This window comes from Streptomyces sp. ADMS (genome assembly GCF_033441795.1).
Classification (GTDB): domain Bacteria; phylum Actinomycetota; class Actinomycetes; order Streptomycetales; family Streptomycetaceae; genus Streptomyces.
The window spans coordinates 13,235-67,817 of record NZ_JAVFVX010000042.1 but is presented as its reverse complement, the minus strand read 5'-3'; the positions used below and the strand labels follow the sequence as shown (position 1 = coordinate 67,817).

Below are 54,583 nucleotides of genomic sequence, written 5' to 3'. Positions count from 1 at the left end.
CGCCCCACACCACCGTCGACACCCACCCCGGACCCCCTCACCCGCCGCGGAGCGACCACCCGCCCGGGACCGACGGACACCCCAGACGCGACACCCACCCCAAACCCCTTCACACTCCGCGCGGCAACCACCCACACCCGACCGACGGACACCCCCGACCAACCCGGCACTCCGGCCGCCCCCACCCCGGACCCCCTCACGCCCCGCGGAACAACCGCCCATCCGGGACCGACGGGTACCCCCGCCCGACCCGCATCCCGGCCGCGCGCCGTGCACGCCGGCGAGCAGGAGGCGTACGCGCGTCCGCTCATCGGTCCCTGGATCGCACCGGCGGTCCGCCCGCAGGCCCCTGCGCAGACTCCCGCGCAGCCCCCCGCCCAGTCCTCCGGCAGCAGCCCGAACCCCCTCCCCCGGCGCGTCCGGCAGGCCAGTCTCGCCGCCGAACTCCGGGAGCCTCCCCCCTCGTACACCTCCGCCGAACCGCCGCGCACCGGCCCCACCAGCGCCGCCGCGCAGCCCCCGCCCCGCCGGACGGGTGCCCGATCCGGCGCCACCGTCGGCGCCTTCCAGCGCCAGTCCCGGGCCTCCCGGCTCAGGCCCGAAGCCGACCACCAGACCGCCCAACAGCCCACCCACCCCTCACCGGGACCCGACCGGGCCCGGAAGGAAGACGGACGATGACTCTGCGAACCACTGCCACCAACTCCGACCTCGACTGGCTGCTCGACCGTCTGGTCGACCAGGTTCCGGGCACCCGGAACGCCATCGTGCTGTCCGACGACGGGCTGGTGGTGAGCCAGTCCAGCAGTGTCGCCCGGGTCGACGCGGAGCGCCTGGCAGCCATCGCCACCGGTCAGCAGAGCCTGGCCCGTGGGGTCGGCGAGGTCTTCGGCGGCGGAGCGGTCCGCCAGGTCATCATCGAGCTCGACGACATCTGGCTGTTCGTCAGCTCGGCCGGGCGGGGCACCCACCTCGCGGTCGTGGCGGACCAGGAGGTCGACGCCGAGGTGATGGCCGTGGCGATGGACACCCTCGTACAGCAGGTGGGGCAGCGGCTGGGGACCGAGGTGCGGGTCCACCTGGAGGGCGGGGGGCGTGAGTGAGTCACTGGGCGGACGCGTCGCCGGACGACGATGACGCCGAGGAGAGCCTCGTCAGGCCGTACACGATCACCCATGGGCGTACGGCATCGGTGCGTGACGACCTCACCCTCATCACGGTGATCGCCACCGTCGCGCCCGGCGAACGGCCCGGCGACCGGGGGCTGCAGCCCGAGCACCGGCTGATCCTGCGGCAGTGCCGTACTCCGGTGGCCCTCGCCGAGGTCGCCGCCGGGCTGAACCTGCCCGTGGCGGTGACGAAGATCCTCGTCGACGACCTGATCACGCTGGCCCGGCTGACAGCCCGGCCGCCGCTGGCGGTCGCGGCCGGCCAGACACCCGACATGACTCTTCTTCAGGCGGTGAAGGATGCCCTACTCAGACTCTGACGAACAGGCCGGGTCACAGGCGTCCGTGGCCGGGACGCCCCCCGCGCCCGCCGCGGTGAAGATACTGGTCGCGGGCGGCTTCGGTGTCGGCAAGACCACCATGGTCGGGTCCGTGAGCGAGATTCCGCCCCTGCACACCGAGGAGCAGCTGACCGTCGCGGGGCTCGGCGTGGACGAGCTCGACGGGGTGGAGCTGAAGACCACCACGACCGTGGCGCTGGACTTCGGCCGGATCACGGTGAGCGCCGAGCTCGTCCTCTACCTGTTCGGCACGCCCGGCCAGGAACGCTTCTGGTTCATGTGGAACGACCTGGTGCACGGGGCGCTCGGCGCGGTCGTCCTCGCGGACACCCGGCGGCTGGAGAGCAGTTTCGCGTCGATCGACTTCTTCGAGAGCCGTGGCGTCCCGTTCGTGGTCGGCGTCAACTGCTTCCACGGGCTCCGGGACCGCACGGTGGACGAGGTGCGCGACGCGCTCGACCTCGACCCGAACGTCCCGCTCCTCATGGGCGACCTCCGTCAGCGGCGGGACAGCCGGGACCTGCTGCTGGCCCTGGTCAACCGGCTGATGGCCGGCCGGCCGGCCGCCGCGATCGGCGGCTGACCTGACGAGGGAGGGGCCCGGTGACATCTGCCACCGGACCCCTCCGCGATCAACTGCCCGGTCAACCGCCCTTGCTCTCCACGGCCGTTACGGCCGCAGCGCGGGCTCCCGCTCGATGTTGCGCTTGTCGAGCCTGGCGTCGTACGTCGCCAGCGGCTTGGCCGCCGACGGGTTGGACTGGACGGCGGTCGAGGCGACGCCGGCCCACTCCAGGATGCGGGCCGTGGCGAGCGCCTTCTGCTCGGGGACCAGACCCGCGACGTTCGCGCCGTGGTTCAGGCCGGGGGCGGTGAAGACGTACGAGTCCTTCGCGCCCTTGCCCAGGCGGAACGGCTCGGCGCCCCACGGGTCGTTCTGCCCGTACACGAACAGCATCTGGTTCGCGCGGTGCTTCACCCAGTTGTCGACGTCACGCATCGCCTGCGGCTGGAACTTCATGCCGATGTCCCGGGGGACGAAGTGCCGCGGAGGCAGGTAGCCGTACCGGATGTACTGCTTCTCGATGTGCGGGAAGTGGATCGTGGGCGCGCCGAGCTGGGTGCCCGCTTGGTAGAAGTACGGCGTGTACGGCTCCAGGCCCTGGTCGGTGTAGAAGGAGAACCCGGCGATCGTGTCGATCGAGGTCCAGATGTCGTCGTCGGTCGCGTTCCTCGCGTCCGCCGGGATGGACTCGCAGTCGGCGAGCAGACTGTACTGCCAGAAGCCCCATACGTAGTCGAGGACGGTGGCCTCGTACGCCTTGTCGAGGCTGCCGATGGTGTCGAAGGTGAAGCCCTCGGCGGCGGCGTACTCCGCGTACCGCTTCTCCAGCGGTTCCCGGCGGACGAGCGCCTCGCGCTGTACGCCGTTCAGCCGGTCGCGGCACTCCTTGGTGCCGACGGTGGCGAAGAACCGGTCGTACGCCGAGTCCTCTTTGTTCACCACGTCGTTGGGGGCGACGTACGCGACGACGCCGTCCATGTCGCGGGGGTAGAAGCGCTCGTAGTACGTGGCGGTCATGCCGCCCTTCGAACCGCCTGTGGACAGCCACTTCTTGGCGTAGATCGGCTTGAGCGCTTGGAACACGCGGTGCTGGTCGCTGGCCGCCTGCCAGATGTCCAGCTTGGACCAGTCGGCCGGTTCGGGACGGGACGGCGTGAAGAAGCGGTACTCCAGGGAGACCTGGTTGCCGTCGACGATCCGCGTCGGCTCACTGCGGCTGGGGTTCGTGTTGACGAAGTACCCGCTGGTGAAGAAGACCGTCGGGCGCGAGACGTCCTTGTGCAGGACGGTGATGCGCTGCTGGAACGAGCCCTTGGACGGTCGCCGGTGGTCGATCGGCTGCGTGTAGTCAAGGACGAAGTACCGGTAGCCGGTGTACGGCTTCTCCTGGATCAGGCTCATGCCCGGTATCGCGAGGAGTTGGTCCTTGATGTCCGAACTGGCAGTGCTGGTACTGCTCTTGGTGCCGGATATGGCTTCCGGCTGAGCGGCGGTCGCCGCCCCCGCCGTACTCACCGTGCCCATGAGCACGGCGAGCGCGAGCAGCCATCTGAGCGCCTTGCGCATGCACCCTCCCCTATGAAACATCTGTGCGCCGGAAGCTATCGGAGCAACTGCCGGACGCACCAGGGTCCATAGGGAAAACCCTCGGGCAAGGGGTCGGTCAATAGGGTTCGGGCAGGTCCAGAACCGGCCTCAACACCGAATCCAGCCGGAGCTGACCCCACCCCGCCCGACCGCCCCCTTGACCCACACCTGCCGTCGCCCCGCGTGCACGGTCACCGGGCCGGCCCGCTTCGAGAACAGCCCCTCGTCGACGACCGGACGCCCGCCCCGCGCCCGTACGCTCACCGACATCCACTGGCGCGCGCCCGGCCGCTTGGGCACGGTCACCGCGCAGACGTAGCCGCTGCGGCGGTAGATGCGCACCTCGCCGGTGGAGAAGGCCAGCGTCCGCGTCTTGCGGCCGGAGCACGCCGAGGCCGCGTCGGCGGTGCCCGGACTCGCGAGGGCGAGCGTCCCGGACGCGGTCAGGACGGCCAGCCCGAGCGCCGTCCGCCGCCGTACCGAACCCACAGTCACCGTCTCCCCCTCCAGCCGCCGCCGGCCACGACCGTACCGTTTTCCGTACTGATGTACGGACGCACGGCACCTGCCGAACGGTTGCGCGACGGTTCGGGTCGCTCAGCGGGACGAGGCGACCGGTTCCTCCGGCTCCGGCGCTCCTACGAACGTGCGCCACAACTCGGCGTACTGGCCGCCGAGTTGGAGCAGCTCCTCGTGGGTGCCGTCCTCCGCCACCCGCCCGTGGTCCATGAGCACGACCCGGTCGGCACGGGCCGCCGTGGTGAGGCGGTGGGCGACGATCAAGGTGGTGCGCGCGTAAGCGCTCGTCGAGGGGTGGTGGTCGGGCGACGAGAGGGCCGTACGGCGGCCTGCGAGGCGGTCCGTGGCCTGGTTGACCTGGGCCTCGGTGGCCAGGTCCAGTGCCGCCGTCGCCTCGTCGAGGAGCAGGATGTCCGGGTCGACCAGCTCGGCGCGGGCCAGCGCGATCAGCTGGCGTTGGCCCGCCGAGAGGTTGCGTCCGCGCTCGGCGACCTCGTGGAGGTAGCCGCCCTCCAGCGTGGCGATCATGTCGTGCGCCCCGACCGCCCGGGCCGCCGCCTCCACCTGGGCGTCGGTGGCGTCGGGCCGCCCGTACGCGATGGCGTCCCGTACGGTCCCCTGGAACAGGTACGCCTCCTGGGGCACGACCCCGAGGCGATGGCGGTACGAGGTGATGTCGAGGGCGCGCAGATCGGTGCCGTCGACGGTGACCCGGCCGCCGGTCGGGTCGTAGAAGCGGGCGACCAGCTTCACGAGCGTCGACTTGCCGGCGCCCGTCTCCCCGACGAAGGCGACGGTCTGCCCGGCCGGAATGGTCAACTGGACGCCGCTGAGCGCCTCTTCGTCATCCCCGTAGGCGAAGTCCACGCCCTCGAAGGCGATGTCACCGCGCAGGGACCGCACGTCCAGCGGCTCCTCGGCGGCTTCCGTCGAGGTCCGCTCCTGGAGCAGCTCCTGGATGCGCCCCAGCGACACCGTCGCCTGCTGGTACCCGTCGAAGACCTGCGAGAGCTGCTGCACGGGAGCGAAGAACAGGTCGATGTACAGCAGGTAGGCGACCAGCGCACCAGTCGTCAGCGACCCGTTCTCGATCCGCCCCGCGCCCACGACCAGCACCGCGGCGGCCACGACCGAGGCCAGCAACTGTACGAAGGGGAAGTACACGGAGATCAGCCACTGGCCCCGCACGCGCGCCTGGCGGTAGCTGTCGCTGCCCTCCGCGAAGCGCTTGCGGCCCGAGCGCTCGCCCCGGAAGGCCTGCACGATCCGCAGCCCGGCCACCGACTCCTGGAGGTCCGCGTTGACCACGGCCACGCGCTCACGGGCGAGTTCGTACGCCTTCACGCTCGCCCGGCGAAAGAAGAACGTGCCGAGGACCAGCACCGGGATGGTGACGAACACGACGAGCGCGAGCTCCGCGTCGATCACCACCAGGGCGACCATGATGCCGAAGAAGGTGACGACGGAGACGAAGGCGGTGACCAGCCCGGTCTGCAGGAACGTCGACAACGCGTCGACGTCCGTGGTCATCCTCGTCATGATCCGCCCGGTCAACTCCCGTTCGTAGTAGTCGAGTCCGAGGCGCTGCAGCTGGGCGAAGATCTTCAACCGGAGTGCGTACAGCACGCGTTCACCGGTACGGCCGGTCATCCGCATCTCGCCGATCTGCGCCGCCCACTGGAACAGGACGGACACCAGGGCGAGCCCCGCGGCCACCCACACGGCACCGAGGGCGAGTTCGGAGACGCCCGAGTCGATGCCGTGCCGGATCAGGATCGGCAGGAGCAGGCCCATCCCGGCGTCCACGGCGACGAGCCCGAGGCTCACCAGCAACGGCAGCCCGAAGCCACGCAGCAGCCGCTTCAGCCCGTACGACTCCTCGGGCGTGACCGCGCGCGCCTCGTCGATGTCCGGGATGTCGGCGGCCGGGGGCAACGCCTCGACCTGGGCCAGGAGTTCGGGCGTGGCCGGCATCCCGTCGAACGCCGTGTCCCTGCGCTCCCGGTCGCCGTTCCACAGCCTCGGCGTGACCCCGCGCTCGGCGTCGAACTCGGCGTCCAGCTCGTCCCGTACGGAGGTGTCCTCGGGCGGACCGGAGGAAGGCGTGGCGCGGCCGGGCGAGACGCCGCCCAGCTCGTCCGGGTCGGTCAGCAGCCGCCGGTACAGGGCGGAACGGGCCTGGAGTTCCTCGTGGGTGCCGAGGTCGGCGAGGCGGCCGTCGTCGAGGACGGCGATGCGGTCGGCGAGGCCGAGGGTGGAGCGGCGGTGGGCGATGAGGAGGGTGGTCCGGCCCTCCATGACGTGCTTCAGCGCCTCGTGGATCTCGTGCTCGACGCGCGCGTCCACGGCGGAGGTCGCGTCGTCGAGGACGAGGAGCCGGGGGTCGGTGAGAATCGCGCGGGCGAGTGCGACGCGCTGCCGCTGACCGCCGGAGAGGGTGAGGCCGTGCTCGCCGACCTTGGTGTCGTAGCCGTGGGGCAGCTCGGCGATGAATCGGTCCGCCTGGGCGGCGCGCGCGGCGACCAGGATCTGTTCCTCGGTCGCGTCCGGGCGGCCGTACGCGATGTTGTTGCGGACGGTGTCGGAGAAGAGGAACGAATCTTCGGGGACGAGTCCGATCGCGGCCCGCAGCGAGTCGAGGGTCAGCTCGCGGACGTCGTGCCCGCCGATGAGGACCGCGCCGCGCGTCACGTCGTAGAAGCGCGGCAGGAGGAGGGAGACGGTCGACTTGCCGGAGCCGGAGGAGCCGACGACGGCGAGGGTCTCACCGGGCCGGATCTCGAAGCTGAGCCCGTCGAGGACGGGGCGCTCGGGGTCGTACCCGAAGGAGACGTCGTCGAACTCGACGGTGGCGGGGGCGTCGCCGGGCAGGTCCTTGTGCCCGTCGGACATGGAGGGCCGGGTGTCGATGAGCTCAAGGACACGTTCGGTACCGGCCCGCGCCTGCTGCCCGACGGTCAGCACCATGGCGAGCATGCGCACGGGTCCGACGAGCTGGGCGAGATAGGTGGAGAAGGCGACGAACGTACCGAGCGTGATGCGCCCGCCCACGGCCAGCCAGCCGCCCACGGCGAGCATGGCGACCTGCCCGAGCACCGGCACGGCCTGCAGGGCCGGGGTGTAGACGGAGTTGAACCGGATGGTCCGCAGCCGCCCCGCGAAGAGCCGCCGCCCGACCTCCCTGAGCTTCCCGGTCTCCTGGTCCTCCTGCCCGAACCCCTTCACCACGCGTACGCCGGTGACGGCGCCGTCGACGACACCCGCGACGGCGGCGGCCTGGGCCTGCGCGTACCAGGTGGCCGGGTGCAGCTTCCTACGGCTGCGCTTGGCGATGATCCAGAGAGCGGGGGCGACGGCGAGGGCGACCAGGGTCAGCGGGATCGACAGCCAGGCCATGATCGCGAGGGAGATCACGAAGAGCAGCACGTTCCCGAGGGTCATCGGGAGCATGTAGAACAGGCTCTGGATCAGCTGGAGGTCGCTGGTGGCCCGCCCGACGATCTGCCCGGTCGACAGCTCGTCCTGGCGGCGCCCGTCGAGCCGGGTGATCGTCCCGTACATCTCCGTCCGCAGGTCGTACTGGACGTCGAGGGCGAGCCGGCCGCCGTAGTAGCGGCGGATGTAGGTGAGGACGTAGACGAGGACGGCGGAGACGACGAGCGCGCCCGCCCAGGGAGCCATGGAACGCGTCTTGTCCCCGATGACGTCGTCGATGATCACCTTGGTGATCAGCGGGACGATCGCCATCAGAGCCATACCGCCGAGGGACGCGCCCAGGGAGAGCACGACGTCCTTCGGATACCGCCAGGCGTATCCGATCAGCCGCCGCGCCCATCCCGGCTCCGGCTCCGCCACCTGTTCCGGTGCTGGTTCCGGTTCGTGTTCCGGCTTCCGCCCCCGTCGCTCTGCCACTCCGGTGCCTTTCGTAGATCCACACAATCCGCGCTCCGCCGGTAAGCACCAACACGGGCGAAAGCCGATTTCATCCCTCCGCAACAACTCCGGGGGGTGAGCTGTGGCTATGCCGTCCGCACGCGCAGGAAGCAGAAGCGAGTCGTCTGCGCGGCGTTCTGGTTGTCGTCGCTGACCAGAAGGACGCGCAGGCCACCGCGGACTCGGCCGGTGAAGACCATGCCCTCGATGTTGTCGAGAAGGGGGTTGGGCTGGGGCTGCTTGGCGGTCGCTCCGAGTGACGGACAGTTCACGATGTCGGCGAGGAGGGTCTTCTTGACCAGGCGTACGCCGTTGTCCTGGCCGGTGAGCTTCTCGACGCCGCTCGTGTCGGTGGCAGGGCGCGGGTCGGCCAGGTAGAGACGGACGGTGTTACCGACGCCTGCGGTGAAACCGCCGGTCAGGCAGGTGGCCGCCGCCAGGCCGGCGGTGAGGGCGGTGAGTACGGTTCACAGGGGTCGTACGGCTCGCAGGCGCATGGCCGTCACCGTAGGTCGGGTCGGTGACGGCGGGGAGGCGCTGCGGTGAAGTCGGCTCGCGGTGTGCTTGCGGTCAGCTCGCCGCGAGATCCCGGTGGACGACCTTGGCAACGCCCTCGATGGTCGCGATGCCGTAGTTCCAGGTGCTGTTGCCGTGCGTGAGCACCGTGATCATGTAATCGTGGCCGCCGCCCTTGAACGTGCCGACGCTGTGCACCCGCCAGCCGTGCGTGGCGCGTGACAGCCAGCCGTTCTTGACGTGCACGGAGACACCCGAGGGCACGCCCTTCGGCGTGCCCCAGCGCTGGGACGCGATGACCTGGCTCATCAACTGCCGTATGTACGCACGGGAGTTGTCGGTCAGGACCGAGTTGGTGATGGTGGTGAGCGCGAGAAGCTTCTGCTCGTCACGGGCGGTGATCTGGGTGAGACCCCAGTAGCCGTTCGCACCGGGCTTGGTCTGCGTCATGCCTGCCGCCGCGACGAAGGCCTTGATCTTCGTCAGGCCCAGCTGGTTCCACAGCTTCGTGGTCGAGGCGTTGTCCGACTTGGTGATCATGGCCTTCGCGAGGCTCTTCTCGGTGGCCGTCAGTGCGCGGTTGGTCTTCTGGGCGTCCCAGAGCAGGGCCCCCAGGACGGTCACCTTGACGACGCTGGCCGAGTCGAAGGCGGTCTGCGCCCGGTACACGCAGGTCGTCCTGGTGGCCCGGTCGAAGACGCCGACACCGATGGAGCCCCGGCGCCCGGAGAGGGCGGTGGTGATGTCCCGCTTGAGCTTGGTGGCGAGGGCGGGCTTGGCGGACGTACAACTGACGGCCGCCGTCGCCGCGGTGGCGGGCGTCGCAGTGGCAACGAGCGACAGCACGGTCGCGGCGCAGACGGCGGCGCCGCCGAGTACGCGGGCGCGCGCGGATCTGACGGATCCGGATATGCGGTGAGTCATGGAGGTTCCCCATCCCCGTGAAAGGCGTCAGCGCGCTCCTGGCACGCCGGCACTTATCTGACTCACATGTACGTGCGAATGGTTGTACACCTGACCGATTCTTGACCGAACCCCTTCGGGGAGTGCCTGCACCGCGCGTAACGCACTGTTGCCCTGATTCACAGGTGGCCCCCAGCCACACCACAGCGCGCACCCACCCCGCGTCCGGACGATTCGCTGGTGACATCTGCCACCGACCCACGCCCCCACGCCCCGGAGACCCTCGCAGCCGCCGATCCCGCGGCCCCCGAGACTCCACCGGCCCCCGCCGTGTCAGGCACGCCTGAGAAGGCGCCGCGATGGTCGCTGCCCGCGCTGCTCGCGATCATGGTGCTGGCCGGGGTCCTGTACTCCTGGAACCTCTCCTCCTCCAGCCTCAACAGCTTCTACAGCGCGGCCGTGCTGAGCGGCACGCAGAGCTGGAAGGCGTGGTTCTTCGGCTCGCTCGACGCGGGGAACTTCCTCACCGTCGACAAGCCACCCTTCGTCCTCATGGTCATGGGCCTGTCCTGCCGCGTGTTCGGCTACGGCACCTGGCAGATGATGGCGCCGCTGATCGCGTCCGCGCTCGGCACCATCTGGATCCTGCACTCCTCCGTGAAGCGGGTGTTCGGGCACGCGGCGGCCACCGTGGCCGCGCTGGTCCTGGCGCTCACCCCGATCACCGTGGCCATCAACCGGGACAACAACCCCGACACGCTGCTGGTCTGCCTGATGGTGGCGGGCGCGGCCCTCGCCCTGCGCGCCACGCGTGACGGCAGGCTGCTGCCGCTGCTCGGCTCGGCGGTCTGCTTCGGCCTCGCCTTCAACACGAAGATGCTCCAGGGCTACATCGCACTGCCGGCCGTCTTCGCGGTGTACCTGTACGCGGCCAACCTGGGCCTCGTGAAGAGGATCGTGAACCTGCTGCTCGCGGGCGTCGCGCTCGCGGTCGCCAGCTTCTGGTGGGCGACGGCCGTGTCCCTCGTACCGGCCGACGAACGTCCGTACATCGGCGGCTCGACGGACGGCAGCGCCTGGAACCTGATCATGGGCTACAACGGTCTCGGCCGCGTCCTCGGCGGCGAGGGCAACGGCGGGGGCGGTGGAGGCGGAGGCGGCGGTTTCTCCGGGACCGCCGGTATCGGCCGGATGTTCAACGACATCCTCGGCGGCCAGATCTCCTGGTTGCTGCCGTTCGCGGGCATCGCGCTGGTGGGCGGTCTGGTGCTGATCGGGCGCGCCCCGCGTACGGACGCGACCCGCGCCGCGCTGCTGATGTGGGGCGGCTGGACACTGCTCCACTACCTCACCTTCGCCATGGCCGAAGGCACGATGCACCCGTACTACACGACCGCCCTCGCGCCCGGCATCGCGGCGCTGTGCGGTGGCGGCGGAGTGCTCCTGCTGCGCGCGTTCCGCACGGACAAGCGGTGGGTGTGGGTACTCCCGCTGGCCTTCGGCATCACCGGCGTCTGGTCGATCGTGCTGCTGCGCCGCACGGCCGACTGGAACGCGTGGCTGTGGCCGACGATCGCCGTGGTCATGGCACTGGCGATCACGGGCCTGCTGGTCTTCCGCACCGGGCGCCGAGCGCGGCTGCTGGCCGCCTCGGTGGTGGCGGCGATCGTCGCGGCGGTGGCCGGCCCGGCCTCGTACGCCCTGGCGGAGACCTCGGCGACGGGGGGCGGCATGGGCGGTACGAATCCGACGGCCGGGCCTTCGACGGGCAGTGGCATGGGTGGGCCCGGTGGCGGGGGTGGCGGCGGCCGGACCGGCGGAGGCTTCCCCGGCGGCAGCGGCGGGCCGGGCCAGCAGAACGGCCAGCAGCAGGGCGGCCAGGCCGAGGGCGGTCAGCAACAAGGCGGCCAGCAGGGCGGTCAGACGGGTACGCCGCCCAGTGGCGGTATGCCCAGCGGGGCGCCCGGCGGCAGCGGTCAGCAGGGCGGCGGAACGGGTACGCCTCCGGGCGGCACGAGCGGCACCGGCGGCACGAACACCGGGGCCGGCGGTCAGCAGCAGGGTGCGCAGCCCGGCGGCATGGGCGGCGGCGGCATGGGCGGCGGCGGCATGGGTGGCGGCGCCGACAGCGAGCTGATCACGTACCTGAAGAAGCACCAGGACGGCGCCAAGTGGCTGCTGGCGGTGTCGAACTCGCAGGGTGCGGCGCAGCTGATCGTGAGCAGCGGCGAGCCGGTGATCTCCATGTGGGGCTGGACCGGCACCGACAGGGCGATGACGCTGGCCAAGCTCAAGGAGCTGGTGAAGAAGGGCGAGTTGCACTACATCCAGCTCGGCGGCGGCATGGGCGGCGGGGGCGGCATGGGTGGCTCCAGCCTCAGCTCGGAGGTCACGGCCTGGGTGCAGGAGCACGGTACGGCGGTCGAGGAGAGCGAGTACAGCGGCAGCGCGACGACGGAGTCCGGCAGCACGGAGTCCACGTCGTCGATCTACCGTCTGGACGCGTCGGACGTCAGCTGAGCCCGACCGGCACCGGCTGACACCGTGTGGCCCCTGACCGGAACACCGGTCGGGGGCCACTCTGCGTTTCAGACCACCTCTCGCCCTCCCCTTGGCTCTACGCGCGTCAAATCGAGCCCAAATCAACCGAGTTGCCGGTTTAAGTCACCCAACGGACACGTGCAGTTCATTGCCTGAAACGCATGTCCATGTCACGCTCCCGGATGTCTCGCTCATTCGACACGCGTAGAACGGACACCCCCGATGCCCGCGACGCAGATACGCAGCCGCCGTTGGAAGGCCGTGGCGCTCGCCACGTCGACCGTCCTGGCCGCCCTCGCCATCCCCACGATGACCGCCGCCCCGGCCGGCGCGACGACGACCGCGTACGACTCGACGTACTACAAGAACGCGATCGGCAAGACCGGCACGAGCCTCAAGTCCTCGCTGCACACGATCATCAGCAGCCAGACGAAGATCTCGTACTCCGCGGTCTGGAACGCGCTCAAGGTCACCGACCAGGACCCGAACAACAGCAGCAACGTGATCCTGCTGTACAGCGGCGTCTCGCGCAGCAAGTCCCTCAACGGCGGCGACGTCGGCGACTGGAACCGCGAGCACGTGTGGGCCAAGTCCCACGGCGACTTCGGCGAGGCGACCGGCCCCGGCACGGACCTGCACCACCTGCGCCCGGCGGACGTCCAGGTCAACAGCATCCGCGGCAACCTGGACTTCGACAACGGCGGCAGCACGGTCACCAACGGCGGCGGCAGCCTCAAGGACTCCGACTCCTTCGAGCCGCGCGACGCGGACAAGGGCGACGTGGCCCGAATGATCCTCTACATGGCCGTGCGCTACGAGGGCGACGACGGCTGGGCGGACCTGGAGCCCAACAACCTGGTCGGCAACGGCAGCAACCCGTACATGGGCCGTCTCTCGGTCCTGAAGGCGTGGAACGAAGAGGACCCGCCGAGCGCCTTCGAGGAGAAGCGCAACCAGGCGATCTACGACACGTACCAGAACAACCGCAACCCGTTCATCGACCACCCGGAGTGGGTCGAGGCGATCTGGTAGACGCTCCGCCTTACCCTGAACGCCCCGTGATCCACGCGGGGCGTTCAGTGCGTCGCCGTACGGGTCTTCCGGTCACAGCGTGCCGCCTCGTGCCACCCATCGTGTCGACTGACCGGTCACCTTGGCCACCGTCTCGAAATCCGTGTCGTAGTGCAGGACGGCCAGCCCGGACAGCTCAGCCGTGGCAGCCACCAGCAGGTCCACGGCGCCTGCGCTGCGGTGTTCGCCGGAGTCGGTCAACCTGCGCTGCACTGCCCGGGCCCGCCGGTACACGCCATCGGGCATCGGTACCCAGTTGAAGAGTTCGGCGAAGAGCGCCTCATTCTCCAGTCGATCCATCAGGGACCGGGCGGAGAAGTGCATCTCCAACTCGGTGAGCTCACACATGCCCACCACACCCTCGGCCAGGGCATCGCTCCACTGCTCCCGCAGACGCTTGTTCGTCAGAAGACGCGCGGCGGCAGAGGTGTCGATGAGGTACGTCACCAAACTCATCGACGGTAGTTCTCCTTGTTCAGCAGAATGTCGAAGTCGCCCCGCTCCCCCTTGGCCGCCAGCTCATCCAGTGCCTTCAGCCTCCGCCGACGCTTCGCGACCTCCAGCAGCGCCGCATTGACCGTGTCCTTCTTGGTCTTGGTGCCCAGTATCTCAGCGGCCTCGCTGAGGGCGTCGTCGTCGACCTCCACGTACAGATTCGACATGGCATATCCTCCCTAGGGGTCTTCCATATGCAAAATATACCCCGCTGTGACCTCGGTCAGCCAGCAAGGTGCGTCGGCGCGAACATCGGCAGCGTCGGCGGAGGCACGACCACCGAACGGCCGGGCTCCGCCAACGCCACGCAGTCCGGCCGGGTCAGCTCCTTCGCCGTCGCCTCGCCGCAGGCGTCCGTCATGTGCTCGCGCAGGATGCCGTAGCGCCGTCGTCGACGATCAGCCAGGGCGACGTTCAGGTCGTGCTGCACAGCTGTTGCCGGCCATGAGGTTGGTGGCGCTGCTCGTCGGTGTTGACCTTCGAGTTGGTTGAAGCTCAATGACGGCTAGGTGTCAAGTTCTGAACTGATGCCGATCGGGATCTTCGCCCAACGCAGTGGCTTGATGGAACTGGCGCTTCCGTGATGAGCGCCGCCCACGCGACGGTACTGTCAGAATCGCCACACATCACACCGAACGGGGCACCTGAGGAGATCCCCCGTGGCCGACGCCCCCATTCCGCCGCCGGACCATGCGGCATCGCCCGAGGACGCCGTCACTGTCACCGTCACCTACACGGGCAGCGAAGCAGAAGCACTGCGCACGCTGGCCCTCCTGGAGGGGCGCACCCCGGAGGACGTAGCGCTGGATCGCATCGCCCGCCGCGTCCCACTGTCCTTCTCCTCATCCTTTGGCGAGGACTCCGAAGCGATGGCCGCGCTGACGCGTGCAATGTTCGACGGGCCCTCCGACCTGGCCTCCAGTGCCGGACAGTGCCTGTTCGTCAGCCCAGATGCGTCGCCGCGAACATCCGCAGCACCGCCGGAAGCACCACCACCGACGGCCCCGGCGACGCCAACGCCTTCGCGAGGTCCGTCTCCAGTGTCTCCGCCGACGTCCGCACCCCCGGCACCCCGAACGACTCCGCCAGCGCCACGTAGTCCGGCCGCGCCAGCTCCGTCCCCGTCGTCTCCCCGAACGCGTCCGTCATGTACTCGCGCAGGATGCCGTAGCCCCCGTCGTCGACGATCAGCCAGGTGACGTTCAGGTCGTACTGCCGGGCCGTCGCCAGCTCCGCGATCCCGTACAACGCGCCGCCGTCCCCCGAGACCGCGAGCACCGGATACGTCGGATCCGCCACCGCCGCTCCCAGCGCCGCCGGGAACGCGTACCCGAGGCCGCCCGCTCCCTGGGCCGAGTGCATCGTGTTCGCACCGCGCGGATCGAAGGCCGACCAGGCCCAGTAGGACAGGATCGTCATGTCCCAGAAGGACGGGGAGCGGGGCGGCAGGGCTGCCCTGATCGACGCCAACAGGCCCTGTTCCAGAATGAGTTCCTGGGCGGCGATCCGCTCACCCACCCGGTCCAGCACTCTCCGTACCCGCTCCCCAGCCGTCTCGTCCTCCCGTGCCGCCGCCGGCAGCGTCTCCAGTAGCGCCTGCAGCGCCAACCGCGCATCCGCGTGGATGCCCAGCGCCGGGTGGTTGGACTCCAGCTTGCCCAGGTCCGCCTCGACCTGGACGACCCGGCCGCGCGGCCTGAACGTGTGGTAGTGCGACGACAGTTCGCCCAGTCCCGAGCCGACGACCAGCAGGACGTCCGCGTCCTCCAGGAAGTCGGTCATGTGCCGGTCCTCCAGCCAGGACTGGAGGGAGAGCGGGTGCGTCCACGGGAACGCGCCCTTACCGCCGTACGTCGTCACCACCGGCGCCTGAAGTCGCTCCGCGAGCGCCCGCAGTTTGCCCGACGCGTCCGCCCGTACGACGCCCCCGCCCGCGATGATGGCCGGGCGCTCGGCGTTCGACAGCAAGTGGGCTGCCAGCGCCGTCAGTTCGGGGCGCGGGGGCAACTCCTCGGGGAAGGCGTCGCCGCCTGTCACCACCGGGATCGTCGTCTCGGCGATCAGCACGTCCTGCGAAATCTCCACCCACACCGGGCCGTGCGGGGCCGTGAGCGCCGACTTCCAGGCGTCGGCGATCGCCGAGGGGATCTGGGACTGCGTACGCACCGTGTGGACCGACTTCACCACACCCCTGAACGACGCCTGCTGGTCCGGGAGTTCGTGCAGGTAGCCGTGCCTGCCACCGCCCAGCCCCGCCGTCGGGATCTGACTGCTGATCGCCAGGACAGGGGCCGAAGCCGCCGCGGCCTCCTGGAGCGCCGCCAGTGACGTCAGCGCACCCGGGCCCGTCGACAGCAGCAGCGGCGCCGCCTCTCCCGTGATCCTGCCGTACGCGTCCGCCGCGAACCCCGCGTTGTTCTCCACCCGCAGGCCGATGTACCGGAGGTCCGAGCGGCGCAGCGCGTCGAACATGCCCAGGGCGTGCTGGCCGGGCAGGCCGAAGACCGTCGTCGTGCCGAGGCCGGCCAGCGTCTCCACGACCAGGTCTCCGCCGTTGCGGCCGGGGGGCGGGTTGAGCGCGGCCTCCGTCTGGGCGGGGGTCGGCCTCAGTACCAGGTCGTGGTCGTGGGTCACTTCGTTTCGCCGTCCTCGTTCTCGCCCTTGGTCCTCTTGTCCCTGCGGGCCTGTGCATTCTGTTGGGCGATCTGGCGGGACATGATCGTCGTCAGTTCGTACGCCGTGTGCGACGCCGCGACCGACGTGATCTCGGCGTGATCGTACGCGGGGGCCACTTCCACGACGTCCGCCGAGACCAGGTTGCAGGACGCCAGACCCCGCAGGATCTCCAGCAGCTCCCGCGACGTCATGCCGCCGGCCTCCGGCGTGCCCGTGCCGGGTGCGAACGCCGGGTCGAGGCAGTCGATGTCGATGGAGATGTAGAGCGGGCGGTCCCCGACGCGCTGGCGGAGCTGGCCGGCGACCTCGTCGACACCGCGTCGCATCACGTCCGCCGACGTCACGATGCCGAAGCCCATCTTCGCGTCGTCGTCCAGGTCCTGCTTGCCGTAGAGCGGGCCGCGCGTGCCGACGTGCGAGAGGGCGGAGGTGTCGAGGATGCCTTCCTCCACCGCCCGCCGGAACGGCGTCCCGTGCGTGTACTCGGCACCGAAGTACGTGTCCCAGGTGTCCAGGTGCGCGTCGAAGTGGAGCAGGGCCACCGGGCCGTGCTTCTTCGCCACCGAGCGCAGGAGGGGAAGCGCGATCGTGTGGTCGCCGCCGAGGGTCATCAACCTCGCGCCCGTCCCCAGCAGCTCGTCGGCCGCCGCCTCCACCGTCTCCACCGCCTCGGCGATGTTGAACGGGTTCACGGCGATGTCCCCACCGTCCGCCACCTGCGCCAGCGCGAAGGGCGACGTGTCCTGAGCCGGGTTGTACGGGCGCAGCAGCCGGGACGCCTCGCGGATCGCGTTGCCGCCGAAGCGGGCGCCCGGCCGGTACGAGACACCGGAGTCGAACGGCACCCCGACCACCGCGACATCGGCCCGCCCGCCGACCTCGTCGAGGCGCGGCAGCCGCGCGAAGGTCGCGGGACCGGCGAACCTCGGAATGCGCGACGAGTCGACGGGGCCGCGGGGCGTCTCGTGCGCCTCGAAACTGCTGGTCATGCCGTTCTGCCTTCTTTCCTGCGCCTCGGGGCCAGTTTTGATATGGATTCGGATCCGCGGATACGGGGTCGGGTACGAGTTCGATGGTGCGCCCGGCGAGCCGCTCGCGCCAGCGTAGGTGGTGGCCGAGGGCCGACGACACGCGACCGGGTGCCGCGGGCGCCGGGCACGGCCCTGCTCGGCACGGACCTCGACGATCCGGACGTACGGATGGAGTCGTGGTTCGCGCTGCGGTAGCCGCCCCAAGTGCTCAAGTGGCGTGACCTGCGTCCCAGCGGTCGGGACGCCGGGTGCTCGCGGTGTCGCCTGCCTCACAATGGGAGGCATGCCGATACCCGCAATTCCCAGCCGCGCCGAGCTTGTCGATCACCTCGTGAAAACCCGCATCGCGGGTGATGTCGCCACGCCCCGCGAGAACAACCTCTCCCACTACCGCAAGCTGGCGAACGGCGAACGACACTACTGGCTCGGGCTGGAGCTGGGCGACCGCTGGAACGACGAGCAGGACGTGCTCGCGGTGATGGCCGAGCGGGTCGGTGTGAACGACGATCCCGAACACCGGTACGGCCAGGACACCATCGACCCCGAGCTGACGGTCGCCGCCCTGGAGCGGCTGGCGGCCCGGCTGCGCAAGGCGGCGGACGGGCAGCAGCGGGTGCTGTTCGCGACCGGCCACCCGGGCGGCCTGCTCGACGTGCACCGGGCCACGGCCGACGCGTTGCGGGCCGCCGGCTGCGAGATCGTCGTCATTCCGGACGGTCTGACGACGGACGAGGGGTACGTGTTCCAGTTCGCGGACGTGGCGGTGCTGGAGCACGGGGCCTCGCTGTGGCACACGCACTCCGGCGAGCCGATGCGCGCGATCCTGACGGGACTTGAGCGGGAGGGCCGCCCGCTGCCCGACCTGGTCGTCGCCGACCACGGCTGGGCGGGGTACGCCGCACAGCACGGCGTCGACTCCGCCGGGTACGCGGACTGCAACGACCCGGCGCTGTTCCTGGCCGAGGCGGAAGGCACCCTCCAGGTGGCCGTTCCGCTCGACGACCATGTGACGAGCCCGCGCTTCTACGACCCGCTGACGGCGTTCCTGCTGGGCGAGGCCGGGCTGCTCGGCGACAGCGAGTAGGACCGGCCGGCCGGTCAGGAGGCGCGTGGGACCCGGATCACGCCCTCCTGGATGACCGTGATGGCCAGCCGTCCGTCCTGCGTGTAGATACGGCCCTGGCCGAGGCCACGGCCGCCGGACGCGGACGGTGACTCCTGGTCGTACAGCAGCCATTCGTCGGCGCGGAACGGGCGGTGGAACCACATCGCGTGGTCCAGGGACGCGCCGACCACGTCGCCCACCGCCCAGCCGCCGCGTCCGTGCGCGAGCAGGACGGAGTCGAGCAGCGTGTAGTCGGAGACGTACGTGGCGAGGCAGACGTGGAGCAGCGGTTCGTCGACCGCGCCGCCGAGCTTGCCGTTCGTACGGAACCAGACCTGGGAGCGCGGTTCGCGGGGCTCGCCGAACCTGCCGTAGGGCGGGTCGTCGACGTAACGGATGTCGACGGCCTCCCGGGACTCCAGGAACTTGTCGACGACCGCCGGGTCCAGGTGGTCGTACCCGGGGAGCTGTTCGTCGGCGGTGGGGAGCGTCGCCGGGTCGGGGGCGGCGGGCATCGGGGCCTGGTGGTCGAGGCCGTCCTCGTGCTGCTGAAAGGACGCGGAGAGGTGGAATATCGGCTGCCCGTGCTGGACCGCGACCACCCGGCGGGTGGTGAAGGAACGGCCGTCGCGAATGCGGTCGACGGTGTAGACGATCGGCACTCCGGGGTCGCCGGGGCGCAGGAAGTACGAGTGGAGCGAGTGGGCGGGGCGGTCCTGGGGGACCGTTCGCCCGGCGGCGACGAGTGCCTGGGCCGCGACCTGACCGCCGAAGACGCGGGGGACGATGGCGGGCCGGGACCGGCCGCGAAAGATGTTCTCCTCGATCTGCTCAAGGTCGAGCAGATCGAGGAGAGACTGAAGTGCCTGACTCATGCAGTCATTTCTACGGGTCAGTAATTGCGGGGACCTTACGGGTCCGTGTCCTTACAGGCCCATGTCCTGCGTCCTTACAGGCCCATGTCCTTGGCGATGATCGACTTCATGATCTCGCTGGTGCCGCCGTAGATCCGGTTGACGCGGTTGTCCGCGTACAGGCGGGCGATCGGGTACTCGTTCATGAAGCCGTAGCCGCCGTGCAGCTGGAGGCAGCGGTCGATGACGCGGTGCGCGACCTCGGTGCAGAACAGCTTGGCGCTGGCGGCCTCGGCCGGGGTCAGCTCGCCCGCGTCGAGGGCCTCCGTGGCGCGGTCGGCGACGGCCTCGGCAGCGTCCACCTCGGCCTTGCAGGCGGCCAGTTCGAACTTGGTGTTCTGGAAGGCGGCGACCGGCTGGCCGAAGACGACGCGGTCCTGGACGTACTGCTGGGCGAACCGGACGGCCGCCTTGGCCTGCGCGTACGCGCCGTAGGCGATGCCCCAGCGCTCGGAGGCGAGGTTGTGGCCGAGGTAGTAGAAGCCCTTGTTCTCCTCGCCGAGGAGGTCCTCGACGGGCACCTTGACGTCGACGAACGCCAGCTCGGCGGTGTCGGACGTCTTCAGGCCGAGCTTGTCCAGCTTGCGGCCGACCGAGTAGCCCTCGGCCTTGGTGTCGACGACGAAGAGGGAGATGCCGTGGCGGCGGTCCTCGGCGCTGGGCGCGTCGGTACGGGCGCAGACGATCATGCGGTCGGCGTGGACGCCACCCGTGATGAACGTCTTGGAGCCGTTGAGGACGTAGTGCGTGCCGTCCTCGCTCAGCCTGGCGGTGGTCTTCATGCCCGCGAGGTCGGAACCGGTGCCCGGCTCGGTCATCGCGATCGCCCACATCTCCTCACCGGAGACGAACTTCGGCAGGAAACGCTTCTTCTGCTCGTCGTCGGCGAGCATCTTGATGTACGGCAGACCGAGCAGGACGTGCACACCGGAGCCACCGAAGGAGACACCCGCGCGCGCGGTCTCCTCGTAAAGGACGGCCTCGAACTTGTACGAGTCGATGCCGGCGCCGCCGTACTCCTCGTCGACACGGATGCCGAAGACGCCCAGCTCGGCGAGCTTGTAGTAGAACTCGCGCGGCGCCTGGCCCGCGGCGAACCACTCGTCGTAGACGGGAACGACCTCGGCCTCGATGAAGGCCCGGAGGGTCTCCCGGAACGCCTCGTGGTCCTCGTTGAACACAGTACGACGCACCGCCGACACCTCTCTGCGCCTAAGCCGGCGCCGCTCTCGCGTATGTGGTTGCTTGCCGTGGGGGTGCCACAGTCGATGCTTGCGACCCCGGCAGGCTAAGCGCTTGCTCAGCTCTACCGTACCCGTGAGTACGAATCTCCGTCCAGAGGAGTTACGCCGTAACGCTCGTCACTCCCCCGCCGCCGCGAACGCGCCCCTCGCCATCCGGTGCAGCAAGGCCGCCGTGACACCCCGGCCCGGCAGTGCGCCCGGGCGGCCCAGATGCGGTGTCGAGTTCAGGAGACCGAAGACCGAGTGCACCGCCGAGCGGGCCGTCGGTTCGGTCAGTTCCGGGTACGCCTCCCGCACCACCTCCACCCACAGCTCGACGTACTGGCGCTGGAGCTGGCGCACGAGCTTGCGGTCACTGTCGCGCAGGCGGTCCAGTTCGCGGTCGTGGAGGGTGATCAGGGGGCGGTCGTCCAGGGCGAAGTCGATATGGCCCTCGATGAGGGAGTCGAGGAGCCCCCCAGGGCCGTCCGCGCCCTCCCCGACCTCCGCCACGCGCCGCTTCGCGCCCGTCAGGAGCTGGCCACTGATGCCCACCAGCAGCTCGGCGAGCATCGCGTCCTTGCCCGGGAAGTGGCGGTAGAGGCCGGGGCCGCTGATACCCACCGCCGCCCCTATCTCGTCCACACCCACGCCATGGAAGCCGCGCTCGGCGAAGAGCCTCGCGGCCTCCTTGAGGATCTGTTCGCGGCGGGTCGGGGCGTCGGTTCTCGTGGCCATGCAGATGATTCTAGACACGGAGGTTAGCGGTCGTTAACCTGAGGGAAATGCGTTAACGCTCATTAACTAGTCGACCACTGGGTGACCACTGGGTGAGGGGACCGCAGGATGCAGGAGGCACCGGAGCTCCACAGCGCGGCTGACCCCGCGTCGGAGGCCTGGCGGGCCAACGAGGCGGCTCACCGTGCGCTGGTCGAGGAACTGCACGGCAAGCTGGCCGCGGCCCGGCTGGGCGGGGGCGAGAAGGCCCGGGCGCGGCACACCGCGCGCGGGAAGCTGCTTCCCCGGGAGCGGGTCGACCGGCTCCTCGATCCGGGGTCGCCCTTCCTGGAGCTCGCCCCCCTCGCCGCCGACGGGATGTACGAGGGGCAGGCACCGGCCGCCGGCGTGATCGCCGGGATCGGGCGCGTCAGCGGGCGTGAATGCGTGATCGTCGCCAATGACGCCACCGTCAAGGGCGGCACGTACTACCCGATGACCGTCAAGAAGCATCTCCGCGCGCAGGAGGTCGCCCTCGACAACCGGCTTCCGTGCGTCTACCTCGTGGACTCCGGGGGCGCCTTCCTGCCCATGCAGGACGAGGTCTTCCCCGACCGTGACCACTTCGGACGGATCTTCTTCAACCAGGCCCGGATGTCCGGCGCGGGCATTCCGCAGATCGCCGCCGTCCTCGGATCGTGCACCGCGGGGGGCGCCTACGTCCCGGCCATGAGCGACGAAGCCGTCATCGTCCGCAACCAGGGGACCATCTTCCTGGGCGGGCCCCCGCTGGTGAAGGCCGCCACCGGGGAGGTCGTGACGGCCGAGGAACTGGGCGGAGGGGACGTCCACGCGCGCGTGTCGGGCGTCACCGACCACCTCGCCGAGGACGACGCGCACGCCCTGCGCATCGTCCGCAACATCGCCGCCACCCTCCCCGCGCGCGGGGCGTTGCCCTGGGACGTCCAGCCCTCCGTCGAACCCAAGGTCGACCCCCACGGGCTCTACGGCGCCGTGCCCATCGACTCCCGGACCCCCTACGACGTACGGGAGATCATCGCGCGCGTGGTCGACGGTTCCCGTTTCTCGGAGTTCAAGGCCGAGTTCGGGCAGACCCTCGTCACCGGCTTCGCCCGCGTCCACGGCCACCCGGTCGGCATCGTCGGCAACAACGGCATCCTGTTCTCCGAGTCCGCCCAGAAGGGCGCCCACTTCATCGAACTCTGCGACCAGCGCGGCATCCCGCTCCTGTTCCTCCAGAACATCTCCGGGTTCATGGTGGGCCGCGACTACGAGGCGGGTGGCATCGCCAAGCACGGCGCCAAGATGGTGACGGCCGTGGCGTGCACGCGCGTGCCCAAGCTGACGGTCGTGGTCGGCGGGTCGTACGGCGCGGGGAACTACTCGATGTGCGGCCGGGCGTATTCGCCGCGCTTCCTGTGGATGTGGCCCGGCGCCAAGATCTCCGTCATGGGCGGCGAGCAGGCCGCGTCCGTCCTCGCGACCGTCAAGCGGGACCAGTTGGAGGCCCGCGGGGAGTCCTGGCCGGCCGCGGACGAGGACGCCTTCAAGGACCCGATCCGCGCGCAGTACGAGCGCCAGGGCAACGCCTACTACGCGACCGCCCGGCTCTGGGACGACGGGGTCATCGACCCCCTCGAAACCCGCCAGGTACTGGGTCTCGCGCTCACTGCCTGCGCCAACGCGCCACTGGGCCGAAGAGATCCGGCACAGCCCCAGTTCGGCGTCTTCCGGATGTGAGGGGCTCTAAGACGATGAGGGGCTTCACCACGATGTTCGACACAGTCCTTGTGGCCAACCGGGGCGAGATCGCCGTACGCGTCATCCGTACGCTGCGCTCCCTGGGTGTGCGTTCGGTGGCCGTGTACTCGGACGCCGACGCGGACGCCCGGCATGTCCGCGAGGCCGACACGGCGGTACGGATCGGACCGGCGGCAGCGGCGGAGAGCTATCTGTCCGTCCCCCGCATCCTCGAAGCCGCCGCCCGCACCGGAGCGCAGGCCGTCCACCCGGGATACGGCTTCCTTGCCGAGAACGCCTCCTTCGCGCGCGCGTGCGTCGAAGCGGGGCCGGCGTTCATCGGCCCTCCGGCGGACGCGATCTCCCTCATGGGCGACAAGATCCGCGCCAAGGAGACGGTCCGCGCGGCCGGGGTCCCGGTGGTTCCCGGGTCGAGCGGCAGCGGGCTCACCGACACCGAACTGGCCGACGCGGCACGGGAGATCGGCATGCCGGTGCTGCTCAAGCCGAGCGCGGGCGGGGGCGGCAAGGGCATGCGGCTCGTCCGGGAGGCCGGCGCGCTGGCGGAGGAGATCGCCGCCGCGCGGCGCGAGGCCCGCGCCTCCTTCGGGGACGACACGCTCCTCGTCGAACGGTGGGTCGGCCGTCCCCGCCACATCGAGATCCAGGTCATGGCCGACGCCCACGGGAACGTCGTACACCTGGGCGAGCGGGAGTGTTCGCTCCAGCGGCGCCACCAGAAGCTCGTCGAGGAGGCGCCCAGCGTGCTCCTCGACGACAGGACCCGGTCCGCGATGGGCGAGGCGGCGGTCCAGGCGGCGCGCTCGTGCGGGTACGAGGGCGCGGGCACGGTCGAGTTCATCGTCCCGGGCGGGGACCCGTCCTCGTACTACTTCATGGAGATGAACACCCGCCTCCAGGTGGAGCACCCGGTGACGGAACTCGTCACCGGCCTCGACCTGGTGGAGTGGCAGCTGCGAGTGGCAGCGGGCGAGCCACTGTCCTTCGGACAGGAGGACGTACGCCTGACCGGGCACGCGGTCGAGGCGCGGATCTGCGCGGAGACGGTGTCCGTGCGGGCGGGTGCGCGCGGCTTCCTGCCGTCCGGCGGCACGGTGCTCGCGCTGCGCGAACCCTCCGGTGACGGCGTACGCACCGACTCGGGGCTGACCGAGGGCACGGAGGTCGGTTCGCTGTACGACCCGATGCTGTCCAAGGTGATCGCGTACGGCCCGGACCGCCCGACCGCACTCCGGAAACTCCGCGCCGCCCTCGCGGAGACGGTCACCCTGGGCGTGCCGACCAACGCGGGGTTCCTGCGCCGGCTGCTGGCCCATCCGGCGGTCGTGGCGGGCGAGTTGGACACCGGGCTGGTGGAGCGCGAGGTCGACTCCCTCGTACCGGACGGGGTGCCGGAGGAGGTGTACGAGGCGGCTGCGGCCGTACGGCTGGAGGCGCTGCGGCCGAAGGCGACGGGGGGCGGCTGGACGGACCCCTTCTCGGTGCCCGGCGGTTGGCGGCTTGGAGGCACGCCGAAGCCGCTGACCTTCTGGCTGAAGGCGCAGGACCCCCTGGAGTACGCCCCCCATGGCACCCCTGACACGCACACGGTCACCGGCGACCAGGTGTCCGTGGTCCTGGACGGCATCCGCCACACCTTCCACCGCGCCGGCGACTGGCTGGGCCGCGACGGCGACGCCTGGCACGTACGCGACCACGACCCGGTGGCCGCCTCCCTCACCGGCGCCGCCCACGCGGGAGCCGACTCGCTGACCGCCCCGATGCCCGGCACGGTGACGGTGGTGAAGGTGGCCGTGGGCGACGAGGTAACCGCCGGTCAGAGCCTGCTGGTGGTCGAGGCGATGAAGATGGAGCACGTGGTCGCCGCCCCGCACGCGGGCACGGTCGCCGAGCTGGACGTCACCCCGGGCACGACGGTCGCCATGGACCAGGTGCTCGCCGTGATCGCACCGCACGAGAAGGACACGGAGGCGGCGGAATGACGGCCCAGGAGCTTCCGATGACCGTACCGGCGGCGAACCTGCCCGCGCGGGTGCGGATCCACGAGGTCGGCGCGCGGGACGGACTCCAGAACGAGAAGACGACCGTACCAACGGCCACCAAGGCGGAGTTCGTCCGCCGACTGGCCGCCGCCGGCCTGACGACGATCGAGGCGACCAGCTTCGTGCACCCGAAGTGGGTGCCCCAACTGGCGGACGCGGAGGACCTGTTCCCGCTCGTCAGCGACCTGGAGGCGGCCCTCCCGGTCCTGGTCCCGAACGAACGCGGCCTGGACCGCGCCCTGGCGCTCGGCGCACGGCAGGTCGCCGTCTTCGCCAGCGCGACCGAGTCGTTCGCGAAGGCCAACCTCAACAGGACGGTCGACGAGGCGCTCGCGATGTTCGAGCCGGTGGTGGCGCGGGCCAGGGCGGAGAACGCTTCGGTCCGCGGCTATCTCTCCATGTGCTTCGGCGACCCGTGGGAGGGCCCTGTCCCGCTCGGGCAGGTCGTACGGGTGTGCAGGGCGCTGCTGGAGATGGGCTGCGACGAGCTGAGCCTGGGCGACACGATCGGCGTCGCGACACCGGGTCATGTGCGGCGCCTGCTCACGGAGTTGAACGAGGCCTCCGTACCGACATCAGCCCTCGCCGTGCACTTCCACGACACCTACGGCCAGGCCCTGGCCAACACGTACGCGGCGCTGGACCACGGCGTCACGACGGTCGACGCGTCGGCGGGCGGCCTCGGCGGCTGCCCGTTCGCGAAGTCCGCGACCGGCAACCTGGCCACCGAGGACCTGGTGTGGATGCTCCAGGGCCTCGGCATCGAGACCGGAGTCGACCTCGGCAGCCTCGTCGCCACAAGCACGTGGATGGCCGGCCAACTGGGCCGCCCGAGCCCGTCCCGCACCGTACGAGCCCTGTCCCACAAGGATTCGCAGGCCTCACAGGATTCCCAGGAGCAGTGAAGGACCATGGACCACAAGCTCTCCCCCGAACTGGAAGAACTCCGCCGTACGGTCGAGCAGTTCGCACACGACGTCGTGGCCCCGAAGATCGGCGACTTCTACGAGCGGCACGAGTTCCCGTACGAGATCGTCCGCGAGATGGGCAGGATGGGCCTGTTCGGACTGCCGTTCCCGGAGGAGTACGGCGGTATGGGCGGCGACTATCTGGCGCTGGGCATCGCGCTGGAGGAACTGGCGCGGGTGGACTCGTCGGTGGCGATCACGCTGGAGGCGGGGGTGTCGCTGGGCGCGATGCCCATCCACCTGTTCGGCACGGAGGAGCAGAAACGGGAGTGGCTTCCGCGTCTGTGCGCCGGCGAGATCCTGGGCGCGTTCGGACTGACGGAACCGGACGGCGGCTCGGACGCGGGCGCGACACGGACGACGGCGCGTCTGGACTCCGACACCGGTGAATGGGTGATCAACGGCACGAAGTGCTTCATCACCAACTCGGGTACGGACATCACGGGCTTCGTGACGGTGACGGCGGTGACGGGCCGCAAGGCGGACGGCAGGCCGCTCATCTCCGCGATCCTCGTCCCGTCGGGCACGGCCGGGTTCACGGTCGCGGCGCCGTACTCGAAGGTCGGCTGGAACGCGTCGGACACCCGGGAACTGTCCTTCTCGGACGCACGGGTCCCGGCGGCGAACCTGGTCGGCGAGGAGGGGCGCGGCTACGCCCAGTTCCTCCGCATCCTCGACGAGGGGCGGATCGCGATCGCGGCACTGGCGACGGGTCTTGCCCAGGGCTGCGTGGACGAGTCGGTGAAGTACGCGAAGGAACGGCAGGCGTTCGGGCGGCCGATCGGCGCGAACCAGGCGATCCAGTTCAAGATCGCGGACATGGAGATGAAGGCCCACACGTCCCGCCTGGCGTGGCGGGACGCGGCCTCCCGCCTGGTGTCGGGCGAGCCCTTCAAGAAGGAGGCGGCCCTGGCCAAGCTGTACTCGTCCACGATCGCCGTGGACAACGCCCGCGACGCGACGCAGATCCACGGCGGCTACGGCTTCATGAACGAGTACCCGGTGGCCCGGATGTGGCGCGACTCGAAGATCCTGGAGATCGGGGAGGGCACGAGCGAGGTCCAGCGGATGCTTATCGCACGGGAGTTGGGGCTGGGGTTGGAGATGGCGGGCTGAGGCCCACGGACAGGGCTCCGGTGATCGCGGCGGTGTGCCGGTAGGCGATCCGGGCCGCCTCGACGACCTGGTCCTGTGCCTCGGGGTCGGTGAGCGCCTGGTTCATGCGGGCGGTGAAGCGGGCCCAGCGGTCGCGGTCGCCGCTGGTGTAGTAGGCGACGCCGTCCGTGCCGGGCAGGCGGTGGGCGGTGGTGACGTACGGGTGGAGGAAGAGGGCGCCGAGCGTCGAGCCCTCCATGACGTAGAGGAAGCCGAGGAGGGCGCGGAGGTCGGCGTCGACGGCCCGCTGCCGTATCTCCGCGGCGAATGCTTCGGCCTCTTCGGCTGCCCAGGGGCCGGGGGCGGTGCCGAGGCTCGCGAAGTAGGCCAGGTCGCGCTCGACGAGGGGGAGTTTGATGAGGTCCGGAGACCACACGGGGTCGGCGGAGGAGTCCGTGACGCGGGTGAGCTCGCCTTCGAGTGCCTCCAACACCACTCGGTAGGCGGCAAGTTGGCCGACGTACCGGTCGACGGGAAGTGTCCCGGCGATCATCGCGCTCGCGAACGGGGTGGCCTCCAGCGCGTCATGCCAGTCGCGGGTGCTCGCACGCAGCCGCTCAACCACCGTGGCCGGGGCCGTCGTCATGTGCCGCTCCGCTGCTGGAGCGTCTCGTGGAGACGGTCGATGAGATGGCCCTTTCGTTCGATGGTGAGGTCGAAGTACGCGGCGCTGCGGTCGGACCGGCACACGCGGTACACGCTCTCCTTGGCCTCGCGCTTCAGCCGGACGGCTTCGGCGGCGAGCGCGAGGAGGGTGGACTCCAGTTTCGGATGACCGAGGACGAACGCCTTGAGCCCCTCCCCGGCAAGAACCGAGGAGTCCGGGTCGAGCAGTTCGAGGAAGACCCTGTTGCTGAGCCCGTCGTAGTCCTCGTGGATCCTGCCCCCGCCGAACTCGGGTACGAAGTCGGTGAGGTCGTTGAACAGCTGGCTGGCCAACCCGAGTTGGCGCATGGCGGCGTCCAGGGTGTACTGCTCGTCCTCGACGACGCGCAGGCCGGCGAGTGCAGAGTCGAGCGGCATGCGGAACAGGGTCCCGGTCTTGAGGGCGGCCAGGGACTCCCAGTAGGCCACCCGCTCTTCAAGGGACGCGGCGATCAGCTCGGCACGGGTCTCCGCCGTACGGGTGGACAGGTCGACGGCCTGCCCGGTGAAACCGCTTTCGACCGCGCGCAGCAGGCTGCCCACGACAGCGGGATCGTCCGCGTGCCGCAGGACGGCCGCGATCAGCCAGGACCCGGTGTTGAGCGCGAGCGGTACGCCATGGGTGACGTGGAGCGCGGGTTCGCCGTAGCGGACGTCGCTGCCGTCCTGGATGTCGTCGATCGCGACGAAGGCCTTCAGCATGACGCGTACGGCCACTGCTGCCCGCCGGACGACGGCCAGGTCCGCCTCGGAAACGCCATCCCCGATCTCGTCGGGGAAGCCCCGGTAGTTGCGGTAGGCCCAGTACACCATCGACGGCCGCAGCGGAGCCTGGTTACCGCCGGGCGCCCCGGCAGCCGGCGGCAACGCCTCCTGCCCCACCTTGGACCCGACGGCATCGGCGACGGGGTCATAGAGGGAGCGCCGCAGGGCGGCCTCGTAAACGGATCGCACGGACTGCGAGGAGACCGCCGCGGGAGCGGTCAGCGAACCGAGAAACTCGGCCAGATCGTCCTCCAGCAGAGCCGCGTCGCTCCGCACCACCGCCGCTACCGCGTCCACATCTTCCCCAGTCGCATCAGCGACCTTCTCCCTGGCACCCATACCCGCCCCAGCCTCCGCTTCCGGCTCCCACCCCCGACCCCCGTCGACACGCTGAAGCGTGATCGCAACCGGAGTGTTTCGCAAGGGAGTTCGAGGACAGCATGGCAGTCAATACGGCGAAATCCAGCCACAGGGAGCGCTACACAGTCCTGCGCAGGCTCACGGGACGAGAAAGGCGACGAAGAGAGCAAGCGGCAAGAACACCCCACCGGCCGCCATCAGCCACCCCACACGCCATGACGTCCGGTCCCCGACGGCGACGCACAGCCAAGTCACCAGCACGAGATGGACGGTGAGCGGCACCCCGATCAGAACGACCACATCGATTCCTCCTCCCCTCCCCTCTCTTCCCCATCTCTTCCCCTCAGACGCACGGTGTGCAGGGTCGTGGCGACCTGAGCGCGGCAGTCTGGCGGAAGTCGTCCTACAACGATGGCCAGGGGGGCAGTTGCGCGGAGGTGACCGACGACTTCCCCGGATTCGTCCCCGTGCGCGACAGCAGGATCCCCGAAGGCCTTGCCGTCGTCATCCGAAGCACTGGATGGTCAACCTTCGCCACCGCCGCAAGCCCGGATCGAGCACCCGCCTCCGACCACCCTGGCGGCACCCCTCACCAGCCCTCCTGAGGCGCGGGCGGTCGGCGGCCGGCTCGCCGGTCGCAGCGCCGCTTCCCGAGCAGAACGGATGCCAAGCCAGCGGCTATCACCATCACGGCCAAGTGCGGGGGCATCAGGCCCATAACGGCCACGTCGGACCGACCGCGAGAACGACGGAGCCCCGGGCTCACGCCCCAGCAGCCGCACCCCCCGAAGCAGGCCAGATCTTCCGCAGGGCGAACCCCATGAACGCCGCGTTGGCCAGAGCCGCCGCCGCGATGCCCGCGAGATAGAGGGCCAGGAACACCCCGTCACCCGTGCCGTTCAGCGTGCCCTCGGGCAGAAGCGTGTACAGGAGGCTCAGCGGAGCGGTCAGCAGCCATGGCACCACGCCCGACATGGAGGCGTCGGCATGGGAGACGAAGAAGGTGTCGACGAGGAAGAAGCCCGTCGCGGCGACGACCACTGCCAGGTAGCCGCGGGAGAGCCAGTTGTCCGTGGCCAGGGTGAGCAGGGTGCGGGGGCGGCGGTTGCCGTTCATCGTGTCCTCCGGTGAGTGCGCCGCGTCGTGCTGCGCGATGCCTCAACGATGGCCGTGCACCCGCGCCTTGACATGAGTACACCTACTCATCCGTAACTAGGCTGCCTCGCGGCCGACTTGAGCCTCCGAGGATTGACGGCGGGCGCCGTCACCCTACTGTCGGAGCCCTGGTCGATGGTGGCCGGAAACGGTCGCTTCGGCGGCAGCCCGGCATGCGGCATGCACTTGGGCCCGGCTTCCGCCACCTCGGGCCCTGTGGTCGTTCAGCGACCCCGCCATCAAGCCACTCCGACCTCCTTGACCTTCGCGACCCAGGTGTCACCATCGCGCACGAATAGACGCCCGAACGAGCAGTGCGCCTTCGATACACAGGACATCCACAGGAATCGGCAGACGCCACCCCGGGCGTCCCACTTCCCGGAACCGCCCTCTGGACAACAGCTCAGGTTAGGCTAACCTACCTTTCGAATCGTCCGGCGGGCCGACCCGCCCCGTTCGAAAGCAGCCATCTCATGTCCAACGCCCGTGCCACTCACCTCTCCCGCCGCGGCATCCTCGCCGCAGGCGGCGCCCTCGGCCTCGGTGCCGTCCTCGCCGCCTGTGGGGACGACGACGCGAAAAGCGGTGGCTCGGACGCGGACGCGTCGAAGGCCGCCGCCACTCCCGCCGGCCCCTGGACGTTCAAGGACGACCGCGGCCAGACCGCGGAGGCCGACAAGGCGCCTTCCAGCATCGTCGCCTTCACCGGTGTCGCCGCCGCGCTCTACGACTACGGCATCGAGGTCAAGGGCGTCTTCGGCCCGACCACGACCAAGGACGGCAAGGCCGACGTCCAGGCCGGCGACATGGACGTCACCAAGGTGACCGTCCTCGGCAACGAGTGGGGCCAGTTCAACATCGAGAAGTACGCGGCCCTGGCCCCGGACCTCCTCGTCACCACGATGTTCGACAGCGCGGGCACCCTCTGGTACGTCCCGGAGGAGTCCAAGGAGAAGATCCTCGCCGTCGGTGCCCCGACCGTCGGTATCTCCGTGTTCGACATACAGCTGGACCAGCCGCTGCAGCGCATGCTGGAGCTGGCCAGGACCCTCGGCGCGGACACCGCCTCCGCCAAGGTGACCGCCGCGAAGAAGGCCTTCGAGGACGCCGCCGCCCGGCTGCGCGCCGCCACCAAGGCCAAGCCTGACATCAAGGTGCTGGTGGGTTCCGCGAGCCAGGACATCTTCTACGTCTCCGGCTCCAACCTCTCCGTCGACCTGGAGTACTTCAAGGCCCTCGGCGTGAACTTCGTCGAGCCCGCCGCCGATGCCCTGAAGGCGAGCGGTGGTTGGTACGAGAACCTGAGCTGGGAGAACGTCGACAAGTACGAGGCCGACGTCATCATGATGGACAACCGCACCTCGGCGATCCAGCCCGCCGACATCACCGAGGCGACCTGGAAGCAGTTGCCCGCGGTGAAGGCGGGTCAGGTGATCGCCCGTAACCCCGAGCCGATTCTGTCCTACGACAAGTGCACGCCGCTTCTCACGAGCCTCGCGGAGGCCATCGAGAAGGCCAAGAAGGTCGGTTAGAAGAGCAGGCGCCCGCCGCGGGCGCCCCGTCCCGCGCCGTGGATGTGCTTCGCCGTGGGGAACCGCGCGACCACTGTGGCTGGTCGCGCCGTTCCCCGCGCCCCTTTGGGGGCGCGTCACCGCGCCCTCCGACATCACTTCAGGAGGAGTCATGACGACCGCCGTCGCCGCCCCCTTCCGGTTCTTCGCCCTCCACGTCGTCCGCGCCGCACGGCTCGGGCCCTCCCTCGTTCGCGTCACCTTCGCCGGGGACGATCTCGCCACCCTCCTTTCCGACGGGCGCGACCAGAGCCTCTCCCTCTTCCTTCCGCACCCGGGGCAGGAGGCCCCCTCCGTGCCCGTCGAGCTGGGCGACGGATGGTGGCAGGGGTGGCGTGAACTCCCCGACGACGTACGGGCGGTGATGCGCTCGTACACGCTCCGCGCCCTGCGCGCCGACGCTCACGGTCGTACGGCGGAGATCGACATCGACTTCGTGCTGCACGGCGTCGAACCGGGCGCCGCCGTCCCCGCCGGGCCGGCCTCCCTCTGGGCCTCCCGGGCCGGCGCCGGTGACCGCGTCCTCCTGCTCGGGCCCGCGATCGCCGACAACCGAGCGATCCGCTTCCGTCCGCCGGCCGGCACCGATCTCGTCGTCATCTGGGCCGACGAGACCGCCGTACCGGCCGCCTCCGCGATCCTGGAATCGCTGCCCGCCGGCACCCGGGCCCAGGTCTGGCTGGAGGCCGGGCACGCCGGGGACATCCAGGATCTCGTGACCTCCGCCGACGCCGAGATCACCTGGCTGGTGCGCGGCGCGGGCCCAGGCGCGCCCGCGGCCCTGGAGGCGATCCGGGCCGCCCAACTCCCCTCCGCCGAGCGGCCGTACGCCTGGATCGCGGGCGAGTCGTCCGCCGTGAAGGAGCTGCGCCGGCATCTCGTGGGCGAGCGCGGTATCGACCGCCGGGCCGTCACCTTCGTCGGTTACTGGCGGCGCGGGCTCAGCGAGGAGCAGCTGCGCGAGCAGCCCGAATGACGGCCGAGGCCCCGCTCACAGGTGTTACGGGCGGGACAGATGATTCCCACAGAAACTTAGGTTAGGCTAACCTAAGTCAACCGCTCGGCACAGGCGAACCTGCACCTGCCCTCTCTGCCCCCGGAGGCTCCCCCCATGCGCTCGCACCTGCTCAATGACACGACCGCGGAGCGGTACCGCCGCTCCGTGACCGAAGGAGTCGAGCGGGTGGCGGCCAGACTCGCCACCACGGACCGTCCGTTCACCGGCGTCACGGTCGACGCCCTCGCCCCCCGCATCGACCGGATCGACCTGGACAAGCCCCTGCTCGACGAGGCCGCCGCCCTCGACGAGCTCGAAGAGGTCTACCTGCGCGACGCGATCTACTTCCACCACCCGCGCTACCTCGCCCACCTCAACTGCCCGGTCGTCATACCCGCGGTGCTCGGCGAGGCGATCCTCTCCGCCGTCAACTCCTCCCTCGACACCTGGGACCAGTCGGCCGGCGGCACCCTCATCGAGCGCAAACTGATCGACTGGACCAACGAGCGCATCGGCCTCGGTTCCGCCGCCGACGGCATCTTCACCAGCGGCGGCAGCCAGTCCAACCTCCAGGCGCTGTTGCTGGCCCGCGAGGAGGCGAAGAGCGAGTCCGCCGCCGAGCTGCGTATCTTCGCCTCCGAAGTCAGCCACTTCAGCGTGAAGAAGTCCGCGAAGCTTCTCGGGCTGAGCCCCGACGCGGTCGTCTCCATCCCCGTCGACAACGACAAGCGGATGCAGACGGTCGCCCTCGCGCACGAACTGGAGCGCTGCGAGCGCGACGGGCTCGTCCCCATGGCCGTCGTCGCCACCGCCGGCACCACCGACTTCGGCTCCATCGACCCGCTGCCCGAGATCGCCGAACTCTGTGCCCAGTACGGCACCTGGATGCACGTCGACGCCGCCTACGGCTGCGGACTGCTCGCCTCGGTCAGCCGCCGCGACCTCCTCACCGGCATCGAGCGCGCCGACTCGGTCACCGTCGACTACCACAAGTCCTTCTTCCAGCCGGTGAGTTCGAGCGCCCTGCTGGTCCGGGACTCGGCCACGCTCCGCCACGCCACCTACCACGCGGAGTACCTCAACCCGCGCCGCATGGTGCAGGAGCGCATCCCCAACCAGGTCGACAAGTCGCTCCAGACGACCCGCCGTTTCGACGCCCTCAAGCTGTGGATGACCCTGCGCGTGATGGGCGCCGACGGCATCGGCGGACTCTTCGACGAGGTCTGTGACCTGGCCCAGGAGGGCTGGGAGATCCTCGCCGCCGACCCGCGCTACGACGTCGTCGTCGAACCCTCCCTCTCCACCCTCGTCTTCCGCTACATCCCCGCCGCCGTCACCGACCCCTCGGAGATCGACCGCGCCAACCTGTACGCCCGCAAGGCCCTGTTCGCCTCCGGCGCGGCCGTCGTGGCGGGGACGAAGGTCGGCGGGCGCCACTACCTCAAGTTCACCCTGCTCAACCCCGAGACCACGACGGACGACATAGCCGCCGTCCTCGACCTGATCGCCGGCCATGCCGAGCAGTACCTGGGAGATTCCGTTGACCGCGTCGCTTCCGTCACCTCCGTCGCTTCCTGAAGCCGAAGCCATGAACAGGACAGAAGCCATGAACACGACCGAACTCTCGAACAGGACCGACGGCGCGAACAAGACCTACGACTTCATCGGGATCGGTCTCGGCCCCTTCAACCTCGGCCTCGCCTGCCTCACCGAGCCGATCGACGAACTCGACGGCGTCTTCCTGGAGTCGAAGCCCGACTTCGAGTGGCACTCGGGGATGTTCCTCGACGGCGCCCATCTCCAGACGCCTTTCATGTCGGACCTCGTCACCCTCGCCGACCCGACCTCCCCGTACTCCTTCCTCAACTACCTGAAGGAATCGGGCCGTCTGTACTCGTTCTACATCCGCGAGAACTTCTACCCCCTGCGCGTCGAGTACGACGACTACTGCCGCTGGGCCGCGAACAAACTGCGCAGCGTCCGCTTCAACACCACGGTCACCGAGGTGACTTACCAGGACGAGGACGAGCTGTACGTCGTCCAGACGGTCGCCGGTGACATCTACCGGGCGCGCAGGCTCGTCCTCGGCACCGGCACTCCCCCGTACATCCCGGACGCGTGCGCGGACCTGGACGGCGACTTCATCCACAACTCCCAGTACATGCGGCACAAGCGGGAGTTGCAGGCCAAGGAGTCGATCACGCTCGTCGGCAGTGGTCAGTCCGCCGCCGAGATCTACCACGACCTCCTCGGTGAGATCGACGTCCACGGCTACCGGCTCAACTGGGTGACACGCTCGCCGCGCTTCTTCCCGCTCGAGTACACCAAGCTGACGCTGGAGATGACCTCCCCGGAGTACATCGACTACTTCCGCGCGCTTCCCGAGCGAACCCGTTACCGCCTGGCACAGGAGCAGAAGGGCCTGTTCAAGGGGATCGACGGCGAGCTGATCAACGAGATCTTCGACCTGCTCTACCAGAAGAGCCTCGGCGGCCCCGTCCCCACCCGGCTCCTCACCAACTCCGAGCTGAACACGGTGAGTTACGAGAGCGGGAGCGGGACGTACACGCTCGGGCTGCGCCAGGAGGAGCAGGAGAAGGAGTACACACTGGACACCCAGGGCCTGATCCTCGCCACCGGCTACAGGTACGCCGAGCCGGAGTTCCTGAAGCCCGTCCGCGACCGGCTGCGCTACGACACCCAGGGCAACTTCGACATCGCCCGCAACTACGCGATCGACACGACCGGACGCGGGGTCTTCCTGCAGAACGCCGGCGTCCACACCCACTCGATCACCTCGCCCGACCTGGGCATGGGCGCGTACCGCAACAGCTTCATCATCGCCGAGCTGCTCGGCAGTGAGTACTACCCGGTCGAGAAGACCATCGCCTTCCAGGAGTTCGCCGTATGACCTTCATGACCTCCGCGACCCCCGTGACCTTCACCTTCCGTGCGCTCGACCCGCTGAAGGACGCCGAGCTGCTGCACACCTGGGTCACGCACCCCAAGGCCGCCTACTGGATGATGCAGGACGCCCGACTGGAAGACGTCGAGCGCGCCTACCTGGACGTCGCCGCCGACGAGCACCACCACGCCCTCCTCGGCCTCCAGGACGGCGTACCCGCCTTCCTGATGGAGAAGTACGACCCTGTCCACCGCGAACTGGTCGGCCTGTACGAGCCCGAGCCCGGCGATGTCGGCATGCACTTCCTGGTGCCGGCGACCGACGCGCCCGTGTCCGGGTTCACCAGGTCCGTCATCACGGCCGTGATGGCCCACCTCTTCGAGGACCCGCGCACCGCCCGCGTCGTCGTCGAGCCGGACGTCGGCAACAAGGCCGTGCACGCCCTGAACGAAGCCGTCGGGTTCGTGCCCGAGCGAGAGATACGGAAGCCGGAGAAAAAGGCGTTGCTGAGTTTCTGCACCCGCGAGCACTTCGAGAAGGCGGTGTCCGTATGAGCCTCGCCGACGCCACGGCCCATCTCTCCCCCGAACGCTGGGAGCAGGCCAACCGCCTCCTCATCCGCAAGGCCCTCGCGGAGTTCGCGCACGAGCGCCTCATCACCCCCGAGTCAACCGGCGGGAACGGCGGCGATCAGTACGTCGTCCTGACCGACGACGGCCTGACCCGCTACCGCTTCACCGCCGCACGCCATGCCCTCGACCACTGGCAGGTCGACGCCGACTCCATCTCCCGGCACCGGGACGGGGCCGAACTCCCGCTCTCCGCGCTCGACTTCTTCATCGAGCTGAAGAAATCACTCGGCCTGAGCGACGAGGTGCTGCCCGTCTACCTGGAGGAGATCTCCTCCACCCTCTCCGGCACCTGCTACAAGCTCACCAAGCCGCAGATCACCGTCACCGAGCTCGCGAAAAGCGGTTTCCAGGCGATCGAGACGGGGATGACCGAGGGCCACCCCTGCTTCGTCGCCAACAACGGCCGGCTGGGCTTCGGTGTGCACGAGTACCTCTCCTACGCACCCGAGACCGCGAGCCCGGTCCGGCTGGTGTGGCTGGCCGCGCACCGCTCACGCGCCGCGTTCACCGCGGGTGTCGGTATCGAGTACGAGGCCTTCCTGCGCGAGGAGTTGGGGCAGGAGACGGTCGTCCGCTTCCGTACGAAACTGACCGACCAGGGCCTCGACCCCACCGAGTACCTCTTCATTCCGGTGCACCCCTGGCAGTGGTGGAACAAGCTCAGCGTCACCTTCGCCGCCGAGATCGCCCAGCAGAACCTGGTCTGCCTGGGCGAGGGCGACGACGAGTACCTCGCCCAGCAGTCCATCCGGACCTTCTTCAACCGGTCCAACCCCGGGAAGCACTACGTCAAAACGGCGCTGTCGGTCCTCAACATGGGCTTCATGCGCGGGCTTTCGGCCGCCTACATGGAGGCGACCCCGGCCATCAACGACTGGCTGGCCCAACTGATCGACAACGACCCGGTGTTGAAGTCGACAGGCCTGTCGATCATCCGCGAGCGCGCGGCCGTCGGCTACCGCCACCTGGAGTACGAGGCCGCCACCGACCGCTACTCCCCGTACCGCAAGATGCTGGCGGCGCTCTGGCGCGAGAGCCCCGTGCCGTCCCTCGCGGAGGGCGAGTCGCTGGCCACCATGGCATCGCTCGTCCACGTCGACCACGAGGGCCGCTCCTTCGCCGCGGCGCTCATCGAGCAGTCGGGCCTCACCCCGACGGAGTGGCTGCGCCGCTATCTGCACGCCTACTTCACCCCGCTCCTGCACAGCTTCTACGCCTACGACCTGGTCTACATGCCGCACGGCGAGAACGTCATCCTCGTCCTCAGGGACGGCGCGGTCCAGCGCGCGATCTACAAGGACATCGCCGAGGAGATCGCCGTCATGGACCCGGACGCGCTACTGCCGCCGACGGTCGAGCGACTGCGTGTGGAGGTCCCGGAGGACAAGAAACTCCTGTCCATCTTCACGGACGTCTTCGACTGCTTCTTCCGCTTCCTGGCCGCGAACCTCGCCACCGAGGGCGTCCTGGAGGAGGACGACTTCTGGCGGACGGTCGCCGAGGTCACCCGCGCCTACCAGGAGGCGAACCCCCAACTGGTCGACAAATTCCGCCAGTACGACATGTTCGCCCCCGAGTTCGCCCTGTCCTGCCTCAACCGGCTGCAACTGCGTAACAACGAGCAGATGGTGGATCTGGCCGACCCTGCAGGCGCCCTCCAGCTGATCGGCACCCTGAGAAATCCCGTCACAGGGTTCTGATCACGGCAGACGGGCTCCCCGAGTACGGTCCTCGGGGAGCCCGTCGCCGTCCCCGCCACCGTCCCGTCGCCGTCTCCGCCCTCCCCGCCGTTTCCGTGTACGTGACACACGTGGGCGAACGCACAGCCCTCCCACAGAATGCGGCACTACGGTCCTGGCCTTGCCGTGCCCGCTCCGTGGGGAGTCGATTCATGACCGAGCACCTCGCACAGCAAGTCCCGCACCACCCGCCGTCCGTGTCCGGTATCCCACCGGAACACGCCCCGGCCGTCCATGCGTACGCGGACGCCTTCTGCGTGAAACCGCGCGACGCCACCGACCTGGCCGCCCAGGTGCTCGCCCGCGGCTCGCGGCAGCACGGTCCCGCCCTGCGCACCGCTCTCCTCGCCGACGTGCGGCGCACCGCCGACGGCTGGTTGCGCGACGGGCGGAGCGGACTACTGCGCCCGGAGTTCCGTGACTGGTCGAAACGGGCCGCCGACACCTACGGCCCCGTCGACACGCTGCGCGGGGTGGAGAACGCCTCGGTTCTGCTGGCCGCCTTCGAGCAACTGCCCGACCAGCAGCGGGCCGCACTGTGGCTGTGCCTGGCCGAGCCGGAGGAGACGGCGTCGGCGGCCAGGACCCTGAACACAACCGTGGAGTTCGCCCACTCTCTCGCGCAGTCGGCCCGCAGCCGCCTGGTCGACACCTTCCTGCGCGTACGGGCCGACCGCACCGCCGACCCGCAGTGCCTCCGCTACGGCAGCATGCTCGGCGCCATCGCCCGCGGCACCCATCGTGAGGCGCCCGCGGATCTCCGGCAGCACCTGCACACCTGCCGCTTCTGCGCCGTTGACCTGGAGCTGCTGCGCACGCTCGCGGCGGCCGGTGCGGAGGAGGTACGGCGGCTGCTGGCCGACCGTGTGCTGGTGTGGGGCGGGGCCGCGTACCTCAAGGCGCGGTCGGGGGGCCGGTCGCCGAGCGGCGAGCCCGTCACGCAGCCCACTCCGGCCACTCCGGCAGGGGACGGGGACCGCGGACCCGAGGACCGCAGACGCGGACGGCAGGTGCTCATGGTGGTGGTCGCGGTGGCCGTCACAGCCGCCCTGACCACCGGGGTGCTGCGGCTGCTGTCGGGGTCCGACGCCGCCGAGGGGGCCGAGCAGCCCCGGCCCACGGCGAGCGCCTCCGTCGCACCGTCCTCCGCGGCCGGTGCCACCACCGACACGATCACCCTCGAACACGTGTCCACCGGACGCTGCGTCACCGGCCCGGCCGGAAACGCCTCGCCGGGTTCCGGCCCACCCGCCGCCGATCCCGTCCTGACTGCCTGCGACGGCGGAGAGACCCAGGACTGGCGGGTCGTCCGCCTGACGGAGGGGGCGGTCGCCCTGGTGAACGTCGCGTCGAGGTTCTGCCTGGACATCGCCGGCGACCGGATCGCGGGCGACGGGATGCAGCAGCGGCCGTGCGCCTACGAGCAGGGCGCCGAAGCGCCCTTCCCGGAGGACCAGGCGTTCCTGCCGAGGGCCGCGACAGGCGACTCGTTCGTCCTGGTCTGTCAGGAGAACCCGGAGATCGCCCTCGGGGTGCGCTCCGGCAAGCTCTCGATGCGCTCAACGACCGTGGCCGACAACGCCGTTCGCTTCGTCTTCGCCGACGAGGCGGCGAACGCGCTGGGGCTGTGACGGCCCGGTGCCAGAATCTCCCCATGGCGGAAATCATCCAGAAGGACGGCACATGGGTCTTCGACGGTGACACCCTCCGGCTCACCCCGGGGCGCGACAAGAACGTCAGCCTGCTCCGCAGGGAGCTGGGCGAACTCGCGGTTCCCCTCCACGCGTTGGCCGGCGTCTCCTTCGAGCAGGGCAGAAAGTCGGGGCGTCTCAGGCTCCGGCTGCGCGACGGCGCCGACCCTCTGCTCCGGGCGACCGGCGGCAAGCTGACGGAGCCCAACGACCCGTATCAGCTGATCGTCGAGTCGGACCGCTACGGCGTCGCCGAGTACTTCGTGGACGAGGTGCGCAACGCGCTGCTGCTCGACGAGGTGCCGTCCGGCGCCGTGGACCGGTATCTGCTGCCCGGACCCGCCGTACCGCTGTCCGTGTCGGCCGGGGACGGCACCGCGACCTTCGACGGTGAGCACATCCGGCTGGAGTGGAACTGGAAGACGGAGGACGCGAAGGCCGCCGCCGGCCCCCGTTCCCTCGCCGTCGCCGACATCGCGGGCGTGGAGTGGCATCCGGCGGTGGGCCTGGAGAACGGCCACCTGCGCTTCGGCGTGCGGCACGCGCCGACCAAGGCCCCGCCGAAGTACGACCCCAACTCCGTCGAACTGTGGGGATTCAGGAAGGACCCGCTGATGGCGTTGGTCGCGGCGGCCGTCCAGGCCCGCCTGCCGCATCCGGCGGCGCCCGCGGCGGACGTACCACCGCAGCGGCCGAAGGAGATCACCACGCCGCCGGACGACATCGCGCCCCCCGCCGAACACGACCACGACGCCCAGCTGCGGCGGCTGCGCGAACTCGGTGAGCTGCACCAGTCGGGCGTGCTCACTGACGACGAGTTCGCGCTCGCCAAACAGGCGGTCCTCAAGCGCATGTAGAAACGCGTGCGGAAACACGCAACACGCCCCGGAGAACCGCCTGTCGGTGTCGCCCGTACGCCCCGCCTTCCGGGCATACGCGCATGCTCAGCGTACGCGGCGCGCGACCGTGAAGCAGAGTTTCAACAGTCCGCTGCCCGATATCGGGCAGGATTGTTGCGATTACCGGCGCTTTACCTCAGGATCATCGGGTGCACGACGAACTCGTTGATCATCTGATGCGTACCACGCCCCTGGGACGGGGCGAGGCGCTGAGGGTGATTCAGGACGTTCTCGCCTACTTCGACGAGACAACCGAGGATTATGTCCGTCGACGCCACCGCGAACTCCAGGGCCAGGGACTGGTGAACGCGGAGATCTTCGACCGGATCGAGGCGGACCTGAAATACCGCGCGGTCGCACCGCCGGAGCTCACCCTCCGCCAGCTGCGCCGCATGGTCTACGGCTAGACATCTACGTACGACAGGGACAGGGACACCTATACATGTGCGGAATCGTCGGATACATCGGCAGGCGTGACGTGGCGCCGCTGCTCCTCGAAGGCCTTCAGCGCCTGGAGTACCGCGGCTACGACTCGGCGGGCATCGTCGTGACCTCGCCGAAGGCGGCGGGCCTGAAGATGGTCAAGGCCAAGGGCCGCGTCCGGGACCTGGAGGCCAAGGTCCCCAAGCGCTTCGCCGGCACCACCGGCATCGCCCACACCCGCTGGGCCACGCACGGCGCCCCCTCCGACCACAACGCGCACCCGCACATGTCGACCGACAACAAGGTCGCCGTCGTCCACAACGGGATCATCGACAACGCCTCCGACCTGCGCAAGAAGCTCGAAGCGGACGGCGTGGAGTTCCTCTCCGAGACGGACACCGAGGTCCTCACCCACCTCATCGCCCGCTCGCAGGCGGACACCCTGGAGGAGAAGGTCCGCCAGGCGCTGCGGATCGTCGAGGGCACGTACGGCATCGCCGTGATGCACGCCGACTTCACCGACCGGATCGTGGTCGCCCGCAACGGCTCGCCTGTCGTGCTCGGCATCGGCGAGAAGGAGATGTTCGTCGCCTCGGACATCGCCGCGCTGGTCACCCACACGCGCCAGATAGTGACGCTGGACGACGGCGAGATGGCCACCCTCAAGGCCGACGACTTCCGCACCTACACCACGGAGGGCACCCGCACCACGGCGGAGCCCACCACGGTGGAGTGGGAGGCGGCCTCGTACGACATGGGCGGCCACGACACGTACATGCACAAGGAGATCCACGAGCAGCCCGACGCCGTGGACCGCGTCCTGCGCGGCCGCATCGACGACCGTTTCTCCACGGTCCACCTCGGCGGCCTCAACCTGGACGCCCGCGAGGCGCGCCAGATCCGCCGCGTGAAGATCCTCGGCTGCGGCACCTCGTACCACGCGGGCATGATCGGCGCCCAGATGATCGAGGAGCTGGCGCGTATCCCGGCCGACGCCGAACCCGCCTCCGAGTTCCGCTACCGCAACGCGGTCGTGGACCCCGACACGCTGTACGTGGCCGTCTCCCAGTCCGGCGAGACGTACGACGTGCTGGCCGCCGTACAGGAGCTGAAGCGCAAGGGCGCGCGGGTACTGGGCATCGTGAACGTGGTCGGTTCGGCGATCGCCCGCGAGGCGGACGGCGGCATGTACGTGCACGCCGGCCCCGAGGTCTGCGTCGTCTCGACGAAGTGCTTCACCAACACCACGGTCGCCTTCGCACTCCTCTCCCTGCACCTGGGCCGCACCCGCGACCTGTCGGTCCGCGACGGCAAGCGGATCATCGAGGGCCTGCGCAGGCTGCCCGCGCAGATCTCCGAGATCCTGGACCAGGAGGAGGAGATCAAGAAGCTGGCCCAGCAGTACGCCGAGGCCCACTCGATGCTCTTCATCGGCCGCGTCCGGGGTTACCCGGTGGCCCGCGAGGCCTCCCTGAAGCTCAAGGAGGTCTCGTACATCCACGCCGAGGCCTACCCCGCCTCGGAGTTGAAGCACGGCCCGCTGGCACTCATCGAGCCCGCGCTGCCCACGGTCGCGATCGTGCCGGACGACGACCTCCTGGAGAAGAACCGCGCCGCCCTGGAGGAGATCAAGGCCCGCAGCGGCCCCATCCTCGCGGTGGCCCACCAGGAACAGGAGAAGGCCGACCAGACGATCGTCGTCCCGAAGAACGAGGACGAACTGGACCCGATCCTGATGGGCATCCCCCTCCAGCTCCTCGCCTACCACACGGCTTTGGCTCTCGGGCGGGACATCGACAAGCCGAGGAACCTGGCGAAGTCGGTCACGGTGGAGTAGACGCCCGGAGGGACGCGCCCCAAAGGGCGCGGGGCTGTGTCGATTTGCGGCTCCGCCGCGTGGGCGCGACAGGCCCCCACGCACCCGCAGAGGCGCAGCGGACAGAACGGACCCCCCGTGTTGCCACCAGACACGGGGGGTCCGCTCATGTCGCCAGGGGTCGCCCGACCCCCGGCCTGCGCAGCTAACCGGTGGCCGTCACGCCCCGGCCGGCAGCACGTCGCGGCATGGCCGTAGGCCAGTGCGCCAGGGCCGCGGTCGCGGCGTACCAGGCGGCCAGGCCGCCCGCCGCCGCGAACCAACCGCCCACCTTGGCAAGCCCTCCAGAGTCCCCGAACCGCGCGATGGAGAGCAGCAACATCGCCACGAACAGCAGCCCGTACGCACCCCGGGTGAGCGGCGCCGAGGCGGACGCCCCCAGCGTCAGACTGAGCGCGACGAGCGCGAACAGCAGCAGGAACAGCCCCGCCGCGTTGGCGGAGACCTGGGAGTCGGCCCCGACCCCCCAGGTGAACCAGAACGCCCCGAGGGCGGCGAAGGCCGTACCGGTGAACGTGTCACGGTCGCGGAAGGCGAGCAGCCCGGCGATGAAGAGGGCGAGGCCGCCGACGTAGACGGCGAGTGAGACCGCGTCCGCGGCCGTCACGCCGCCGATCACTTCGGTGTGCCCGAGGCCGAAGGCCAACAGGGTGAGTCCGAGCGCGAGATGGCCGAGAATCGTGGTGGTGCTTCCCGCGGAGACGTCATTGTCCACGGCGGGCTCCCTTCGTGCATGTACTTCTGCAGCTTGTTCAGTGACCGGTATATGCCCTTCACAAGCGCACAAACACCTCTACGCGCAAGTAGGTTCACTCAGCGCAGAAAGGCGCGCCACATGGGAGTTGACGGTGCTCACCGCGCATCTCACGCAGGAGAGAGGGGAGTTACGGAATGACGACGACCGGTCGCTTGGCCCGCTTCGCGAGCCGCCCGGCCACCGACCCGAAGATGCGCCCGACGATGCCGTGCGTCGAGCCGACGACGATCGCGTCGGCCTCGTACTCCCGCCCCACCTCTTCGAGTTCGTGGCAGATGTCGCCGCCGCGTTCGACAAGGATCCAGGGCACCTCGGCCAGATAGTCCGCGCACGCGAGCTCGAGCCCGAGGACCTCGGTGCGGTGGTCCGGCACGTCGACGAAGACGGGCGGCTCACAGCCGGCCCACACCGTGGTGGGCAGCCGGTTGGCGACGTGCACGATGATCAGGCCCGAACCGGAGCGGTGAGCCATGCCGATGGCGTACGCGAGGGCGCGCTCACTCGACGTCGAGCCGTCGAAGCCGACGACGACACCGTGCTTGAACGCGGGGTCGCAGGACTGACGTGGTTCTTCCGCCGCCAAGGGCTCGGCCGCCGTGTGATCGGCGACGGGGCGCTTGCGGTCCGCGGGTTCCAGGAATTCGTGACCGGCCATGGGATTCTCGGCGTTTTGATCCTCGTGGTGGGACAACGTGATGTGGGACGACAGTGTGCGGCGGAGCTGTGTCCGGGAATCATCTTCCCAACCCCATACCCCCAAGGGTACGGCGGCACGCCTCCGTAGCCCACAGCCCGCACGTGCTCCGGACGGGTTCCAGGGAGCATGCACGAGGGGGCGCCCGTAACGCAATGGTTGCTGCCACGTACAGGCTGTTTCCACAGGGTTCGCCCACATCTCGCCCTCGTCGGTCATGCGCGCGCACACCTTCCGGACACCAGGAACCAGTGACCGACCAGTGACCGACCGCTCGAACAGGCGTTGAACCCCGTGACCCGCCGCCACAGGGAGCAGCCATGACCTCACCGACCCAGGACTCCGCGAGCGAGCTCGTCCGCTGGGCGGCCTTCAGTTGCGTCCTGGTCCCCCTGGTGCTCGTCCTCTACGGCACCTCGCTCGGCGGCGCGGCCGGTACGGCGCTGGGGCTGGCGGCCGTGACGGGGGCGTGCCGGGTGCTGCTGCGGCAGTCCGAACGCGGCGCCGCCCAGGTGTCGGCAGAAGATGCGGCCCCCCTCCGGGGGCGGCACGGCAGAACCCATTCGGGTACCCACAGGGGCGGCCGCCACTCCGGCGGAACTACACCGGTCGACTGACCTGTTTTCGCGCACGCGCCCGATGCTTTTCAGCCAACTTCCGGCCACCGTGCATCCCTTGGCCGGACAACCCCCAAACCCCTGTTCCACCTGCACTGAAAGGGTCCAGGCGGGCCCGCGCACCCTACGCGGATTGGCCACTACGACGAGGCGCACTTCCCTGCACGCCCCACGAGTGCAACGCTTCGTGATCGAATGCTTTACGCCAAGTTGCCAAGTCGACAATCCGCCGGGTGACCAACTGGTCACCTCGGCATCATGGGACACAGTAGATTCGATCTTGACTGTCTACGGCGGGGGACTCGTGCAGGACCGAGGGGAAACGTGCAGGAGCGACACAACCGAGGAGCCGCGACCACCGAGGGGGGCTTAGCAGTATGAGCCACGACTCCACTGCCGCGCCGGAAGCCGCGGCCCGGAAACTTTCCGGGCGACGCCGCAAGGAGATCGTCGCGGTGCTGCTGTTCAGCGGCGGCCCCATCTTCGAGAGTTCCATACCACTTTCGGTGTTCGGGATCGACCGCCAGGACGCCGGAGTGCCGCGCTACCGACTGTTGGTGTGCGCAGGAGAAGATGGCCCGCTGCGGACCACCGGCGGGCTGGAACTGACCGCACCGAACGGCCTGGAGGCGATCGCGCGGGCAGGCACAGTCGTCGTGCCGGCCTGGCGTTCGATCACCGCGCCGCCACCCGAGGACGCGCTCGACGCGCTGCGCCGGGCCCACGAGGAGGGTGCGCGGATCGTAGGCCTGTGCACAGGCGCGTTCGTCCTCGCGGCGGCGGGCCTGCTGGACGGCCGCCCGGCGACAACACACTGGATGTACGCACCGACGCTGGCCAAGCGCTATCCGTCGGTCCACGTCGACCCGCGCGAACTCTTCGTGGACGACGGTGACGTGCTGACGAGCGCAGGCACAGCGGCAGGCATCGACCTGTGCCTGCACATCGTGCGGACGGACCACGGCAACGAGGCGGCCGGCGCGCTGGCCCGCCGACTGGTGGTCCCGCCGCGCCGATCGGGCGGCCAGGAGCGGTACCTCGACCGGTCTTTACCGGAGGAGATCGGCGCCGACCCGCTCGCCGAGGTCGTCGCCTGGGCGCTGGAGCACCTCCACGAGCAGTTCGACGTGGAGACGCTGGCGGCACGCGCGTACATGTCCCGCCGCACGTTCGACCGCCGCTTCCGCTCGCTCACGGGAAGCGCGCCGCTGCAGTGGCTGATCACGCAACGCGTCCTCCAGGCCCAGCGTCTCCTGGAGACGTCGGACTACTCGGTGGACGAGGTCGCGGGCCGCTGCGGCTTCCGTTCGCCGGTGGCCCTGCGCGGCCACTTCCGCCGCCAGCTGGGCTCGTCCCCGGCCGCGTACCGGGCGGCGTACCGGGCACGCAGGCCGCAGGGTGAGCGCGTGCCGGACCCGGACGGAGCGGTGAGCGGGGAGCGTGGTGGCCCCGGCATGGGTACGCCGACGACGGCGGGCCAGGGACACGGGCACGGCCCGGGCCACGGCCAGGGCGGCCACGACCGCGCCCTGCATCCGGAGAGCCCGGTCCCGATCCAGGCACGACGTACGGCGAGTGCGGTCGGTCTGTCGGCGGAGCATGCGCGGGACCCGTACGTCGGGAGCCGCGCCAGTCTGCCGGGGCAGCGGAGCGGTGCGTAGATCGCGTAAGGGGTGACTGGTGAACGCCGGACGGGCCGGGGGTACGTTGCCCGGCCCGTCCGGCGTTCACGGGTGAGACCGATGCAGCCCAGGCCGTGTTTCCCACCCGCCACCCGTTTCCGGTCCGCTTGCCGCGCGCCCTCGGACTTCCCGGCGCCGCCCGGCACCTCTCAAGCGCCGGCCCGCACCCCCCGCCCTGGGGGCACCCCCTCTGGGGGAGTTCGAGGACAGGGCCCGTTCGGGGCCGAAGCGGGGGTCCGGGGGCGGCAGCCCCCTGCGATGCCCCCACCAGCGCCGGGTGCCCTACCCCCCGCCACAACCACACCGCACCACTGGTTCGCCGCGCGCCCGCTCCCCGTAAGGTGAGACGCATGAACGATCGCATGGTGTGGATCGACTGCGAGATGACCGGTCTCTCGCTGTCCGACGACGCGCTCATCGAGGTGGCCGCACTGGTCACCGACTCCGAGCTGAACGTACTCGGCGAGGGGGTGGACATCGTCATCCGTCCGCCCGACTCGGCGCTGGAGACGATGCCGGAGGTGGTGCGGCAGATGCACACCGCGTCCGGACTCCTCGACGAGCTCGCCGGCGGTACGACGCTGGCCGACGCCGAGGCGGAGGTCCTGGCGTATGTGCGCGAGCACGTCAAGGAACCGGGCAAGGCCCCGCTGTGCGGCAACTCGGTCGGCACGGACCGCGGTTTCCTGCTGCGTGACATGGGCAGCCTGGAGGCCTACCTCCACTACCGGATCGTGGACGTCAGTTCGGTGAAGGAGCTGGCCCGGCGCTGGTACCCCAGGGCGTACTTCAACAGCCCGGACAAGAACGGCAACCACCGCGCCCTCGCCGACATCCGCGAGTCGATCGCCGAGCTGCGCTACTACCGCGAGGCGATCTTCGTACCGCAGCCCGGCCCGGACTCGGACAGGGCCCGCACGATCGCGGCGAAACACGTTCTGCCCGCGGCGCAGTAGCCCCGTACGAATCCCGTACGACAGCCCTTGCGACAGCCCTGAGAAAGCCGGGCGCGAGCACCCCTTCGGACCCTGTACACTTTTTCTCGGCCGGTCAGGAAGACCACTTGGAAATCCTCACCCGGTCATGGTGGGTGTAGCTCAGCTGGTAGAGCACCTGGTTGTGGTCCAGGATGCCGCGGGTTCAAGTCCCGTCACTCACCCTGATCGACCAAGGGCTGACCCGTGAGAACGGGTCAGCCCTTGGTCGTGTCCGGCCTCTTGGGAACATTCATGGCCCCGCTGGTGACCTTCGCCCTCAGGACGACGTACGGGTCATCAGTTCCGTGGGCAGTACCACCTGGCGTCGTTCCAGTACCCGGGACGCCGTCGGGCGGCGGTCCGCCACCTCCTCCAGAAGGAGGTCGATCATCGCTCGGCCCATTTCCACTATCGGCTGGCGGACGCTCGTCAGGGGCGGGTCCATGTGGCGGGCTATGGCCGAGTCGTCGTAGCCGACCAGGGCCACGTCGTCGGGTATGCGGCGGCCCCGTTCGCGCAGGACCTGGCGGGCACCCGCCGCTGTCACGTCCGAGCCCGCGAAGACCGCGTCCAGGTCGGGGCAGCGGGACAGGAGGCGGGTCATCGCCCGGCGGCCACCCTCCTCCGTGAAGTCGCCCGGTTCGATCAGGTCCTCGTCCACCTCGTGGCCCGCCGCCTCCAGGGCTTCGCGGTAGCCGTCGACGCGGCGCTGGGCGCCGTACACGTCCAGGCGTCCCGTGATGTGGGCTATCTTGCGGCGGCCCCGGGACAGGAGGTGTTCGACTGCCTGCCGGCCGCCCCCGTAGTTGTCCGAGTCCACCGAGGTGAGGGTTTCCGCCTCCGACCTCGGGCCGCTGATCACCGCCGGGATCTCCAGCTGGGCCAGCAGATCGGGCAGCGGGTCGTCCGCGTGGACCGAGACCAGGAGGACGCCGTCGACGCGGTGGGCGGCCAGGTACTGGGCGAGGCGCTGGCGTTCCCTGTCGCTGCCCGCGAAGATCAGCAGGAGCTGCATCTGCGTGTCCGAGATCGCACCGCCCACACCGCGCAGCATGTCCGAGAAGTATGGTTCCGCGAAGAACCGGGTCTCCGGCTCGGGGACGACCAGCGCGATCGCGTCCGTGCGGTTCGCCGCGAGGGCGCGGGCCGCCGTGTTCGGGACGTAGCCGAGTTCCGCGACCGCCGCCTCGACCGCGGCGCGGGTCGCGTCACTGACCCTCGGCGAGCCGTTGATCACCCGGGAGACCGTGCCACGGCCCACTCCGGCGCGCGCGGCGACCTCTTCCAAGGTCGGTCGGCCACCACTGCGGCCCCGCGCTCCGTGGCTTGCCATCTGGCTCCGCCCTTCCACTGTCATCACCCTGGCCTGGAATCTAACAGTCCCGTCCCGGGGCACCTGCCACCACCGGGGCGGTCCCGGACCGACTCCCGCACTGGCCGATCTTCACCGGTGCGTGTCCCGTTCGTACCGTCCCGTCGAGTTAGTTAACAGGCCGATAACTGAAGGCACCTCCTGCTGTCCTCGCCCTTGACACCCCCGCCCGGACCGACGAACCTTCAACACATCACCGATGGGAGCGCTCCCACGGTACCTGACACATACACATCCCGCACGTTCCCCGCCCGAGCCGCCAGCGCTGAATCAAGACGAACTAACGGGCCCAACAATGCAGTTGGCCGGGGGGTCGGCACGTCAGGGCAACAGGAGGACGCAATGCGAGCACGTACCCGAACCGCCCGTCAGGCGGTGGTCCTCGCGGCCGTAGCGTCGCTGGGCGCCGGGCTACTGGCCGGCTGTGCCGACGACGGCGACAGCGGCGGCAGTTCGTCGTCGGACGGTGGCGGCAGCGGCAAGACCAAGATCACCCTCGGGCTCTTCGGTACCGCAGGCTTCGAGGAATCCGGGCTGTACAAGGAGTACGAGAAGCTCCACCCGGACATCGACATCCAGCAGACCGTGGTGGAGCGCAACGAGAACTACTACCCGGCGCTCATCAACCACCTCACCACCGGCAGCGGCCTCCAGGACATCCAGATGGTCGAAGTCGGCAACATCGCCGAGATCGTCGAGACCCAGTCGGACAAGCTGCTCGACCTGTCGAAGTACGGCAACAAGAGCGACTACCTCGACTGGAAGTGGCAGCAGGCCACCACCCCGGAGGGGCAGACGATCGCGGTCGGCACCGACATCGGTCCCATGGCCATCTGCTACCGCAAGGACCTGTTCGAGCAGGCCGGCCTGCCCACCGACCGCGACGAGGTCGGCAAGCTGTGGACGGGCAGCTGGGACAAGTTCGTGGACGTCGGCAAGCAGTACAAGGCCAAGGCGCCCAAGGACACCACGTTCCTGGACTCCCCCGGCGGTCTGCTCCAGGCGATCCTCAGCGGTGAGAAGGACCGGTTCTACAACGCCTCCGGCGACGTCATCTACAAGACGAACCCGGCCGTGAAGTCCGCCTTCGACCTCACCGCCCAGGCCGCCGAGGACGGGCTGATCGGCAACCAGACGCAGTTCCAGCCCGCCTGGGACACGACGATCGCCAACAGCAAGTTCGCGGCGATGTCCTGCCCGCCGTGGATGCTCGGCTACATCAAGGGCAAGTCGCAGCCGGACGCGGCCGGCAAGTGGGACATCGCCCAGGCGCCGAAGTCCGGCAACTGGGGCGGCTCCTTCCTGTCCGTGCCCAAGTCCGGCAAGAACGCGGAGGAGGCGGCGAAGCTTGCCGCCTGGCTGACCGCGCCCGAGCAGCAGGCCAAGCTGTTCGGCGTGCAGGGCAGCTTCCCGAGCACCCCGGCGGCGTACGACTCGGCCGAGGTGAAGGACGCGAAGAACGACATGACCGGTGACGCGCCGATCGGCACGATCTTCGCGGAGGCCGCCAAGAACATCCCGGTCCAGACGATCGGCCCGAAGGACCAGATCATCCAGCAGGGTCTGACCGACAACGGCGTGATCCTGGTGACCCAGGGCAAGTCCGCCGAGGAAGCCTGGAACACGGCCACGAAGACCATCGACAACAACCTGGAGAAGTGACCGGTATGGCCACCCGGCACGACACCGCCGCGCCCCCCGTGAAGGAGGGGGGCGCGGCCCCGGGCCGCCCGCCCGCGGACGGAGCGTCCGCCAAGGTCGACAAGCGCCGGGCCCGGCTGTCACGGCGCTGGCAGCGGGACATGCGCTGGAGTCCGTACGCGTTCGTCTCGCCGTTCTTCCTGCTGTTCCTCGCGTTCGGCCTGTTCCCGCTGGTCTACACCGGCTGGGCCTCGCTGCACTCGGTGGAGCTGACCGCACCCACCGACATGTCGTGGGTGGGGCTGCGCAACTACACGCGGATCTTCGACGACGACTTCTTCTGGAACGCGGCGCAGAACACGCTGACCATCGGGATCATCTCGACGGTCCCGCAGCTGATGATGGCGATGGGCCTCGCGCACATCCTCAACTACAAGCTGCGCGGCTCGACGTTCTACCGGGTCGCGATGCTCGCCCCGTACGCGACGTCGATCGCCGCTGCCTCGCTCGTCTTCGTCCTGCTCTTCGGCCGCGACTACGGCATGATCAACTGGGCGCTGAACATGGTCGGCATCGACAACATCGACTGGCAGAACGACAAGTGGCCGTCGCAGATCGCGGTGTCGACCATCGTCATCTGGCGCTGGACCGGCTACAACGCGCTGATCTACCTGGCGGCGATGCAGGCGATCCCGCAGGACCTCTACGAGTCGGCGGCCCTCGACGGGGCCAGCCGCTGGCGGCAGTTCCTCCATGTGACGCTGCCGTCGCTGCGGCCGACGATCCTGTTCACGGTGGTCGTCTCGACCATCGGTGCCTCCCAGGTCTTCGGCGAGCCCCTGCTGTTCGACGCGAACAAGGGCGCGTCCGGCGGCTCCCAGCACCAGTTCCAGACCCTCGGCCTGTATCTGTACGAGCAGGGCTGGGTGAACCAGCATCTGGGCCGCGCCTCCGCGATCGCCTGGACGATGTTCCTGATCCTCATCGTCATCGGGATCGTCAACTACGTCATCTCGCGCCGGCTGCGCGCCAGTAGTTAGGAGAACCGGCCGTGACGACGACACTGACCCCACCCTCCAACCCGCCCGAGCAGAAGAAACGGGAGCGGGTACGGCGCTCCAAGGCCGCGCGCGCCGGCGGCACCCTGCACGCCGGGCCGATCGCGTACGTCATCCTCGCCCTGTTCACCATCGGTTCGCTGTTCCCACTGGTGTGGACGGCGATCGCCGCCTCGCGCGACAACCAGCGCCTCGCGCAGACTCCGCCGCCGTTCTGGTTCGGCTCGGGCCTGTTCGACAAGCTCGAAGTCGCCTGGACGGACGCCAATCTGGGCGAGGCGTTCATCAACACCACGTTCGTGGCGGGCGTTTCGGCGATCACCATCGTCGTACTGTCGACGATCGCCGGGTTCGCCTTCGCCAAACTGCGCTTCAAGGGCCGTGGCGCGATGATGCTGATCGTGATCGGCACGATGATGGTGCCGCCGCAGCTCAGCATCATCCCGCTGTACATGATGGTCGCCAAACTCGACTGGTCCGACCAGCTCCAGGCGGTGATCCTGCCGTCGCTGGTGAGCGCCTTCGGTGTGTTCTTCATGCGGCAGTACCTGATCCAGGCGCTGCCGGACGAGATCATCGAGGCGGCGCGGGTGGACGGTGCGAGCAGCTGGCGCGTGATCTGGCACGTGGTCTTCCCGGCGGCGCGGCCCGCGATGGCCGTCCTCGGAATGCTGATGTTCGTGCAGACGTGGAACGACTTCCTGTGGCCGTTCCTGGTGCTGACCCAGAACGGCAACCCGACCGTGCAGGTCGCGGTGGCGGGCCTGGGCCGCGGGTACACCCCCGACCAGTCCCTGATCATGGCGGGGGCGCTGCTCGGCACGCTGCCGCTCCTGATCGTCTTCGCGATCTTCGGCAAGCAGATCGTGGGCGGGATCATGCAGGGCGCCGTCAAGGGCTGACCCGCTGTCCCGCGCAACGACTGTCGTACGGGAACCTTCCTGGGGGCCGGGTCACCGCCGCCTCGGCCCCCTCGCACTGTCCCCCCACTTCCCTCTCCTCAACCCGTCGGTCTCCACGACCTCCAATGGGAGCGCTTCCATGCCTGAGCCCGTTACGCCGGTGACTTTTCCTCCCGCCTTCCTCTGGGGCGCAGCGACCTCCGCGTACCAGATCGAGGGGGCGGTGCGGGAGGACGGCCGCACCCCCTCGATCTGGGACACGTTCAGTCATACGCCCGGCAAGACGGCCGGCGGCGAGCACGGTGACATCGCTGTCGACCACTACCACCGCTATCGCGACGACGTGAAGCTGATGGCCGACCTGGGCCTGACCGCTTACCGTTTCTCCGTCTCCTGGTCGCGGGTGCAGCCGACCGGACGTGGTCCCGCGGTCCAGCGCGGCCTGGACTTCTACCGGCGCCTCGTCGACGAACTGCTCGAACACAACATCAAGCCGGCGGTCACCCTCTACCACTGGGACCTTCCGCAGGAGCTGGAGGACGCGGGGGGCTGGCCGGAGCGGGAGACCGCGCTGCGTTTCGCCGAGTACGCCCAGATCATGGGTGAGGCGCTGGGTGACCGCGTCGAGCAGTGGATCACCCTCAACGAGCCCTGGTGCAGCGCGTTCCTGGGCTACGGCTCAGGTGTGCACGCCCCCGGCCGTACCGACCCGCTGGCCTCCCTCCGGGCGGCGCATCACCTCAACCTGGCGCACGGGCTGGGCACTTCGGCGCTGCGCGCGGCGATGCCGGCCCGCAACACGGTCGCGGTGAGCCTCAACTCCTCGGTGGTGAGGCCGCTTTCACAGACGCCGGCCGACCTGGCGGCGGTCCGGAAGATCGACGACCTCGCCAACGGTGTCTTCCACGGCCCGATGCTGCACGGCGCCTATCCGGAGACCCTGTTCGCCGCCACCGCGTCGATCACGGACTGGTCGTACGTCCTGGACGGCGACCTCGCGCTGATCAACCAGCCGCTGGACGCGCTGGGCCTCAACTACTACACCCCGGCGCTGGTGTCGGCGGCCGAGGAGAAGCCGAGCGGTCCGCGCGCCGACGGTCACGGGGCGAGCGAGTTCTCGCCGTGGCCGGGGGCGGACGAGGTCCTCTTCCACCAGTCGCCGGGCGAGCGCACGGAGATGGGCTGGTCGATCGACCCGACGGGCCTGCACGACCTGATCATGCGGTACACGAAGGAGGCTCCGGGCCTGCCGATCTACATCACCGAGAACGGCGCCGCCTACGACGACAAGCCCGAGTCCGACGGCCGTGTCCACGACCCCGAGCGGATCGCCTACCTCCACGGCCATCTGCGGGCGGTCCGGCGCGCGATCGCCGAGGGCGCGGACGTCCGGGGCTACTACCTGTGGTCCCTGATGGACAACTTCGAGTGGGCGTACGGCTACAGCAAGCGCTTCGGCGCGGTGTACGTCGACTACGCGACCCTGACCCGCACCCCGAAGTCGAGCGCCCTCTGGTACGGCCGCGCGGCCCGCAGCGGCACCCTGCCCCCGGCGAACGCCGAGTGAGCAGTCGGGAGCGGTGACCGGGGGCCGGGGCGCGGCATTGGAGGGGGATGCCGCGCCCCGGCCCGGCTTGTCCGGCGGACCGGGCGGGCGAAAAGCGGCGGTGACTCATCGACGCAGGTGGCCGGATCCCACGGAGACCTGTCGGGCGGAGGAGCCACCGGCATCCGCGGCTACCGACGCGGGCGACGCGTGCTGCACAGACGACGCGAAGCGGTACAGGGCGGACACAGGCAGCATGGGCTGCCAGGCTGCACAAGCAACGCGGGCTGCACGGGCGGCCGGGGCGGCACGGGCGGAACGGCCTGCACAGACGGCACGGGCGGAACGGCCTGCGCAGGCGGCTCGAGCAGCACCGGCGGCACGGGCAGCACAAGCGGCGCGAGCAGCACGGGCAACACCGGCGGC

Annotated in this window: 46 protein-coding genes, 1 tRNA gene and 3 pseudogenes; 30 read left to right on the top strand and 20 right to left on the bottom strand. The window is 69.7% G+C overall.

Annotation, left to right across the window (positions count from 1 at the left end):
* The 4 genes and pseudogenes from RB628_RS19880 to RB628_RS19865 form a co-directional block, all read left to right on the top strand.
* Nucleotides 1–681: pseudogene (locus RB628_RS19880) on the top strand (hypothetical protein); the annotation flags it as partial.
* Nucleotides 678–1,103: a roadblock/LC7 domain-containing protein gene (locus tag RB628_RS19875; RefSeq protein ID WP_318321828.1), complete on the top strand. Its 426-nt coding sequence runs from the start codon at nucleotides 678–680 to the stop codon at nucleotides 1,101–1,103. The pseudogene RB628_RS19880 and the gene RB628_RS19875, both read left to right, overlap by 4 nt.
* Nucleotides 1,100–1,489, top strand: a complete 390-nt coding sequence (locus RB628_RS19870; RefSeq protein WP_318321827.1) for a DUF742 domain-containing protein — start codon at nucleotides 1,100–1,102, stop codon at nucleotides 1,487–1,489. Before RB628_RS19875 ends, RB628_RS19870 begins: the two co-directional genes overlap by 4 nt.
* On the top strand, nucleotides 1,470–2,093 hold the full coding sequence (locus RB628_RS19865; RefSeq protein ID WP_318321826.1) for a GTP-binding protein: 624 nt from the start codon (nucleotides 1,470–1,472) through the stop codon (nucleotides 2,091–2,093). The genes RB628_RS19870 and RB628_RS19865 overlap by 20 nt, the downstream gene beginning before the upstream one ends.
* A gap of 87 nt (nucleotides 2,094–2,180) precedes the next feature.
* Here RB628_RS19865 and RB628_RS19860 read toward each other — a convergent pair whose 3' ends face one another.
* The 5 genes and pseudogenes from RB628_RS19860 to RB628_RS19840 form a co-directional block, all read right to left on the bottom strand.
* On the bottom strand, nucleotides 2,181–3,641 hold the full coding sequence (locus RB628_RS19860) for an aminopeptidase (protein ID WP_318321825.1): 1,461 nt from the start codon (nucleotides 3,639–3,641) through the stop codon (nucleotides 2,181–2,183).
* Between the two features lie 129 nt (nucleotides 3,642–3,770).
* Entirely contained in the window at nucleotides 3,771–4,157 is a 387-nt protein-coding gene (locus RB628_RS19855; RefSeq protein ID WP_318321824.1) for a hypothetical protein, read from the bottom strand.
* 102 nt (nucleotides 4,158–4,259) lie between these two features.
* Complete coding sequence (locus RB628_RS19850; RefSeq protein WP_318321823.1) at nucleotides 4,260–8,036, bottom strand: ABC transporter ATP-binding protein; 3,777 nt, start codon at nucleotides 8,034–8,036, stop codon at nucleotides 4,260–4,262.
* 164 nt (nucleotides 8,037–8,200) lie between these two features.
* A pseudogene (locus RB628_RS19845) lies at nucleotides 8,201–8,536 on the bottom strand (esterase-like activity of phytase family protein); the annotation flags it as partial.
* 148 nt (nucleotides 8,537–8,684) lie between these two features.
* On the bottom strand, nucleotides 8,685–9,554 hold the full coding sequence (locus RB628_RS19840) for a serine hydrolase (RefSeq protein WP_318321822.1): 870 nt from the start codon (nucleotides 9,552–9,554) through the stop codon (nucleotides 8,685–8,687).
* Nucleotides 9,555–9,773: 219 nt separating this feature from the next.
* Here RB628_RS19840 and RB628_RS19835 point away from each other — a divergent pair, with 219 nt between their 5' ends.
* Nucleotides 9,774–12,053, top strand: coding sequence for an ArnT family glycosyltransferase (locus RB628_RS19835; protein WP_318321821.1), 2,280 nt, complete (start codon nucleotides 9,774–9,776; stop codon nucleotides 12,051–12,053).
* Between the two features lie 243 nt (nucleotides 12,054–12,296).
* Nucleotides 12,297–13,106 (top strand): endonuclease I family protein, encoded by an 810-nt coding sequence (locus tag RB628_RS19830; protein WP_318321820.1) that lies wholly within the window; start codon nucleotides 12,297–12,299, stop codon nucleotides 13,104–13,106.
* 72 nt (nucleotides 13,107–13,178) lie between these two features.
* On the opposite strand, the gene RB628_RS19825 is transcribed toward RB628_RS19830, so the two are convergent.
* From RB628_RS19825 to speB, 5 genes and pseudogenes are all read right to left on the bottom strand, one after another.
* On the bottom strand, nucleotides 13,179–13,601 hold the full coding sequence (locus RB628_RS19825; RefSeq protein WP_318321819.1) for a PIN domain nuclease: 423 nt from the start codon (nucleotides 13,599–13,601) through the stop codon (nucleotides 13,179–13,181).
* Entirely contained in the window at nucleotides 13,598–13,807 is a 210-nt protein-coding gene (locus tag RB628_RS19820; RefSeq protein ID WP_318321818.1) for a type II toxin-antitoxin system VapB family antitoxin, read from the bottom strand. Before RB628_RS19820 ends, RB628_RS19825 begins: the two co-directional genes overlap by 4 nt.
* Before the next feature lie 56 nt (nucleotides 13,808–13,863).
* Nucleotides 13,864–14,079, bottom strand: a pseudogene (locus RB628_RS19815) (thiamine pyrophosphate-binding protein); the annotation flags it as partial.
* A 503-nt stretch (nucleotides 14,080–14,582) separates the two neighbouring features.
* Complete coding sequence (locus RB628_RS19810) at nucleotides 14,583–16,274, bottom strand: thiamine pyrophosphate-binding protein (RefSeq protein ID WP_318321817.1); 1,692 nt, start codon at nucleotides 16,272–16,274, stop codon at nucleotides 14,583–14,585.
* Nucleotides 16,271–17,305 carry an agmatinase gene (speB, locus tag RB628_RS19805; RefSeq protein ID WP_318321816.1) on the bottom strand — a complete coding sequence of 345 codons (1,035 nt, stop codon included), beginning with the start codon at nucleotides 17,303–17,305 and terminating at the stop codon, nucleotides 16,271–16,273. Before speB ends, RB628_RS19810 begins: the two co-directional genes overlap by 4 nt.
* A 325-nt stretch (nucleotides 17,306–17,630) precedes the next feature.
* Here speB and RB628_RS19800 point away from each other — a divergent pair, with 325 nt between their 5' ends.
* Nucleotides 17,631–18,431 (top strand): phosphatase, encoded by an 801-nt coding sequence (locus RB628_RS19800; protein ID WP_318321815.1) that lies wholly within the window; start codon nucleotides 17,631–17,633, stop codon nucleotides 18,429–18,431.
* A 14-nt stretch (nucleotides 18,432–18,445) separates the two neighbouring features.
* On the opposite strand, the gene tesB is transcribed toward RB628_RS19800, so the two are convergent.
* From tesB to RB628_RS19785, 3 genes are all read right to left on the bottom strand, one after another.
* Nucleotides 18,446–19,327, bottom strand: a complete 882-nt coding sequence (gene tesB / locus RB628_RS19795) for an acyl-CoA thioesterase II (RefSeq protein WP_318321814.1) — start codon at nucleotides 19,325–19,327, stop codon at nucleotides 18,446–18,448.
* A gap of 74 nt (nucleotides 19,328–19,401) precedes the next feature.
* Entirely contained in the window at nucleotides 19,402–20,559 is a 1,158-nt protein-coding gene (locus RB628_RS19790) for an acyl-CoA dehydrogenase family protein (protein WP_318321813.1), read from the bottom strand.
* Between the two features lie 168 nt (nucleotides 20,560–20,727).
* On the bottom strand, nucleotides 20,728–21,327 hold the full coding sequence (locus RB628_RS19785) for a TetR/AcrR family transcriptional regulator (RefSeq protein WP_318321812.1): 600 nt from the start codon (nucleotides 21,325–21,327) through the stop codon (nucleotides 20,728–20,730).
* A 108-nt stretch (nucleotides 21,328–21,435) separates the two neighbouring features.
* Between RB628_RS19785 and RB628_RS19780 the strand changes: the two genes are divergently transcribed.
* From RB628_RS19780 to RB628_RS19765, 4 genes are read left to right on the top strand one after another with little or no spacing between them, the layout of a single operon-like run.
* Nucleotides 21,436–23,067, top strand: a complete 1,632-nt coding sequence (locus tag RB628_RS19780; RefSeq protein WP_318321811.1) for a carboxyl transferase domain-containing protein — start codon at nucleotides 21,436–21,438, stop codon at nucleotides 23,065–23,067.
* A 32-nt stretch (nucleotides 23,068–23,099) separates the two neighbouring features.
* Nucleotides 23,100–25,070 carry a biotin carboxylase N-terminal domain-containing protein gene (locus tag RB628_RS19775; RefSeq protein ID WP_318321810.1) on the top strand — a complete coding sequence of 657 codons (1,971 nt, stop codon included), beginning with the start codon at nucleotides 23,100–23,102 and terminating at the stop codon, nucleotides 25,068–25,070.
* The gene (locus tag RB628_RS19770; protein ID WP_318321809.1) at nucleotides 25,067–26,035 is read left to right on the top strand and encodes a hydroxymethylglutaryl-CoA lyase; all 969 of its coding nucleotides are present in this window, start codon (nucleotides 25,067–25,069) and stop codon (nucleotides 26,033–26,035) included. The genes RB628_RS19775 and RB628_RS19770 overlap by 4 nt, the downstream gene beginning before the upstream one ends.
* Nucleotides 26,036–26,041: 6 nt before the next feature.
* Nucleotides 26,042–27,214 (top strand): acyl-CoA dehydrogenase family protein, encoded by a 1,173-nt coding sequence (locus tag RB628_RS19765; protein WP_318321808.1) that lies wholly within the window; start codon nucleotides 26,042–26,044, stop codon nucleotides 27,212–27,214.
* Here the strand turns inward: RB628_RS19765 and RB628_RS19760 are convergent.
* From RB628_RS19760 to RB628_RS19750, 3 genes are all read right to left on the bottom strand, one after another.
* Nucleotides 27,171–27,839, bottom strand: a complete 669-nt coding sequence (locus tag RB628_RS19760; protein WP_318321807.1) for a biliverdin-producing heme oxygenase — start codon at nucleotides 27,837–27,839, stop codon at nucleotides 27,171–27,173. The genes RB628_RS19765 and RB628_RS19760 overlap by 44 nt on opposite strands.
* Nucleotides 27,836–28,960 carry a polyprenyl synthetase family protein gene (locus RB628_RS19755; RefSeq protein ID WP_318321806.1) on the bottom strand — a complete coding sequence of 375 codons (1,125 nt, stop codon included), beginning with the start codon at nucleotides 28,958–28,960 and terminating at the stop codon, nucleotides 27,836–27,838. Before RB628_RS19755 ends, RB628_RS19760 begins: the two co-directional genes overlap by 4 nt.
* 201 nt (nucleotides 28,961–29,161) lie before the next feature.
* Nucleotides 29,162–29,323, bottom strand: a complete 162-nt coding sequence (locus tag RB628_RS19750; protein WP_318321805.1) for a hypothetical protein — start codon at nucleotides 29,321–29,323, stop codon at nucleotides 29,162–29,164.
* A gap of 56 nt (nucleotides 29,324–29,379) precedes the next feature.
* Here RB628_RS19750 and RB628_RS19745 point away from each other — a divergent pair, with 56 nt between their 5' ends.
* Entirely contained in the window at nucleotides 29,380–29,628 is a 249-nt protein-coding gene (locus RB628_RS19745; RefSeq protein ID WP_318321804.1) for a DUF397 domain-containing protein, read from the top strand.
* Between the two features lie 157 nt (nucleotides 29,629–29,785).
* Here the strand turns inward: RB628_RS19745 and RB628_RS19740 are convergent, their stop codons facing one another.
* Nucleotides 29,786–30,139, bottom strand: a complete 354-nt coding sequence (locus RB628_RS19740) for an SCO4225 family membrane protein (RefSeq protein WP_318321803.1) — start codon at nucleotides 30,137–30,139, stop codon at nucleotides 29,786–29,788.
* Nucleotides 30,140–30,651: 512 nt separating this feature from the next.
* Here RB628_RS19740 and RB628_RS19735 point away from each other — a divergent pair.
* From RB628_RS19735 to glmS, 10 genes are all read left to right on the top strand, one after another.
* On the top strand, nucleotides 30,652–31,710 hold the full coding sequence (locus RB628_RS19735; RefSeq protein ID WP_318321802.1) for an ABC transporter substrate-binding protein: 1,059 nt from the start codon (nucleotides 30,652–30,654) through the stop codon (nucleotides 31,708–31,710).
* 151 nt (nucleotides 31,711–31,861) lie between these two features.
* Entirely contained in the window at nucleotides 31,862–32,725 is an 864-nt protein-coding gene (locus tag RB628_RS19730) for a siderophore-interacting protein (protein ID WP_318321801.1), read from the top strand.
* 135 nt (nucleotides 32,726–32,860) lie between these two features.
* Nucleotides 32,861–34,324, top strand: a complete 1,464-nt coding sequence (gene desA / locus RB628_RS19725) for a lysine decarboxylase DesA (RefSeq protein ID WP_318321800.1) — start codon at nucleotides 32,861–32,863, stop codon at nucleotides 34,322–34,324.
* A 28-nt stretch (nucleotides 34,325–34,352) separates the two neighbouring features.
* Nucleotides 34,353–35,657 (top strand): lysine N(6)-hydroxylase/L-ornithine N(5)-oxygenase family protein, encoded by a 1,305-nt coding sequence (locus RB628_RS19720; protein ID WP_318321799.1) that lies wholly within the window; start codon nucleotides 34,353–34,355, stop codon nucleotides 35,655–35,657.
* A complete protein-coding gene (locus tag RB628_RS19715; RefSeq protein WP_412180688.1) occupies nucleotides 35,654–36,205 on the top strand; it encodes a GNAT family N-acetyltransferase in 552 nt (183 codons plus the stop codon). The genes RB628_RS19720 and RB628_RS19715 overlap by 4 nt, the downstream gene beginning before the upstream one ends.
* The gene (locus RB628_RS19710; RefSeq protein WP_318321798.1) at nucleotides 36,202–37,983 is read left to right on the top strand and encodes an IucA/IucC family siderophore biosynthesis protein; all 1,782 of its coding nucleotides are present in this window, start codon (nucleotides 36,202–36,204) and stop codon (nucleotides 37,981–37,983) included. Before RB628_RS19715 ends, RB628_RS19710 begins: the two co-directional genes overlap by 4 nt.
* Before the next feature lie 191 nt (nucleotides 37,984–38,174).
* A complete protein-coding gene (locus tag RB628_RS19705) occupies nucleotides 38,175–39,653 on the top strand; it encodes an RICIN domain-containing protein (RefSeq protein WP_318321797.1) in 1,479 nt (492 codons plus the stop codon).
* 23 nt (nucleotides 39,654–39,676) lie between these two features.
* On the top strand, nucleotides 39,677–40,570 hold the full coding sequence (locus RB628_RS19700; RefSeq protein ID WP_318321796.1) for a DUF4429 domain-containing protein: 894 nt from the start codon (nucleotides 39,677–39,679) through the stop codon (nucleotides 40,568–40,570).
* A 191-nt stretch (nucleotides 40,571–40,761) separates the two neighbouring features.
* On the top strand, nucleotides 40,762–41,019 hold the full coding sequence (locus RB628_RS19695; protein ID WP_318321795.1) for a hypothetical protein: 258 nt from the start codon (nucleotides 40,762–40,764) through the stop codon (nucleotides 41,017–41,019).
* A 35-nt stretch (nucleotides 41,020–41,054) separates the two neighbouring features.
* Nucleotides 41,055–42,872, top strand: a complete 1,818-nt coding sequence (glmS, locus tag RB628_RS19690) for a glutamine--fructose-6-phosphate transaminase (isomerizing) (protein ID WP_318321794.1) — start codon at nucleotides 41,055–41,057, stop codon at nucleotides 42,870–42,872.
* Nucleotides 42,873–43,056: 184 nt separating this feature from the next.
* Here the strand turns inward: glmS and RB628_RS19685 are convergent, their stop codons facing one another.
* Together RB628_RS19685 and RB628_RS19680 are read right to left on the bottom strand one after the other, a co-directional pair.
* Nucleotides 43,057–43,626 carry a GPR1/FUN34/YaaH family transporter gene (locus RB628_RS19685; protein WP_318321793.1) on the bottom strand — a complete coding sequence of 190 codons (570 nt, stop codon included), beginning with the start codon at nucleotides 43,624–43,626 and terminating at the stop codon, nucleotides 43,057–43,059.
* Between the two features lie 169 nt (nucleotides 43,627–43,795).
* A complete protein-coding gene (locus RB628_RS19680) occupies nucleotides 43,796–44,323 on the bottom strand; it encodes a universal stress protein (protein ID WP_318321792.1) in 528 nt (175 codons plus the stop codon).
* 359 nt (nucleotides 44,324–44,682) lie between these two features.
* Here RB628_RS19680 and RB628_RS19675 point away from each other — a divergent pair, with 359 nt between their 5' ends.
* From RB628_RS19675 to RB628_RS19660, 4 genes are all read left to right on the top strand, one after another.
* On the top strand, nucleotides 44,683–44,979 hold the full coding sequence (locus RB628_RS19675; protein ID WP_318321791.1) for a hypothetical protein: 297 nt from the start codon (nucleotides 44,683–44,685) through the stop codon (nucleotides 44,977–44,979).
* Between the two features lie 377 nt (nucleotides 44,980–45,356).
* A complete protein-coding gene (locus RB628_RS19670) occupies nucleotides 45,357–46,640 on the top strand; it encodes a helix-turn-helix domain-containing protein (RefSeq protein WP_318321790.1) in 1,284 nt (427 codons plus the stop codon).
* A gap of 371 nt (nucleotides 46,641–47,011) precedes the next feature.
* Nucleotides 47,012–47,617: an oligoribonuclease gene (gene orn, locus RB628_RS19665; protein ID WP_318321789.1), complete on the top strand. Its 606-nt coding sequence runs from the start codon at nucleotides 47,012–47,014 to the stop codon at nucleotides 47,615–47,617.
* Between the two features lie 130 nt (nucleotides 47,618–47,747).
* Nucleotides 47,748–47,820: transfer RNA gene (locus RB628_RS19660), tRNA-His, on the top strand.
* A gap of 95 nt (nucleotides 47,821–47,915) precedes the next feature.
* Here the strand turns inward: RB628_RS19660 and RB628_RS19655 are convergent.
* Nucleotides 47,916–48,971, bottom strand: coding sequence for a LacI family DNA-binding transcriptional regulator (locus tag RB628_RS19655; protein WP_318321788.1), 1,056 nt, complete (start codon nucleotides 48,969–48,971; stop codon nucleotides 47,916–47,918).
* 381 nt (nucleotides 48,972–49,352) lie between these two features.
* Here RB628_RS19655 and RB628_RS19650 point away from each other — a divergent pair, with 381 nt between their 5' ends.
* The 4 genes from RB628_RS19650 (at nucleotide 49,353) to RB628_RS19635 (ending at nucleotide 54,178) form a co-directional block, all read left to right on the top strand.
* Nucleotides 49,353–50,672 (top strand): extracellular solute-binding protein, encoded by a 1,320-nt coding sequence (locus RB628_RS19650; protein ID WP_318321787.1) that lies wholly within the window; start codon nucleotides 49,353–49,355, stop codon nucleotides 50,670–50,672.
* Between the two features lie 5 nt (nucleotides 50,673–50,677).
* On the top strand, nucleotides 50,678–51,691 hold the full coding sequence (locus RB628_RS19645; RefSeq protein WP_318321830.1) for a sugar ABC transporter permease: 1,014 nt from the start codon (nucleotides 50,678–50,680) through the stop codon (nucleotides 51,689–51,691).
* Between the two features lie 11 nt (nucleotides 51,692–51,702).
* Complete coding sequence (locus RB628_RS19640) at nucleotides 51,703–52,611, top strand: carbohydrate ABC transporter permease (RefSeq protein WP_318321786.1); 909 nt, start codon at nucleotides 51,703–51,705, stop codon at nucleotides 52,609–52,611.
* A 139-nt stretch (nucleotides 52,612–52,750) separates the two neighbouring features.
* A complete protein-coding gene (locus RB628_RS19635; RefSeq protein ID WP_318321785.1) occupies nucleotides 52,751–54,178 on the top strand; it encodes a GH1 family beta-glucosidase in 1,428 nt (475 codons plus the stop codon).
* Nucleotides 54,179–54,583: the final 405 nt, after the last annotated feature.

What these genes read in the sequence shown, in the direction of transcription:
- RB628_RS19800 (WP_318321815.1), top strand. Translation starts at nt 17,631, where the DNA reads ATGCCGATACCCGCAATTCCCAGCCGCGCCGAGCTTGTCGATCACCTC.
- RB628_RS19840 (WP_318321822.1), bottom strand. Translation starts at nt 9,554, where the DNA reads ATGACTCACCGCATATCCGGATCCGTCAGATCCGCGCGCGCCCGCGTA.
- RB628_RS19635 (WP_318321785.1), top strand. Translation starts at nt 52,751, where the DNA reads ATGCCTGAGCCCGTTACGCCGGTGACTTTTCCTCCCGCCTTCCTCTGG.
- RB628_RS19760 (WP_318321807.1), bottom strand. Translation starts at nt 27,839, where the DNA reads ATGACGACGGCCCCGGCCACGGTGGTTGAGCGGCTGCGTGCGAGCACC.
- RB628_RS19820 (WP_318321818.1), bottom strand. Translation starts at nt 13,807, where the DNA reads ATGTCGAATCTGTACGTGGAGGTCGACGACGACGCCCTCAGCGAGGCC.
- RB628_RS19860 (WP_318321825.1), bottom strand. Translation starts at nt 3,641, where the DNA reads ATGCGCAAGGCGCTCAGATGGCTGCTCGCGCTCGCCGTGCTCATGGGC.
- RB628_RS19875 (WP_318321828.1), top strand. Translation starts at nt 678, where the DNA reads ATGACTCTGCGAACCACTGCCACCAACTCCGACCTCGACTGGCTGCTC.
- RB628_RS19735 (WP_318321802.1), top strand. Translation starts at nt 30,652, where the DNA reads ATGTCCAACGCCCGTGCCACTCACCTCTCCCGCCGCGGCATCCTCGCC.
- RB628_RS19740 (WP_318321803.1), bottom strand. Translation starts at nt 30,139, where the DNA reads ATGAACGGCAACCGCCGCCCCCGCACCCTGCTCACCCTGGCCACGGAC.
- RB628_RS19765 (WP_318321808.1), top strand. Translation starts at nt 26,042, where the DNA reads ATGGACCACAAGCTCTCCCCCGAACTGGAAGAACTCCGCCGTACGGTC.
- RB628_RS19785 (WP_318321812.1), bottom strand. Translation starts at nt 21,327, where the DNA reads ATGGCCACGAGAACCGACGCCCCGACCCGCCGCGAACAGATCCTCAAG.
- RB628_RS19865 (WP_318321826.1), top strand. Translation starts at nt 1,470, where the DNA reads ATGCCCTACTCAGACTCTGACGAACAGGCCGGGTCACAGGCGTCCGTG.
- RB628_RS19830 (WP_318321820.1), top strand. Translation starts at nt 12,297, where the DNA reads ATGCCCGCGACGCAGATACGCAGCCGCCGTTGGAAGGCCGTGGCGCTC.
- RB628_RS19650 (WP_318321787.1), top strand. Translation starts at nt 49,353, where the DNA reads ATGCGAGCACGTACCCGAACCGCCCGTCAGGCGGTGGTCCTCGCGGCC.
- RB628_RS19705 (WP_318321797.1), top strand. Translation starts at nt 38,175, where the DNA reads ATGACCGAGCACCTCGCACAGCAAGTCCCGCACCACCCGCCGTCCGTG.
- RB628_RS19655 (WP_318321788.1), bottom strand. Translation starts at nt 48,971, where the DNA reads ATGGCAAGCCACGGAGCGCGGGGCCGCAGTGGTGGCCGACCGACCTTG.
- RB628_RS19775 (WP_318321810.1), top strand. Translation starts at nt 23,100, where the DNA reads ATGTTCGACACAGTCCTTGTGGCCAACCGGGGCGAGATCGCCGTACGC.
- speB (WP_318321816.1), bottom strand. Translation starts at nt 17,305, where the DNA reads ATGACCAGCAGTTTCGAGGCGCACGAGACGCCCCGCGGCCCCGTCGAC.
- RB628_RS19780 (WP_318321811.1), top strand. Translation starts at nt 21,436, where the DNA reads ATGCAGGAGGCACCGGAGCTCCACAGCGCGGCTGACCCCGCGTCGGAG.
- RB628_RS19715 (WP_412180688.1), top strand. Translation starts at nt 35,654, where the DNA reads ATGACCTTCATGACCTCCGCGACCCCCGTGACCTTCACCTTCCGTGCG.
- RB628_RS19730 (WP_318321801.1), top strand. Translation starts at nt 31,862, where the DNA reads ATGACGACCGCCGTCGCCGCCCCCTTCCGGTTCTTCGCCCTCCACGTC.
- RB628_RS19670 (WP_318321790.1), top strand. Translation starts at nt 45,357, where the DNA reads ATGAGCCACGACTCCACTGCCGCGCCGGAAGCCGCGGCCCGGAAACTT.
- tesB (WP_318321814.1), bottom strand. Translation starts at nt 19,327, where the DNA reads ATGAGTCAGGCACTTCAGTCTCTCCTCGATCTGCTCGACCTTGAGCAG.
- desA (WP_318321800.1), top strand. Translation starts at nt 32,861, where the DNA reads ATGCGCTCGCACCTGCTCAATGACACGACCGCGGAGCGGTACCGCCGC.
- RB628_RS19720 (WP_318321799.1), top strand. Translation starts at nt 34,353, where the DNA reads ATGAACACGACCGAACTCTCGAACAGGACCGACGGCGCGAACAAGACC.
- RB628_RS19680 (WP_318321792.1), bottom strand. Translation starts at nt 44,323, where the DNA reads ATGGCCGGTCACGAATTCCTGGAACCCGCGGACCGCAAGCGCCCCGTC.
- RB628_RS19770 (WP_318321809.1), top strand. Translation starts at nt 25,067, where the DNA reads ATGACGGCCCAGGAGCTTCCGATGACCGTACCGGCGGCGAACCTGCCC.
- RB628_RS19645 (WP_318321830.1), top strand. Translation starts at nt 50,678, where the DNA reads ATGGCCACCCGGCACGACACCGCCGCGCCCCCCGTGAAGGAGGGGGGC.
- RB628_RS19675 (WP_318321791.1), top strand. Translation starts at nt 44,683, where the DNA reads ATGACCTCACCGACCCAGGACTCCGCGAGCGAGCTCGTCCGCTGGGCG.
- RB628_RS19710 (WP_318321798.1), top strand. Translation starts at nt 36,202, where the DNA reads ATGAGCCTCGCCGACGCCACGGCCCATCTCTCCCCCGAACGCTGGGAG.
- RB628_RS19825 (WP_318321819.1), bottom strand. Translation starts at nt 13,601, where the DNA reads ATGAGTTTGGTGACGTACCTCATCGACACCTCTGCCGCCGCGCGTCTT.
- orn (WP_318321789.1), top strand. Translation starts at nt 47,012, where the DNA reads ATGAACGATCGCATGGTGTGGATCGACTGCGAGATGACCGGTCTCTCG.
- glmS (WP_318321794.1), top strand. Translation starts at nt 41,055, where the DNA reads ATGTGCGGAATCGTCGGATACATCGGCAGGCGTGACGTGGCGCCGCTG.
- RB628_RS19700 (WP_318321796.1), top strand. Translation starts at nt 39,677, where the DNA reads ATGGCGGAAATCATCCAGAAGGACGGCACATGGGTCTTCGACGGTGAC.